At 65.4% G+C, this 51,073-nt stretch carries 51 protein-coding genes and 1 pseudogene; 18 read left to right on the forward strand and 34 right to left on the reverse strand.

Going from position 1 to position 51,073, the window contains the following annotated elements:
* The first annotated feature begins 355 nt into the window (after window positions 1-355).
* On the forward strand, window positions 356-1,294 hold the full coding sequence (locus tag B7Z76_RS10405; protein ID WP_174502982.1) for a LysR family transcriptional regulator: 939 nt from the start codon (window positions 356-358) through the stop codon (window positions 1,292-1,294).
* Window positions 1,295-1,717: 423 nt separating this feature from the next.
* Here B7Z76_RS10405 and B7Z76_RS10410 read toward each other — a convergent pair whose 3' ends face one another.
* Window positions 1,718-2,305, reverse strand: coding sequence for a regulatory protein RecX (locus B7Z76_RS10410; protein WP_174502983.1), 588 nt, complete (start codon window positions 2,303-2,305; stop codon window positions 1,718-1,720).
* A 96-nt stretch (window positions 2,306-2,401) separates the two neighbouring features.
* Here B7Z76_RS10410 and B7Z76_RS10415 point away from each other — a divergent pair, with 96 nt between their 5' ends.
* Window positions 2,402-3,385 carry a malate dehydrogenase gene (locus B7Z76_RS10415; protein WP_174502984.1) on the forward strand — a complete coding sequence of 328 codons (984 nt, stop codon included), beginning with the start codon at window positions 2,402-2,404 and terminating at the stop codon, window positions 3,383-3,385.
* Window positions 3,386-3,531: 146 nt separating this feature from the next.
* Here the strand turns inward: B7Z76_RS10415 and B7Z76_RS10420 are convergent, their stop codons facing one another.
* From B7Z76_RS10420 to B7Z76_RS10430, 3 genes are all read right to left on the reverse strand, one after another.
* Window positions 3,532-4,293 carry an NAD kinase gene (locus B7Z76_RS10420; RefSeq protein ID WP_174502985.1) on the reverse strand — a complete coding sequence of 254 codons (762 nt, stop codon included), beginning with the start codon at window positions 4,291-4,293 and terminating at the stop codon, window positions 3,532-3,534.
* Complete coding sequence (locus B7Z76_RS10425; RefSeq protein WP_408736372.1) at window positions 4,290-5,105, reverse strand: carbon-nitrogen hydrolase family protein; 816 nt, start codon at window positions 5,103-5,105, stop codon at window positions 4,290-4,292. The genes B7Z76_RS10420 and B7Z76_RS10425 overlap by 4 nt, the downstream gene beginning before the upstream one ends.
* Window positions 5,106-5,181: 76 nt before the next feature.
* Complete coding sequence (locus B7Z76_RS10430; protein WP_174502987.1) at window positions 5,182-6,357, reverse strand: aminotransferase; 1,176 nt, start codon at window positions 6,355-6,357, stop codon at window positions 5,182-5,184.
* 289 nt (window positions 6,358-6,646) lie between these two features.
* Here B7Z76_RS10430 and B7Z76_RS10435 point away from each other — a divergent pair, with 289 nt between their 5' ends.
* From B7Z76_RS10435 to B7Z76_RS10460, 6 genes are all read left to right on the forward strand, one after another.
* Complete coding sequence (locus B7Z76_RS10435) at window positions 6,647-6,985, forward strand: P-II family nitrogen regulator (RefSeq protein ID WP_012040513.1); 339 nt, start codon at window positions 6,647-6,649, stop codon at window positions 6,983-6,985.
* An 86-nt stretch (window positions 6,986-7,071) separates the two neighbouring features.
* Window positions 7,072-8,505 (forward strand): type I glutamate--ammonia ligase, encoded by a 1,434-nt coding sequence (gene glnA / locus B7Z76_RS10440; protein ID WP_174502988.1) that lies wholly within the window; start codon window positions 7,072-7,074, stop codon window positions 8,503-8,505.
* Window positions 8,506-8,888: 383 nt separating this feature from the next.
* On the forward strand, window positions 8,889-10,067 hold the full coding sequence (locus tag B7Z76_RS10445; protein WP_174502989.1) for an acetate/propionate family kinase: 1,179 nt from the start codon (window positions 8,889-8,891) through the stop codon (window positions 10,065-10,067).
* A gap of 142 nt (window positions 10,068-10,209) precedes the next feature.
* Complete coding sequence (locus tag B7Z76_RS10450; RefSeq protein WP_291343785.1) at window positions 10,210-12,186, forward strand: phospholipase C; 1,977 nt, start codon at window positions 10,210-10,212, stop codon at window positions 12,184-12,186.
* 146 nt (window positions 12,187-12,332) lie between these two features.
* The gene (locus tag B7Z76_RS10455) at window positions 12,333-12,722 is read left to right on the forward strand and encodes a DUF302 domain-containing protein (protein WP_174502991.1); all 390 of its coding nucleotides are present in this window, start codon (window positions 12,333-12,335) and stop codon (window positions 12,720-12,722) included.
* Between the two features lie 18 nt (window positions 12,723-12,740).
* Window positions 12,741-13,496: a sulfite exporter TauE/SafE family protein gene (locus B7Z76_RS10460; protein WP_174502992.1), complete on the forward strand. Its 756-nt coding sequence runs from the start codon at window positions 12,741-12,743 to the stop codon at window positions 13,494-13,496.
* On the opposite strand, the gene B7Z76_RS10465 is transcribed toward B7Z76_RS10460, so the two are convergent.
* The 11 genes from B7Z76_RS10465 to soxC form a co-directional block, all read right to left on the reverse strand.
* Entirely contained in the window at window positions 13,465-15,021 is a 1,557-nt protein-coding gene (locus tag B7Z76_RS10465; RefSeq protein WP_236656289.1) for a hypothetical protein, read from the reverse strand. The two genes, B7Z76_RS10460 and B7Z76_RS10465, sit on opposite strands and share 32 nt — an antisense overlap.
* Before the next feature lie 51 nt (window positions 15,022-15,072).
* Window positions 15,073-15,858, reverse strand: coding sequence for a sulfite exporter TauE/SafE family protein (locus tag B7Z76_RS10470; protein ID WP_291343788.1), 786 nt, complete (start codon window positions 15,856-15,858; stop codon window positions 15,073-15,075).
* Window positions 15,859-15,958: 100 nt separating this feature from the next.
* Window positions 15,959-16,396: a hypothetical protein gene (locus B7Z76_RS10475; protein ID WP_174502994.1), complete on the reverse strand. Its 438-nt coding sequence runs from the start codon at window positions 16,394-16,396 to the stop codon at window positions 15,959-15,961.
* Entirely contained in the window at window positions 16,393-18,129 is a 1,737-nt protein-coding gene (gene soxB, locus B7Z76_RS10480) for a thiosulfohydrolase SoxB (RefSeq protein ID WP_174502995.1), read from the reverse strand. The genes B7Z76_RS10475 and soxB overlap by 4 nt, the downstream gene beginning before the upstream one ends.
* Window positions 18,130-18,191: 62 nt before the next feature.
* Window positions 18,192-18,476, reverse strand: coding sequence for a hypothetical protein (locus tag B7Z76_RS10485; protein WP_291343790.1), 285 nt, complete (start codon window positions 18,474-18,476; stop codon window positions 18,192-18,194).
* Between the two features lie 14 nt (window positions 18,477-18,490).
* Window positions 18,491-19,330, reverse strand: coding sequence for a sulfur oxidation c-type cytochrome SoxA (gene soxA / locus B7Z76_RS10490; RefSeq protein ID WP_291343791.1), 840 nt, complete (start codon window positions 19,328-19,330; stop codon window positions 18,491-18,493).
* A gap of 54 nt (window positions 19,331-19,384) precedes the next feature.
* Entirely contained in the window at window positions 19,385-19,696 is a 312-nt protein-coding gene (gene soxZ, locus B7Z76_RS10495; RefSeq protein ID WP_174502998.1) for a thiosulfate oxidation carrier complex protein SoxZ, read from the reverse strand.
* 11 nt (window positions 19,697-19,707) lie between these two features.
* Window positions 19,708-20,205 (reverse strand): thiosulfate oxidation carrier protein SoxY, encoded by a 498-nt coding sequence (gene soxY, locus B7Z76_RS10500; protein ID WP_174502999.1) that lies wholly within the window; start codon window positions 20,203-20,205, stop codon window positions 19,708-19,710.
* A gap of 44 nt (window positions 20,206-20,249) precedes the next feature.
* Window positions 20,250-20,573 carry a sulfur oxidation c-type cytochrome SoxX gene (gene soxX / locus B7Z76_RS10505; RefSeq protein ID WP_291343793.1) on the reverse strand — a complete coding sequence of 108 codons (324 nt, stop codon included), beginning with the start codon at window positions 20,571-20,573 and terminating at the stop codon, window positions 20,250-20,252.
* Window positions 20,574-20,604: 31 nt separating this feature from the next.
* Window positions 20,605-21,384, reverse strand: a complete 780-nt coding sequence (locus tag B7Z76_RS10510; protein ID WP_291343795.1) for a c-type cytochrome — start codon at window positions 21,382-21,384, stop codon at window positions 20,605-20,607.
* Entirely contained in the window at window positions 21,368-22,618 is a 1,251-nt protein-coding gene (soxC, locus tag B7Z76_RS10515; RefSeq protein ID WP_291343797.1) for a sulfite dehydrogenase, read from the reverse strand. The genes B7Z76_RS10510 and soxC overlap by 17 nt, the downstream gene beginning before the upstream one ends.
* A 120-nt stretch (window positions 22,619-22,738) precedes the next feature.
* On the opposite strand from soxC, the gene B7Z76_RS10520 reads away from it, so the two are divergent.
* Window positions 22,739-23,332: an isoprenylcysteine carboxylmethyltransferase family protein gene (locus tag B7Z76_RS10520; protein ID WP_291343799.1), complete on the forward strand. Its 594-nt coding sequence runs from the start codon at window positions 22,739-22,741 to the stop codon at window positions 23,330-23,332.
* 59 nt (window positions 23,333-23,391) lie between these two features.
* A complete protein-coding gene (locus tag B7Z76_RS10525) occupies window positions 23,392-24,171 on the forward strand; it encodes a class II aldolase/adducin family protein (protein WP_174503004.1) in 780 nt (259 codons plus the stop codon).
* 55 nt (window positions 24,172-24,226) lie between these two features.
* Here the strand turns inward: B7Z76_RS10525 and B7Z76_RS10530 are convergent, their stop codons facing one another.
* The 6 genes from B7Z76_RS10530 to B7Z76_RS10555 form a co-directional block, all read right to left on the reverse strand.
* Window positions 24,227-25,561 carry a cytosine permease gene (locus tag B7Z76_RS10530; RefSeq protein WP_291343801.1) on the reverse strand — a complete coding sequence of 445 codons (1,335 nt, stop codon included), beginning with the start codon at window positions 25,559-25,561 and terminating at the stop codon, window positions 24,227-24,229.
* Between the two features lie 125 nt (window positions 25,562-25,686).
* Complete coding sequence (locus B7Z76_RS10535; RefSeq protein WP_291343803.1) at window positions 25,687-26,190, reverse strand: prepilin peptidase; 504 nt, start codon at window positions 26,188-26,190, stop codon at window positions 25,687-25,689.
* Between the two features lie 167 nt (window positions 26,191-26,357).
* Entirely contained in the window at window positions 26,358-27,773 is a 1,416-nt protein-coding gene (locus B7Z76_RS10540) for a bifunctional enoyl-CoA hydratase/phosphate acetyltransferase (protein ID WP_291343805.1), read from the reverse strand.
* Window positions 27,774-27,785: 12 nt separating this feature from the next.
* The gene (locus B7Z76_RS10545) at window positions 27,786-29,600 is read right to left on the reverse strand and encodes an alpha/beta hydrolase (RefSeq protein WP_291343807.1); all 1,815 of its coding nucleotides are present in this window, start codon (window positions 29,598-29,600) and stop codon (window positions 27,786-27,788) included.
* Window positions 29,601-29,634: 34 nt separating this feature from the next.
* The gene (gene fabI / locus B7Z76_RS10550; protein WP_291343809.1) at window positions 29,635-30,411 is read right to left on the reverse strand and encodes an enoyl-ACP reductase FabI; all 777 of its coding nucleotides are present in this window, start codon (window positions 30,409-30,411) and stop codon (window positions 29,635-29,637) included.
* 4 nt (window positions 30,412-30,415) lie between these two features.
* Window positions 30,416-30,667, reverse strand: a complete 252-nt coding sequence (locus B7Z76_RS10555) for a hypothetical protein (RefSeq protein ID WP_174503010.1) — start codon at window positions 30,665-30,667, stop codon at window positions 30,416-30,418.
* A 159-nt stretch (window positions 30,668-30,826) separates the two neighbouring features.
* Here B7Z76_RS10555 and B7Z76_RS10560 point away from each other — a divergent pair, with 159 nt between their 5' ends.
* Entirely contained in the window at window positions 30,827-32,659 is a 1,833-nt protein-coding gene (locus B7Z76_RS10560) for a heavy metal translocating P-type ATPase (protein ID WP_291343811.1), read from the forward strand.
* 27 nt (window positions 32,660-32,686) lie between these two features.
* On the opposite strand, the gene B7Z76_RS10565 is transcribed toward B7Z76_RS10560, so the two are convergent.
* The 5 genes from B7Z76_RS10565 to purB form a co-directional block, all read right to left on the reverse strand.
* Complete coding sequence (locus tag B7Z76_RS10565) at window positions 32,687-33,202, reverse strand: DsrE family protein (protein WP_291343812.1); 516 nt, start codon at window positions 33,200-33,202, stop codon at window positions 32,687-32,689.
* A 114-nt stretch (window positions 33,203-33,316) separates the two neighbouring features.
* Window positions 33,317-33,907 carry a hypothetical protein gene (locus tag B7Z76_RS10570; RefSeq protein WP_291343814.1) on the reverse strand — a complete coding sequence of 197 codons (591 nt, stop codon included), beginning with the start codon at window positions 33,905-33,907 and terminating at the stop codon, window positions 33,317-33,319.
* An 81-nt stretch (window positions 33,908-33,988) separates the two neighbouring features.
* The gene (locus tag B7Z76_RS10575; protein WP_291343831.1) at window positions 33,989-35,317 is read right to left on the reverse strand and encodes a Zn-dependent hydrolase; all 1,329 of its coding nucleotides are present in this window, start codon (window positions 35,315-35,317) and stop codon (window positions 33,989-33,991) included.
* An 82-nt stretch (window positions 35,318-35,399) separates the two neighbouring features.
* A complete protein-coding gene (locus tag B7Z76_RS10580) occupies window positions 35,400-36,119 on the reverse strand; it encodes an NRDE family protein (RefSeq protein ID WP_174503014.1) in 720 nt (239 codons plus the stop codon).
* 13 nt (window positions 36,120-36,132) lie between these two features.
* A complete protein-coding gene (gene purB / locus B7Z76_RS10585) occupies window positions 36,133-37,470 on the reverse strand; it encodes an adenylosuccinate lyase (protein ID WP_174503015.1) in 1,338 nt (445 codons plus the stop codon).
* Window positions 37,471-37,570: 100 nt separating this feature from the next.
* On the opposite strand from purB, the gene B7Z76_RS10590 reads away from it, so the two are divergent.
* The 5 genes from B7Z76_RS10590 to B7Z76_RS10610 are packed head-to-tail and all read left to right on the forward strand — an operon-like array spanning window position 37,571 to window position 41,627.
* On the forward strand, window positions 37,571-38,182 hold the full coding sequence (locus B7Z76_RS10590; RefSeq protein ID WP_174503016.1) for a YjbE family putative metal transport protein: 612 nt from the start codon (window positions 37,571-37,573) through the stop codon (window positions 38,180-38,182).
* Window positions 38,179-39,264: an ABC transporter permease gene (locus B7Z76_RS10595; RefSeq protein WP_174503017.1), complete on the forward strand. Its 1,086-nt coding sequence runs from the start codon at window positions 38,179-38,181 to the stop codon at window positions 39,262-39,264. The genes B7Z76_RS10590 and B7Z76_RS10595 overlap by 4 nt, the downstream gene beginning before the upstream one ends.
* The gene (locus B7Z76_RS10600; RefSeq protein ID WP_291343815.1) at window positions 39,261-40,010 is read left to right on the forward strand and encodes an ABC transporter ATP-binding protein; all 750 of its coding nucleotides are present in this window, start codon (window positions 39,261-39,263) and stop codon (window positions 40,008-40,010) included. The genes B7Z76_RS10595 and B7Z76_RS10600 overlap by 4 nt, the downstream gene beginning before the upstream one ends.
* 22 nt (window positions 40,011-40,032) lie before the next feature.
* Window positions 40,033-41,022, forward strand: coding sequence for an MlaD family protein (locus B7Z76_RS10605; RefSeq protein ID WP_174503019.1), 990 nt, complete (start codon window positions 40,033-40,035; stop codon window positions 41,020-41,022).
* Window positions 41,019-41,627: an ABC-type transport auxiliary lipoprotein family protein gene (locus B7Z76_RS10610; protein ID WP_291343816.1), complete on the forward strand. Its 609-nt coding sequence runs from the start codon at window positions 41,019-41,021 to the stop codon at window positions 41,625-41,627. Before B7Z76_RS10605 ends, B7Z76_RS10610 begins: the two co-directional genes overlap by 4 nt.
* Window positions 41,628-41,661: 34 nt before the next feature.
* Here the strand turns inward: B7Z76_RS10610 and B7Z76_RS10615 are convergent, their stop codons facing one another.
* The 6 genes from B7Z76_RS10615 to ectA all read right to left on the reverse strand — a co-directional run bounded on the left by B7Z76_RS10615 (window position 41,662) and on the right by ectA (window position 47,835).
* Entirely contained in the window at window positions 41,662-42,891 is a 1,230-nt protein-coding gene (locus B7Z76_RS10615) for an MFS transporter (RefSeq protein WP_291343818.1), read from the reverse strand.
* 155 nt (window positions 42,892-43,046) lie between these two features.
* Window positions 43,047-44,513 carry an aspartate kinase gene (locus B7Z76_RS10620; protein ID WP_291343819.1) on the reverse strand — a complete coding sequence of 489 codons (1,467 nt, stop codon included), beginning with the start codon at window positions 44,511-44,513 and terminating at the stop codon, window positions 43,047-43,049.
* Window positions 44,510-45,430, reverse strand: coding sequence for an ectoine hydroxylase (thpD, locus tag B7Z76_RS10625; RefSeq protein WP_174504799.1), 921 nt, complete (start codon window positions 45,428-45,430; stop codon window positions 44,510-44,512). Before thpD ends, B7Z76_RS10620 begins: the two co-directional genes overlap by 4 nt.
* Before the next feature lie 40 nt (window positions 45,431-45,470).
* Complete coding sequence (locus B7Z76_RS10630; protein WP_174503023.1) at window positions 45,471-45,869, reverse strand: ectoine synthase; 399 nt, start codon at window positions 45,867-45,869, stop codon at window positions 45,471-45,473.
* Between the two features lie 32 nt (window positions 45,870-45,901).
* Window positions 45,902-47,206: a diaminobutyrate--2-oxoglutarate transaminase gene (gene ectB, locus B7Z76_RS10635; RefSeq protein WP_291343821.1), complete on the reverse strand. Its 1,305-nt coding sequence runs from the start codon at window positions 47,204-47,206 to the stop codon at window positions 45,902-45,904.
* Between the two features lie 11 nt (window positions 47,207-47,217).
* Window positions 47,218-47,835 (reverse strand): diaminobutyrate acetyltransferase, encoded by a 618-nt coding sequence (gene ectA, locus B7Z76_RS10640; RefSeq protein ID WP_291343823.1) that lies wholly within the window; start codon window positions 47,833-47,835, stop codon window positions 47,218-47,220.
* 124 nt (window positions 47,836-47,959) lie between these two features.
* Here ectA and B7Z76_RS10645 point away from each other — a divergent pair, with 124 nt between their 5' ends.
* A complete protein-coding gene (locus B7Z76_RS10645) occupies window positions 47,960-48,457 on the forward strand; it encodes a MarR family winged helix-turn-helix transcriptional regulator (RefSeq protein ID WP_291343825.1) in 498 nt (165 codons plus the stop codon).
* 26 nt (window positions 48,458-48,483) lie between these two features.
* On the opposite strand, the gene pcaC is transcribed toward B7Z76_RS10645, so the two are convergent.
* Together pcaC and B7Z76_RS16335 are read right to left on the reverse strand one after the other, a co-directional pair.
* Window positions 48,484-48,888 carry a 4-carboxymuconolactone decarboxylase gene (pcaC, locus tag B7Z76_RS16330; RefSeq protein WP_366925309.1) on the reverse strand — a complete coding sequence of 135 codons (405 nt, stop codon included), beginning with the start codon at window positions 48,886-48,888 and terminating at the stop codon, window positions 48,484-48,486.
* Between the two features lie 15 nt (window positions 48,889-48,903).
* Window positions 48,904-49,761, reverse strand: a pseudogene (locus B7Z76_RS16335) (alpha/beta fold hydrolase); the annotation flags it as partial.
* 80 nt (window positions 49,762-49,841) lie between these two features.
* Here B7Z76_RS16335 and B7Z76_RS10655 point away from each other — a divergent pair.
* Window positions 49,842-51,073, forward strand: a 1,232-nt coding sequence (locus tag B7Z76_RS10655; RefSeq protein ID WP_291343829.1) for an extracellular solute-binding protein, incomplete at its 3' end; no start/stop codon positions are given.

The raw sequence follows: 51,073 nt of genomic DNA on the forward strand, positions 1-51,073 counted from the left end.
TCGAAGGCGTCAGATTCAACGACGGCGTCGCACAATCCGACGCCACCCAGAGCCGCGCCGCCTGATCACGCCGCGTCACCCAAATTCCGCCATAGCTCACGATGATATAGGGCAAACTTCAGCGCGGCGGCCGTTGCGATTACACAATGTCCAGTATGATGCCGCACGGGGCGGGATGCTGTATGCATGCCCCCTGTGTCTCCGCGAAACCATCAAGTCGTACGACTGTGTTGAAACGCTGAAAATGAGGGGCTTCCATGACATGATGTAAATATTCATGTCGCCCGGCAGCCGGTATGGCCGGGGTTCAACGATTTCCGTGGCAAATCCGCCAGGACCCGAGCAGAGGCCCCCTATGGACCAGCTTTCCCTTATCAACACCTTTATCCGGGTCGCCGAACGCGGGTCGTTTTCTGCCGTTGCGCGTGATTTCAACACTTCGCAGCCCGTCATCTCACGCCAGATCGCCGCTCTCGAAGACCAGTTGGGCGTCAGGCTGATCCAGCGCACGACCCGACGACTCTCGCTGACCGAGGACGGCCAGATCTATCTTGAGCATGCGAAAGCGGTTGCCGACGCCGTCGATGCCGCGACCGCGAGCGTGGGCAGCGCGCGGAAGACACCGACCGGGCAGGTGCGCCTCGGCGTTCCCACGGCTGTCGGCCTCTATCTCGCGGCAAGGCTGCCCGAATTCTTCGCCCGCAATCCCGAAATCTCGCTCGACCTCAAGATGCGCGACGGCGCGTTCGACCTGATCGAGGAGGGACTGGATCTTGTGATTTCGGTGGTCGAGGCAACGCAGGCGAGCGTGATCACCCGCGTTCTGGGCACGGCCGCCTCCGTTCTCGTCGCCTCACCGGCCTATGTCGCCGCGCGCGGCGCGCCGGACACACCGCAAGACCTGCTGCGGCACGAATGCATCGTCTACACCCGGCCCGGCGCCGAGAGGGAATGGCGGTTTGCGCGCGATGGAATCGAGGAAACGGTGAGCGTGCAGGGCCGGTTCCACGTTGATTCGAGCGAGGCCGTGCGCCGCGCCGCACGGGCGGGGCTTGGAATAGCGCTCCTGCCGCGACTTACTACGATCGACGACGTCGTCGCCGGGCGGCTGGTTACCCTGCTCGACACTTTCGTGCCGATGAACGTGAAGATCCACGCAATCCTGCCATCCCGCCGCTATATTCCGGCGCGCACGAGGGCCATTCTCGATTTCCTGCAGGAAGAACTGGAGAAGACCCCCTTCCTGCAATCAACAGCGGGGATGGCGGGCGTTCATGCGCCGATCTTCGACTGAAGCGGCCACGCCGGATGGCGGTGTGGCGGTTTCCCTCAGCGGGCGACCATCTCACGCTCCCGGTCAGACCTGATGAGGCTCAGCTGAACCGGCCCATAGGTGCTGCTAAGGGCGAGGGACGGCTCGCCAGGGAGTATGGGCGTGGCACGCGCGAGGCGAACGCCGCCCAGTGCCGACCCGAAACCGGCCAGCAATGCCACCGTCAATGATGCAACGGCAATGAATTTCTGCACAATCACTCTCCAGATACGAAGGCGGGCCGGCACGAGAATGTCGCCGCCCGACCATGTTGCATTGCGATATGGCCCGGAAGCTGCCCGATAACCATGCCGAATTTCACATTTCTTTCATGAAGCTGCGGGATGAATGGGGGGACTCGCGCGTCCGCCCTATCCAGACCCGCCAGTGCAGGCAACCGCGAACTCAGGTCTGGCGCAGCACTGACAGCGCGGCGTCCGCCTCGTCCGGATCGAGATCGACCGCACGCTCGGCGATATCGCGGGCGAAGCCGCCGCGCGCGAGGGCTGCAAGGGCGCGCACCCGTTCGCCGGGACCGAAGGGCGGCAGGCGCCGGCGGCGCAGATAGGCGCAAGCCGCGGCGAGGTCGCGCGCCGGATCCTCCGGCACCACGCTCTCGGCAAGAGCCGAATCCACTCCTTTCCCAGCAAGATGGGCCAGCGTCGCCCGGCGTGACTTACCCTGGCGGGTCAAGCGGCGCGCCCTTCCATCGGCAAACGCCGCATCGTCGACGGCCCCGACCGCGGAGAGCGCGTCCACCACCGCCGGAACCGCAACCCGCGCTTTGCGGAGCGCGGCCGCGATTGTTTCGGCCTCAAGCCCGGCGCCTTCGGCGGCCCGCGCCCAGCGGTCGATCCTGCGGTTCAGAACGCGGGCGAGTCCTGCCTGCGTTGCCGCGAAACGGGCAAGATGGGCAAGGGCGCTTTCGCGCAGCGTGGCCTCATCCGGTGGCTTCGGCAGTGGCCTTGTCGCATTGCGGGTGGCTTTGGACATATCTGCATCCTGCCATGCGGGGGTGGCAGACCGGAAGACTGCTTGACCGTCGGCGCCTGCGGGAGATAGTGCGGCGCACCAGCAAGGAGTGAACCAATGGCCAAGTCCCCCGTCCGCATCGCCGTCACCGGCGCCGCCGGCCAGATTGCCTACGCGCTTGTTTTCCGCATTGCCAGCGGCGCGCTGCTCGGTCCCGACCAGCCGGTCATCCTCCACCTGCTCGACCTGCCGCAGATGCAGGGCGCGCTCGGCGGCGTCATGATGGAACTCGACGATTGCGCGTTCCCGCTCCTCGCCGGGATGGTCGCGACCGACGACCCCAAGGTTGCCTTCAAGGATATCGACATTGCCTTCCTCGTCGGTGCGCGGCCGCGCAGCAAGGGGATGGAGCGCAAGGACCTGCTCGGCGCCAATGCCGAGATCTTCACCGTCCAGGGCCGCGCGCTCAACGAGGCGGCGAAGCGCTCCGTTCGCGTCCTCGTGGTCGGCAATCCGGCGAATACCAACGCCTATATCGCGATGAAATCCGCACCGGACCTCTCGCCGGACTGCTTCTCGGCGATGATCCGGCTCGACCACAATCGCGCCGCCTCGATGCTCGCCGCCAAGGCGGGCGTGAATGTCGGGGATGTCGGCAAGCTGATCGTCTGGGGCAACCATTCGCCGACGATGTATCCGGACTACCGGTTCGCCGAGGCGGGTGGCCGCAAGCTCGCCGAAATCGTCAACGACGAGGCGTGGAATCGCGATGTGTTCATTCCCACCATCGGCAAGCGTGGCGCTGCCGTGATCGAGGCGCGCGGCGCTTCCTCCGCTGCCTCGGCCGCGAATGCCGCGATCGATCAGGTGCGTGACTGGGTCGTCGGCTCCAACGGCCGTTGGGTGTCGATGGCGATCGCGTCGGACGGCAGCTATGGCGTTCCCGAAGGCATCATGTTCGGTGTGCCCGTGACCACGCAGAACGGTGTCGTGACCCGCATCCAGAATCTCGAGATCGATGCCTTCGCCCAGTCGCGGCTCGACATCACGCTGAACGAACTCAAGGAAGAGCGCGAGGCGATCGCGCACCTGCTGGGCTGATTGTGGCTGGAACACTTTCTGGTCCTTTTGGATCGGAAAGTGCTCCATCATATTGATAAAAAATCATCTTTATCCGACCATACAATTCCATCTGATCGGACAACACTCAAGGGCCCCGGCGCGTGCCGGGGCCTTCCCGCGCGGGCTCAGACGGTGAACTGCTCGCGAATGATCCGTTCCGACAGGGCCCGATCGGGGTCGGACAGGATGCGGGCACGAACCGATCGATCCTCGCTCGCCGCCACCGAAATCACCCGCCGGACCTCGGTGAAGTCGGCAACGGCCGCCACCGGCCGTTTTTCGGATTCGAGGATCTCGAACAGGATTTCACTATCCGAGGGCAGCAGCGCACCGCGCCAGCGCCGCGGCCGGAACGCCGAGATCGGCGTCAGCGGCAAGAGGTTGGCCGAAAGCGGCACGATCGGTCCGTGCGCCGAAAGGTTGTAGGCTGTCGATCCCGCGGGGGTCGATACCAGCACGCCGTCACAGATCAACTCGGCGAGACGCACTCTGCCATCGATCGTGATCCGGATTTTCGCTGCCTGCCGCAATTGCCGCAGCAGACTCACCTCGTTGAACGCGAGCGCCTCTTCGACAGCCCCTGTCGAGGTGATCGCATGCATGCGAAGCGGGTGGATATCGTTGCATTGGGCGCGGGCGATGCGCGCCGGCAGGTCGGCCTCGGCGAAGTCGTTCATGAGGAAGCCGACCGAGCCACAATTCATGCCATATACCGGAAGCTCGCGTTCCAGCATGCTGTGCATCGTCTCCAGCATCAGCCCGTCGCCGCCGAGGGCAACGACGACTTCGGCTTGATCAGGGGCCGCATCGCCGTAGAGTGCGACCAGCCGCTCGCGCGCAGCGAGGGCCTGGTCGGTTGACGCGGCCGCGAAATGAATGCGGGTCAAGCGAGCTTGCGATGCTGGAGAACCGGCATGTCGCGCCGCACCCGTGCCGTCCGGGTGGGGTCGATGCGTGCCGTGGCGAAGCCCGGCCCATCGGAAACGCGGCTGACGACACCGCCCCACGGATCGGCGATCAACGCGTTGCCGTAGGTGAAGCGCGTCTCGCCGCGTCCATCGCGATGCGGCCCGACGCAGGCCGCCGCAGCGATCCAGCACTGGGTCTCGATCGCGCGGGCACGCAGCAACACCTCCCAGTGATCCTTCCCGGTTTGCAGGGTGAAGGCGGAGGGGACCATGATCAGGTCGGCACCGGCGCGGCGCAAGGCGAGGTAGAGTTCGGGAAAGCGCATGTCATAGCAGATCGACAGCCCCACCGTCAGACCGCCGATCCGGCAGGTCACGACGGCATCGCCGGCGCCATAGGTCGCACTTTCGCGGTAGCCGAGCCCATCCGGCGTGGTGATGTCGAACAGGTGGATCTTGCGATAGCGCGCGATCTCCCGCCCATCGGGGTCGAAGACGAGCGTGGTGTTGTAGAGCCGGTCGTCCCCCTGTTCCCCGATCGACCCGCCATGCACATGAAGGCGGTGCCGCCGGGCGGTCTCGCGCAGGAATTCATAGGCCGGCCCGCCGGCGGCATCCGATCCGGAAGGCGGCAACGCCTCGGCGGCCTGCATCTTTGCCGCCCGGTCGCCGCCGAGACAGCTCCAGACCTCCGGCAACGACACGAGGCCGGGCCGGTCAGCGGCGACGGCGGCATCGATCAACCCCTGTGCCTGGGCGATGTTGGCGGCCTTGTCGGCGCCCGGCGACATTTGAATGACGGAGAGTCGAAGCGTATCTTCCTGCATGGGCGTATCGTGCGCCAGGTGCAGTGAGCAGGCAAGCGGACTATTCGGCCGCCCGCCGCGCGGCAAAATGGGCAGAGAGACGCTCCACGGCCTCGTCCAGAACCGCCTCGCGCTTGCAGAAGGCAAAGCGCGCATAATGGCGGGGCGCTTCGCCGGGGTAGAATGCGGAGACAGGAATGGCCGCCACCTTCGCGTGTTCGGTGATGTGCCGGCAGAAATCCGCATCGTCGCCGTTGAAGCCGAGGGGCGCGAAGTCGGCCGTCACGAAATAGGAGCCATGGCTCGGGAGCACGCCGAAGCCGATCCGCCGCAACCCGTCCGACAGCCGGTCGCGCTTCGCCGCGAGATCCGAGGCGAGCGACGCGAAATAGGCATCGTCCTTGGCGAGCCCGACCGCCACCGCGCGTTGCAGGTTGGGCGGCGTGGTGAAGGTAAGGTTCTGGTGCGCCCGCGCAATCACCCCCGCGAGCCGCGCCGGCGCCGTGACGTAGCCAATCTTCCAGCCGGTCAGGCTGAACGTCTTGCCCGCACTGCCGATGCGCACGCAACGCTCCCGCAGGCCCGGCAGGCTCATCAGCGGGATGTGCTTCAACCCATCGAAAATCAGATGCTCATACACCTCGTCGCAAACCGCATAACAGTCATGCTTCACCAAAAGATCAGCGATGAATTCCAGCTCATCGCGGGTGAAGACCTTGCCGGTCGGGTTCATCGGCGAGTTGAGCAGCAGCAGCTTGGTCTTGGGGCCGAAGGCTGCCGCCAGTTCGGCGCGCGGCAGCGCCCAGTCGGGCGGATTGAGCCGCACCAGCCTCGCGGTAGCGCCCACGAGCTGCACCACCGGCAGGTAGGTATCGTAGAGAGGTTCGATCAACACGACCTCATCGCCCGGATTGAGCAGGGCAAGCAGGCTGGCGGTGATCGCCTCGGTCGCACCCGAGGTCACGACCACCTCCCGCGCCGGGTCGGCGTCGATCCCGTAAAAGCGTCGGTTCGCGGCGGCCACCGCCTCGCGCAATTCGACGACGCCGGTGAGCGGGGGATACTGGTTCCGTCCGTCCCTCAGGGCCGAGGCTGCCGCCTCGATCACGTCGGACGGGCCATCCGTATCGGGAAAGCCCTGGCCGAGATTGATCGCCCCGTGCTCCACGGCCAGGGCGGACATCACCGTGAAGATGGTCGTGCCGATATTGTCGAGCAGTTGGTTTGGCGATTTCACGCGGGTCTCTCCAGAATGACGGATTTCGCACTATCGCGGCGCGGGGCCGAAGGGCAAGGGGTTTTGCGGGGCAGGCTTGATTTGCAGGCAATAACTGCCGTTTATTTAGGCATGGATCATGCCGCCCTTGTAGGCAATGGACGCGGCATTGTTTTTATCCACGACTGGCATGATGCATGCACCATTGGCATGATATCTGCAAAGCAGGTTTTGCCGGCCGGTGCGCGCACCAGCTCGCCGCGATCAACCGTAACAAGGAGGTGCCCGTCTCGGATCGGGCGTGAACCGGATGAAGAAAATCGAAGCGATCATAAAGCCGTTCAAGCTTGACGAGGTCAAGGAAGCCTTGCACGAGGTCGGGCTTCAGGGCATCACCGTCATGGAGGCGAAGGGATTTGGACGCCAGAAAGGCCATACCGAACTCTATCGCGGTGCTGAATATGTTGTTGATTTTCTGCCGAAGGTGAAGATCGAGGTGATCTGCGAGGATGCCGTTGCCGAGCGCGCGATCGAAGCCATCACCAACGCCGCGCGTACCGGGCGGATCGGTGACGGCAAGATCTTCGTTTCCACGATCGAGGAAGTTATCCGTATCCGCACCGGTGAAAAGGGCGAAGCGGCGATCTGACCCTCTGTTTCAATCCATCCCTCAAACCCAACGAGAGCGGGTCCGCATGGGGCGGGCCCGCACAATGACCAGCAGTGAGGACGACAATGGCGAAGAAGCCCGCCGGTAGCGGCGATGCGATCAGCAAGGTGATGGCCATGATGAAGGAGAACGGGGTCGAATATGTCGACCTGCGGTTCACCGATCCGCGCGGCAAGTGGCACCACACCGCCCAGCACATCTCCACCATGGGCGAGGACGCCTTCCGCGACGGCATCATGTTCGATGGCTCGTCCATCGCCGGCTGGAAGGTCATCAACGAGAGCGACATGATCCTGATGCCGGATCCGGAAACCGCGGTGATGGATCCCTTCGCCGCGAAGCCGAGCCTGGTCATCTTCTGCGACATTCTCGAACCCTCGACCGGCCTTCCCTATTCGCGCGACCCGCGTTCAACCGCGAAAAAGGTGGAAGCCTACGTGCGGGCATCCGGCGTCGGCGATTCCATCCTGTTCGGCGCCGAAGCCGAATTCTTCATTTTCGATTCCGTCCGCTTCGGCACCGGCGGCAATTTCGGCACCTACCAGCTCGACAGCATCGAAGGCCCCGGCTCCTCGATGAAGGACTACCCGGAAGGCAATATGGGCCATCGCCCGGTGGTGAAGGGTGGCTATTTCCCGGTTCCCCCGGTCGACTCCGAGAGCGATCTGCGCGCCGAAATGCTCTCGACCATGGGCGAGATGGGCCTGCCGATCGAGAAGCACCACCACGAGGTGGCGCAGAGCCAGCACGAACTCGGCACGAAGTTCGGCACGCTGGTGCAGATGGCCGACCAGATGCAGATCTACAAATACTGCGTCCACAACGTCGCTCACAGCTACGGCAAGACCGCGACGTTCATGCCGAAGCCGATCTATGGCGACAACGGCTCGGGCATGCACACCCATCAGTCGATCTGGAAGAACGGCAAGCCGCTCTTCGCCGGCAATGGTTATGCCGATCTCTCCGAGCTCTGCCTGTACTACATCGGCGGCATCATCAAGCACGCCAAGGCGCTGAACGCCTTCACCAACCCGAGCACGAACAGCTACAAGCGACTGATTCCGGGCTTCGAGGCGCCGGTGCTGCTGGCCTACTCGTCGCGCAACCGCTCGGCCTCGTGCCGCATCCCCTACACCACCAACCCGAAGGCCAAGCGCGTCGAGGTCCGCTTCCCCGACCCGACCGCGAACCCCTATCTCGCCTTCGCGGCGATGGCGATGGCCGGGCTCGACGGCATCAAGAACAAGATCCATCCGGGCGACCCGATGGACAAGAACCTCTACGACCTGCCCCCCGAAGAACTTCAGGGTATTCCGACCGTCTGCGGCTCGCTCCGCGAGGCGCTGGAATCCCTTGCCGCCGATCATGACTTCCTGCTCGCCGGCGATGTCTTCAGCAAGGAACAGATCGAGAGCTACATCGCGCTGAAGTGGGAAGAGGTCTACCGCTTCGAGCACACGCCGCATCCGGTCGAGTTCGAGATGTATTACTCGGCCTGATCGACAACGACTGCACGTATCCAGAAGCCGGTCCGCACCTGCGGGCCGGCTTTTTCTTTGCCTGCATCCCGACCATGTATCGGCAGGCACACGTCCACATCCCGCGGAAGCCGGGCTCCCGCAGGGCGACAGCTGTTTCCCTATGTTCAGGTGAGGCTCTATTCTGTTGCGGCCACGTCCAGCAGAGTTGACGGACAGCCAGGCATCATCGCTAGAGCATCATCCGATCAGATGGAATCATCTGATCGGATAAAGATGCTCGACTTATCAATATGATAGAGCACTACATCCGATTAGATAAAGATGTTCGGTTTATCAATATGATAGAGCGCTACATCCGATCCAAAAGGATCAGAAAGTGCTCTGACGGGAGAGATACGCGGATGGGCACAGCAGTCCTGGTTCTCAACGCCGGTTCATCGAGCATCAAATTCGGCATGTTCGAGATCGAAAACGGCCTGTCGCGGCGTGCCCATGGCACCATCGAGCGGATCGGCGAGGCACCGCATTTCCAGGGATTCGACGCAGCCGGCCAGCTTGTGACCGAGCGCCGATGGGACGACGCGGCCACCATGACGCATGAAGACCTGCTGAAGCCATTGCTGGAATGGGCCGATACGCACCTCGCCGGCGACCGGCTTGCCGGCGTCGGCCACCGCATCGTGCATGGCGGCCGGGAGTTCGCCGCCCCCGTCAGGCTGGACGAGACCGTTGTCGCGGCGCTCGATACGCTCGTGCCGCTGGCGCCGCTGCACCAGCCTCATAATCTCGCACCTGTGCGCGCCATTGCGTGCCTGCGGCCTGGCCTTGCGCAAATCGGCTGCTTCGATACCGGCTTTCACTGCACGATGGGCGATGTCGCAACGCGCCTGCCCCTCCCCGCGCGCTACCACGAAGCCGGCGTGCGCCGATATGGGTTTCACGGTATTTCGTATGAATACATCGCCGGGGCGCTTGCCGCGGCAGCGCCTGCCCGCGCCGCCGGCAAGGTGATCGCCGCGCATCTCGGCAACGGGGCCAGCGCCTGCGCGATGCTGGAAGGCCGGTCGGTCGAGACCAGCATGGGTTTCACCGCGCTGGACGGGCTGATGATGGGAACCCGCCCCGGCACGATCGATCCTGGCGTGGTGCTTTACATGGCCGAGCAGGAAGGGCTTGCCCCAGCCGCGATCAGTCATTGCTTGTATCACGAATGCGGGCTGTTGGGCGTCTCGGGCGAGGCGTCCGACATGCGCACGCTGCTGGCGAGTTCACACCCCGACTCCCGTCTCGCGGTGGAGTTGTTCTGCCATCGCGCCGCCCGCGAGATCGCTGCGCTGACCATCGCTCTTGGCGGTCTCGAAACGCTTGTCTTTACTGCCGGCATCGGGGAGCACGCGCCGGAAATCCGCGCGAAGATCTGTACCCGACTGGGCCATTTCGGCATCATCATCGATGATGCCGCGAACCGGCGTCATGCGCCGGTCATTTCGGCGGCCTCCTCACCGGTCGAGGTGCGCGTGATCGCCACTGACGAGGAAGCCATGATCGCGCGCCATGCCGCAGCCCTGCTGCGTGGCTGACCAGCTCGATTGCCACCAAAACGTCATCCAACGCCGAACGCCTCTGGTCTAGAGCGTTCCGCGGCGGCTGCGGCCTGACGGGCGCGGCCGATTCATCCGTGGATCCGCGCGATACGCGGCCTGGCAACAAAGGAGTTCCTGAATGAAACGCGCATTCCTTCTGGCCTGCTCGGCGCTTGTCGCCGTCAGCGCCGCGGCCTTCGCCGCGAATGGCCAGGAAGTCGTCACCCAGCCTGCCGCTCATGGCATTGTCAGCACGATGATGGACAAGCCGCAGCCGGTGCTGAGCGACGCGGAAATGACCGCTCTGGTCCGCCGCAAGATCAAGTATGTGTTCGTGCTGTATCAGGAGAACCGCTCGTTCGACTCCTATTTCGGCACCTTCCCCGGCGCTGACGGGCTCTATTCGCAGCCGGCCGCGAAAACCCGCGGCTTCGTGCAGACGCTGATCAACACCGATGGCAGTGCTGCCACCATCTCGCCCTTCCGCATCGGGCCCAAGCAATATGCGTGGGACACTGACGACATCGACCATTCGCACGGCCGCATCGTTGCCAAGATGGACGTCACCGCCGGCAAGCCGCTGATGGACAAGTTCGCCGTCACCGAGGAGAAAAAATATTCGCCGACCGGCAATCCCTCGCTGAAGGCGAAGCAGTTCGGCGAACTCGCGATGGCCTACGAGGATTGCGACACGGTGCCCTTCCTCTGGCGCTACGCCGACCGGTTCGTGCTGTTCGACCATGTCTTTCAGGACATTGCCGGCCCCTCGACGCCCGGCAACCTGTCGATCTTCGCCGCGCAGACCGGCCTGACCCAGTGGGCGCTACACCCGAGCGAGGCGACCGGAACCTACAAGGGCGGACCGACGGCCACGAATGCTGCCGGCGGCAAGATTTCCGAGGCAGGCGCCGGCGTGCCGGTCGTCACCGATGATGATCCGCTCTGGGGCTCACCGTTCGATCCGCACAAAGCGGTGCCGGTCAATCCGCACGACTTCGCCAGCCCGCACGGCACGCATGTGCAGATCAACCAGACCTATGCCTCGCTGGCGCTGACCACCGCAGGAAAGGCCATCAAGGGCGAAACCGCGCGCGACACCGCTCCGGATACCGATCTGGCGGACGTCCGGCAGGATGTTGCCTATCTCTCGGCACATGGCCAGAAGCCGGTCGGCTGGGGATGGTACGAAGAAGGCTATGGCAAGGATGCCGGCGACAAGCATGCCGGCCCCACCGACGCCCAGGGCATGCATGCAGCCTACATCACCCATCATAACGGCCCGCAATATTTCGGATACGTCGCCAACAACCCGGCCGAGCGCGATCACCTGCACGGCGCATCGGCGTTCTATACTGCGCTGCGGACCTCAACCCTGCCGGCTTCGGGCGGCGTCTTCTATCTCAAGGGCGGCTTCCGCAACGACATGGGCCTGACCCCGGACAACCCTGACGCCAAGGCCCGCAAGAACTTCGTCGGCGACGATGATCATCCCGCCTATTCGGATGCCCAGATCAGCGAGGCGTTTGTCGCCCGTGCGGTCAACGCGATCGCCAGCAGCAAATACTGGAAGCACGCGGCGATCATCATCACCTGGGACGACTCCGAAGGAGATTACGACCATGTGCCGCCGCCGGTGGTCATCGAAGGGCCGGATCACAAGCCGCTCACCTTCGGCCCGCGCGTGCCGCTCATCGTCATTTCGCCCTATGCGCGGGTTCATCAGATCTCGCACGCGGTGGGCAGCCAGGCATCGGTCGTGAAGTTCGTCGACAAGGTGTTCGGCCTGACGCCGCTCGCCCGCCTGCCGGACGAGATGAAAGGTCGCCGCCTTGGCCAGAAGGAATTCGGCGAGGCCAATGTCGGTCCGGCAGACGCGATCACACCCGACACCTCTGACCTGATGAGCGCGTTCGACCCGGCACGGCTCGAAGGCAAGGCTCGTGCATTGCCGCCGGGTTACGCGATCATCCCCGCCCACGATCTCAAGACCCTGCCGCAATTCGGCGGCAACGGGTGCAAAGTGGATGGCATCGTGCCGACTGATATCGCCAAGGGAATCCATACAAAAATCCCGGCCGACTTCAATCCGCTGCCCAAGACCAATCCGTCCGCCTGAGCGCAAACTTTATCGCCAGGTTTTGTATTTGGAGCATCATCCGATCGGGCATCATCGTCCGATCGGATGAATTTTATGGACGGCTTGCCATATGACGAGTCACGGGGTGATAGTCTGGTTCCTTACCTTGGCCGGGGAGCCCCCTGATGAGCTATCACATCTCCAAAGTCACCGATCTCGGGTTCGATGACGCCGTTGCCGCGACGGTCGCAGCGCTGCGCGCCGAAGGCTTCGGTGTTCTTACCGACATCGACGTGGCGGCGACCATGCAGGTGAAACTCGGCACACCATTCCGGCCCTATCGGATTCTCGGCGCATGCAACCCCCGCATGGCGCACGAGGCGCTGAAACTTGAAGACAAGGTCGGCACCATGCTGCCCTGCAATGTCATCGTCCAGCAGCACGATGACGGTTCGGTCGAAGTTTCGGCGATCGACCCGGTGACCTCGATGCAAGGGATCGAGAACCCAGAGCTTGGCCGACTGGCCGGCACCGTGCGCGAGATGCTGCGCAGCGTGGTGAATCACATCGCCTGAATCCGGCATACACACATCGTGAGCTTTGACCTGCCCCGCCTGGGGATCGTGATCTTCACCTTCTTCTTTGCCGGCATCGTCAAGGGAATTCTCGGTCTCGGCATGCCGGTCATTACGATGGGGGTTCTGGGCGCCATAATCAGCCCAGCAGAGGCCGCATCGCTGCTGCTGGTGCCATCCTTCGTAACGAATATCTGGCAGTTTCTGAGCCATCGCGGCGCCGGGAAGGCGATCGCACGGTTCTGGCCGATGATGGCCGGCATCCTCATCGGCGCACCGCTCGGCGCCGGACTGATCACCGGTCATGACGCACGGCCCGCCGTCGTCGCCCTCGGCATCGTTCTCATGGTCTATGCGCTGCTGGGATTAATGCATCCCCGGCTGCGCCTGCCGCCCGGCGCTGAGCCGTGGGCAGGGCCGCTGGCCGGCCTCGGCGCCGGCTTGCTCGCCGGCGCGACCGGGGTATTCGCCATTCCCACCATTCCGTATATCGCCGCACTCGGACTTGAGCGGGACGCGCTGATCCAGGCGCTCGGGCTGATCTTTTCTGCGGCGTCCCTCGCACTCGGCGCCGGACTGGCGTGGCACGGCGCGCTCCCCGCAACCTCTCTGGAGATATCGGCCATCGCCCTCGTGCCGGCCCTCGCCGGGATGAAGCTCGGCACCCGACTACGACGCAAGGTTCACCCTGACCGCTTCCGCGCCCTGTTCCTTTACGGCCTGATCGCACTCAGCGCGTTCATCATCTGGCAAGCGATCTCGGGCGCTGCGTGACCTCAGCCGGATCACCGGCAGGTGCTCGATGATCCCCCCTGCCGGCGCGCCGTTCCAACATGTCGGCGAACGCGTCGAGGATGCGCTGAACGGCCTGATTGCGATAGGCAAACTCCGCCTCCCGCTCAGGATGAACCAGCATAGCGGCATTTGCCTCGAAGACGAGAACTCGCCCGTCTGGAAGGATGGAAAAATCGATACCGGCATAATCGAGATCGAGGCGGCGCCCCACCGCGCTGACCGCCTCGAACGCTGCGGAACCCAGCACTGTCACGGGATCGTCGAGAAACCGAGCTTCCTCGGCCCTCCGCGCGGGATCGAGATCCATCCCCGCGGTCCAGTAATGCACCATCCAGTGCGGCCCGATCGCGAGATGATAGGGATAGACCTGCCGATCGACGAAGATCATCCGGTATTTGCGATAATAGCCGTCATCGCTCCGATAATCGATGAAACGGCTGAGATATTTGTCGCCGGCTTCGTGTGACGCTGCCGTCAGCTGCTCCGCGGTCTCCACGCGACGCAATCCATGGCCGCCATGCGTTCCCACAGGCCGGACAAGCGCCGGCAAACCAATGCTGACGGGAATCTCGCCAGCCGCAACCCGCAGCACCGGCGGCACCACAAGACCGTCGATCCCCGCGAGCAGCGCCGGCAGCGACGTACGCCCGGTGCGCATCACCGCCTCGGGCCGGTTCATCACAGGAAGTCCACCGGCGAGAAACCCGATTGTCGCGCCATCCAGCGGCGGCATCAGTTCGGCCTCGCCGATCGCATTGAAAACGAGGTCGTGCGGCGGCAGGTGGGGCAGATGGTTCACAGGATGATCGATGAACCAGTCGGTCAGCGCGTAGCGGGCATTCGGCAGCAAATGCTCGATGGGCAGGCTGGCTTCGGCGAGGCAGGTGAGTACCAGCACGCGCAATGCGTCTTGTGGTCCCGGGCGGACAAATACAGGGCCATTCCGGAACGCGACCTCGCGGTGCGCCGCGGCCGATTCGGGCTCGCTTCCGGCCAGCAGCACGGCAAGCGTGCGATGGGCGTCGATCAGTTCGGGACTGCACCGCAGCGCCGCTCGGGCGGCGTCGATCGCGAGGGCATTCTGCCCGAGGCGGGCCCGTGCCGAAGCCAGATTGGCAAGCGCTCGCCCGCTCGGATCATCTGGCGCAGCGCGCGCGAACCAGGTGGTTGCCTCTTCAAGCCGCCCGAGTTCGGCAAGACAGTTTCCAAGCGCCACCAGCACCGGCGCCCCCGTCGCACCGGCAGAGATCGCGGCGGCGAAGCCCTGCACCGCGGGTTCGAACTTCCCCAGCGCACGCAAGGCTCGCGCATGCACAAGAAAGACGCCGGGATCTGCGGTATCGGTGGCCGCACCGGCAATGGCGCACGCCGCCTCAGGATCTCCTCCCTCCAGCAACGCCGTCGCATAGGCCGCGACGATGCCGGGCTGACGGGGATCGGCAGCATGGAGATCACGATAGATACCGATGAGGTCGATCGCTCCATCCGCTGCGGCAAAGTTCATAACAGGAGTTTGACACGGCAGAGTGAAGGCTCGGTTAATCTTTCAGGCAGATCACGCAAGCCCGAATGAGGCCGCGTTGCGGTAAAGCATATAGACCGCCACGGCGAAAACGAGCCCGGCAAAAATCCGGTTGAGCGCGTCGCGCCGCCCCGCGAGGTGGATCGCCAGGCGCGTGCCGAGGAGCCCGCCAATCACGCCCCCCAGGATGAACTCCACGGCAACGGCCCAGTTCACAAGGCCGGAGGCCGCATAATTTACCGCTGTGGTCAGCCCGAAACTGCCGACCGAGAGCAGCGAGGAGCCGATCGCGAAAATCATCGGCATCCCGGTCGAGAAGAGCAGGCCAGGAACGATCAGGAAGCCCCCGCCAATGCCGAAAAAACCCGACAGCACGCCGACCGCGAGTGCCGCAACCGCTACCGCCAGCAGTCCGGTCATGTTCAGCCGTTCAGGCGGCCCGGTCTCGCGGTCGGCCATCTTGCGGGGGCGAAGCATCACCAACCCCACCGCGATCATCAGGATCGCGAAAAGAAACAGCAGCTTCTTGCCATCAAACGTCTTGCCGAGGGTGGAACCGGCCGCGGCGCCGACAATGCCAAGCACCGCGAAAATGGCAGCACTCCGCCACCGCACATTGCCCTTGCGGGCGTGGCCGCCAAAATTCGCAAAGGCATTGGCCGAAACCGCGAGCGCACTGGTGCCGATCGCGACATGGGGTGCCAGGCCAATGACGTAAAGCATCAGCGGGGTCGCCAAGATCGAGCCACCCCCGCCGATCAGCCCCAGCGTGAAGCCAACAGCGCTGCCGGATACAAGGGCAAGAACCGTCTCGATCATGGAAAATCTCCCCTGGCGGGTTACGCCACAAGACATTCTTATTCGCGAATATGTCTAGCCCCTGATATATCAGATTTCAAGAATACACCCCGCAGCCGCTTCAGGGCCGAACGATGACGTATCCCTTGCCAGCAAGTTCCATCAGCCGCGGCACGCCATAAGGAACCTGCTGCGCCTTTGGGTTCAGCACCGGCACATGGCCGGTCTCGCGCTTCAGAGTCTCGATCGTGTTCATGCAAACGTCGAACTCGACATTCTGCGCGATCAGGCTGTCGACCTGCTGGCGCAGCGGTGAGTCGGCAAAGGTAATTTCCACGCCTGGGCCGAAAGCCACCACGATGATCGACGCCGTCTCGGGCCAGACCTTCAGCACCGCATTGGCGTTGTTGAGAACCTCACGCTGCTTGCTCATCACCGAATCCGAGAGCTGCAACGCCAGCAGATGGGTGGCAAAAGGATTGTTGACGGCAGCGCGGCTCACACCCATTGCCGCCGCCGCAACGCCAAGACCGCCGAACAGCCTCCGGCGCGAACTCATGGGACAGCGTAGCCCGGATTGCCGGCGAGCCCGAGCACCTTGACCCGGTTGGGCCGCGTCAGCTTCACCGTCTTCACCTGGCGCAGATGCCGGGCCACCACATCCCAGACCGGCGCGCCGGTCTGCGGCAGTGACACCGAGGCCCAACTCGCAACGGTGTATTGTTTCGCCGCCTCGACCTTGGTGCCATTATCAAGCTCCATCGCGGAAATCCGGTGGCCGATCGATTGCCCCGGCGCGCAGGCATAGTTCATGCCGCCAACCCGGATCATGTCTCCCCCCTGCTGATAATACGGGTTGGGATTGAAGAGATTGTCACAGACATCTTCCATCACCGCCTTGATCTCGGCGCCAGTCATGGTCTGCTTGTACACCATCGGATAGGTGATGGCCGTTTCCGCCAGCAGATCGCCCATCGTCAGCGCTCGGTCGCCAAGCACCGTATTGCCCCAGCGAAAGCCGGGCGAAAAGGCGATCTGCGCACCGGTTTCGGCCCGCAGCGCGTCCATGATCACCTGATCGACAGAGCCGTAGAAATTGTTGCGCCGGTAGAGCAGCGTTTCCGTCTCGGCCAGTTTTTCATCGAGCATCGCGCGGTGCGGCGCCTCCTGCGCTTCCACCGCCGCCACCACCGCCGCGTCCTGCTTCACCTGATCGGCATAGATCGGCAGCAGCCGATAATGCACGTCCCTCACCCGGCCTTTCGTGAGTTCGAGGTCGAGTATTGCGACGAACTTGCCCCCCGTTCCGGCATTGGTCACCAGTGTGATGCCGCCGGGATTCTTTACCGGAACCGGATGCGGCACCGCATCGTGCGTATGGCCGCCGAGAATGACGTCGATCCCGCGCACCTGCGAAGCGAGCTTGAGATCGACCGGCATGCCGTTATGCGAGAGCAGCAGCACGGCATCGACCTTCTGCACCGCGCGCAATTCATCGACAAGCTTCTGTATCCGGCCGGGATGGATGCCGAACCGCCAGTCCGGCGTGAACCTCCTCGGATGCGCGATCGGCACATAGGGAAAAGCCTGGCCGATCACGCCGACGCGATAACCGCCAAGCTCGCAGATGATAGAGGGCTGAAACACGCGGCCGGTCTTCTGGTCGAAGGCGGGCGCGCCCATCATCTGCGATTCCGCCGAGAGAAATACGTTCTGCGCGATGAAGCGGCCGTGCATTGCCTTGATGAGCGCCTCGATCCCGTCCTGCCCGTAGGTGAACTCCCAGTGCCCGGTCATCGCATCGATGCCCAAAAGGTTGCCGAGCGCCACCATGTTCTGGCCACGGGTGAGATTGGCAATCCCCGTGCCCTGGCAGAGATCGCCGCCATCGAGCAGGATCGAGCGGCCCGGTCCGGCACCGGCGCGCAGATTGTCGATCACCGTCTTGAGGCTGGCGAACCCGCCAAGCCGCCCGTAGCGGTGCGCCAACGCCTCGAAATCGAGGAAGGTGAAGGCATGCGCATCCCGTGTGCCGGGTTTCATGTGATAAAAATCGAGGAAGGCAGCGCCAACCAGATGCGGCGGCTGCCCTGCTGCGCGACCAACCCCGATATTCTGCGTTGGCTCACGAAAATGCACCGGCCTTGCATTCGCATGCGTGTCGGTCTGGTGGATGATGCGGACATCGCCGCTCATCTTCACGTCATAAGGATCGGCGGCCGACCAGGCGAGCCGCGGCAACAGCGACGTGCTGGCCGCAGCGGTGAGAAGAGCGCGTCGTGCAATCGTCATCCATTCGGTCTCCGCCTGGCCGGCTTAGAGCGCTGTCCGATCCTGATGGATCGGATGATGCTCTAGCGCGTTACTGCATTCCGCCAGAGGCGCTTCTGGCTGCGCGCCTGGGCAATCGAAGCGGCGGCCAGCGCCGCGGCCCGTTTGGCCGTTGCCTCGGCGTTCGCGTAATCGCCGGTAGCCTCGGCCGCCTTGGCTGCTTTGAATGAAGCGACCGTCGGCGTCCACTGGTCATCCAGCGTCGCGGCGGTCTTCATCTTCGCCGCCGCCGCGGCGATCGCCCGCGCCGCATCGTCCTTCCCGGCGGCATGGGCAACGCCAAGACAAAAAGTCGCAGCAACCAGCACACAATTTATCCGTTTCATGACCGCGCCCCCGGGCCCGCGATCGGCAGGCCGTTGCTCATGTACGTGAGGAAATAGGCAAGGTCCCGATACGCCGCCGAATCCGGCTTCGCCGGCACCGAACGCACCTTCCTGTTGCAGCCGATGAACCGCCGCACCAGCGTGCCGACATCGCCCCATTTCGAACGATAGACGGGGAAAGAAGCCGTGATGCCAAGCGCCGGCGCGAGATACTGCCCCCGCAGCCGCTTGCCCGCTGCCTGCACATGGCAACTGGCGCAGGAAAAATTCAGCTGCCCCCTGCGGGAATAGAAATATTCCTTGCCCGCCTCATAGGCTGCAATGGCCCGCTTGTCGTTCGGAATAACGACATGGATCAGCTTGCCATCCGAGGTCGAGGTCATATAGGCGACGATATCGGCGAGTTCGCCCTTGGTCAGGCTGAGCGGCTTCAGCCCATGCCGCTTGCGGCATTCATTGATGGCGATGCCGATCGTGACGACCTTGCCGGTCTTTTCATCGAACTTCGGATAATCCTGTGCAATGCCGATCCCGCCCAGCGGAAAACACGAGGCGTAGTCTGCACCATCGGGAAACTTCGTCCCGAATGCCGTCTTCCCGGCATCAACCGCGAAGGAATAGGGCGGGAATTCCAGTATCTGCTTCCACTGCGCCCGGTCGTTGGCGCTGAAATTATAGGGCCCGTCGACGTAATCCTGCAGCGCGAGCGTTGGAAAACGTGTCTGGAAATAGGCCTGGAACGCCTTCAGATCCGCCGCCGGCCCGGCCTTTGCAAGGGGTGCTGCACCCAGTGTCAGCATTGCAAGAGCCACGATCATCGCCGATGTGCGTTGCATTGTCTGCTCCTCCCAGCCGCGCGCGCCGGCACAGAGGATGCCGACGCGCCTCGCTCACATGATTGACGCCGACATGTTGGCGGTTTCACCCTTGTTATCGACCCATGAAACCCCGATGGGATCGCCCGAGGCGCCGCCCTTGAAAGAGAATCTGATAAAGGGATTCTTGGAAACCGCGGGGCCCCAGAAGCCGCGCAGAACGAGCTTGCCCTTGTGGGTGAACTCGACGACCTCGATGTAATGCGGCGGAATGAGCTTGCCGTCCTTGCCCTTCACGAAGCCGGAATCCATCGGGTGCTTGATCAACGCCTCGACGGTCGTCACCCCGCCCGACGTGGTTGCGTGAACCAGAATCTGATGTGCCATCGTTCCTCTCCTCAGCCGCACCCGCCAAGCGTGACCTTCACCTGCTTCGACGTCGCGTAGAGCTTGCCGCCCGCCTTCACTGCCGCGACGACCTCCGTGGTACGGGCAAGTTTGAGGCGGCTCGATATGGCCGGACTGGTGCCCTCCGGAATTTCATAGGCACAAGCCAGCGAGTACGGATTGTGCCGCGCCAGCAGGGCAGCACCGGTAATGGCGGTCTCGTTCGCATCGACGGAGATCGGCACCACGGCGCCATTTTCGGCGATATCCGGTGCCTCCATCTTCACCTGGTCGGTCGAGACCAGAGTGGAGCTGCCCCACAACGCCTTCAGCGCCGCATCGGGCACGGTCGCCTTGAAGGCCGCTTCGGGCCATAGCGAAGCCTTTGGCGCCGGCACCGAAGCGGCGGCGAGGCCGGAGCGCGGCATTGCCAGCGCCGCCGCGGCCCCTGCGGCGCCCAGCAGCACCGTCCGGCGTGCGGGCCCTGTCTTGCGTGGTTCGGTCATCATCGTGTGTTTCCCCATCTCTTGTCTGCTTCGGCGCAGTTCGGTCTTCATTTGGTGTAGAGAAAATCGATTACTTCGTTGATCTGTTTCGGTGTCAGAATCAGGTTCTTCCCGAAGGCGGGCATCACCGTCTGCGGATTTCGCGCCTGCTCGTCGAAGACGATCGCATAGAATGTCTTGCGATCGGGCATCATTGCCTTCACGTTCTTCAGCGTTGGGCCGACATTGCCCGGCTCCACCGCGCCGGCGAAACTGTGGCATGCGGCGCAGTTGCCGAGCGATTTTGTGGTGGCGATCGTCTCGCCGGCGGCGATCTGCTGTGGCGTGGCCGCCAGCACGACAGCGGGCGACGCCGCGACGGCCAGCCCCATCAGGATGGTGGCAGGCTTCATTTCACCCTCCTCATTTGCTGCTGCCCTTCATGTCGTCCACCGGGCCGGTGGTGCGCGGAGTCAGCCCCATCTTTGCCGCGCTCGAAGTGATCCTGACGGATCCGGGCGGCGCGCAGTTCTTCATGCAGGCGGCATTATGCGTGACAGGCCGTGGATCTTTCCAGTTGAACGAGTTGCGGTTGGGCATCTTCACCCGCTTCACGCTCTGCGCATCGGCGACAAATTTGCCGTTCACGATGCCGTTGAGGTTGAGGATGAAGGCGGTCAGCGCATAAACCTGATCGGGCTTCAGCGTGTGCGGAGCGTAGAACGGCATCGCGCGGTTGATGTAATCCCACAGCGTCGTCGCATAGGGCCAGTAGCTGCCCACCGTCTTCTGGGGGGCAGCGCCCGCCAGCGACCCGACGCCACCGGCAAGCGCCGGATAGCCGTGCGCACCCTCGCCGAAACCGCCATGGCACATTGCGCAATCGCTCGAAAAGAGCTTTTCGCCGGCAGCCACAGTGCCGCTGCCCGGCGGCAGATTGGAGCCGTCGGGCGGCACGGCGATGGTCCAGCCGCCGATCTGCTGCATCGTCGGCGCGGTGCCGATGCCGTAATGGCCTGGCGGCGTCGCCGGCTTGTAATGCGTCAGCGCGCCATTGCCGGTGCCGAGATCGCGCCAAACCTCCAGCGTCGCCGCCGGCACGATTCCCTTGTAGGATGGCGCCGGTGCATCACCCGCGCGGGCCGCCGCAATCGCTGCGGCAAACCCGGTGACAGCAAGCAGAACCTTACGAGAGCTGGACATTGTTCACCGTCCCGTCGGCCAGCACCTGCCATGTCTGGATGGAGTTGTTCTCATAAACCGGATCACGCCCCCAGAATTTATGTTTCTGTGCGATCGTGGGCTGAACATAACCGGTCTCGTCGGTCACGCGGGACTGGATGAGCGCCGGCTTGCCATCCCACCGCCAGTTGAAGGTGAACCGGGTGAGGCAGCGCGAGAGAACGGGTCCGTCCAGCGCGGCGCGATGATAGCTCACCCCGCCATCGAGCGAGACATCGACATGCTTCACCCGCCCGTTGCCGCTCCAGGCAAGGCCGTGGATCTGGTAAAAGCCGGGTCCGCCGGTCAGCGACCTTTCCGGGCAGGGGAAGGTGATGACCGATTTCGCATTCATCGCCCAGGTAAAGCCGAGCGATTTTCCATCGCCCAGCAATTCGCTGTACTCGCTGGTCTCCTCGCGGGTAATCCAGGGCTCGGACCCGACCTCGAGCTGGCGCAGCCATTTCACGTTCACATTGCCCTGCCAGCCCGGCACGACGAGCCGCACCGGATAGCCCTGCTCGGGGCGGATCGCCTCCCCGTTCTGCCCCCAGGCCACGATGCAGTCATCGAGGCATTTCACCATCGGCAGGGAGCGATCCATATGCGCGCCATCCGATCCGGTGGCGAGCATCCAGCGGCTGTCGGGCAGCAGCCCCGCCTCGTCGAGCAGGGTCGACAGCCGTACCCCCGTCCATTCGGCACACCCGATCATCCCGTGGGTAAACTGCAGCGAATTGAGCTGCGCCGCCGGCCATTCGGTTGCGCCATTGGCGGGGCACTCGATGAAATGGATGCGCGATACCGAGGGGTATCGCATCAGCTGATCGAGCGTCAGCAGCAGCGGCCGCTTTACCCGGCCGGAGATCATCAGCCGGTAGTCCTTGGGGTCGATGCTGGGCCGGCCCGAATGGTAGCGCTCGAAGAACAGGCCATTCGGGGTGATGATTCCGTGATGGTCCTGCAAGGGCGTGAAGCTCGCATCCGCGTTCCTGGTTGGCGAAAGCCACGGCACGTAGCGACGGATGACGTTCTTTTCGAAGCGCGACGGCCTGCCGTAAGGGCGGGAGTCGACGCCCGCACCCAGCGCATTCGACCAGGCATTGTCAGCAGGCGGTGCGACCGTAGCCGCGCGAGCGCCGGTGGAAGCGGCTGTGGCGATCGCACCAAAAGCGGCGCCGAGCCTGAAAAGGCCCCTTCGATCGGTTTTGGACATTTCCCCTCGCAGCAGCAAAATTCTTCCTGATTGGGCGTCAGGAGCGATATTTTTCTGTCAAACCGACATTCATATAGTAAATTGAATATGTCAAACAGAAAATAAATATGGTGCAGGATCATGATCGCCATCCTCTCCTACATGCTGCTTTGGGCCAGCTTCGGCGCGGGGCACAGTTACCTGGCAGCGCCCGGCGGCCGGGCTTTGCTGTTGCAACTCGCCGGGCGCGGCGACCGCCTGGCCTATAACCTGATCGCCGCGGCACATCTCGCCCTGGTGCTGGCGATCGGCCGGCTCCTGTTCCCCGATCATGCCTTCAACCTGCCGCGCGAAATCATCCTGCCCGGCTGGATCGCGGCAGGTGCGGGCGCCATTGTCGTCGGGTTGGCAGGCCGGAACTACGATCTCGCCCGCTTTACCGGCCTTGCCCAGTTCCGGGCCGGCAAGCCCGACAGCGCCTCTCCGCCCGAACCACTGGCGATCGGGGGGATGAACAGGCTGGTGCGCCACCCCCTCTATCTCGGCCTGCTCCTGATCGTCTGGGGGCTTGCAACGTCGCCATTCCGCCTTGCCACCGCAGCCGCCGCAACGGTCTACCTCCTCATCGGCATCCGCTTCGAGGAACGAAACCTTCTGCGCCTCTACGGCGAGGCCTATCGGGACTACCGCGCCAGAGTGCCAATGCTCTTGCCGTTACTGCCAAAACGCCACTGAATTTACTTGACGCAAACGGCAATTGCCCCGACCCTGCCGACCGAGGGAGGACCACCACCATGAACGTGACGACAAAGATCAATCCGCCTGATGGAATATCAGCCGAAGAATGGCAGATCCGCTGCGACCTTGCTGCTCTTTACCGGCTGGTCGCACATTTCCGGATGACCGATTTCATCTACACCCATATCAGCGCGCGCGTGCCCGGCCCGGAACATCATTTCCTCATCAACGACTACGGCGTGATGTTTCATGAGATGCGGGCCTCCGACCTCGTGAAGATCGACCTCCACGGCAACCGCGTCGAAACGCCGGGCATGTCGGCCAAACGCGTGAACCAGGCCGGCTTCACCATCCATTCCGCCATTCACATCGCCCGGCCCGACCTCGTCTGTGTCGTGCATACCCACACCGCCGCCGGCATCGCGATCGCAGCGCAGGAACAGGGGCTCCTGCCGATCAGCCAACATGCGATGAAATTCTATGGCCGCCTGTCCTATCATGGCTACGAGGGCATCGCACTCGATCTCGACGAGCGTGAGCGCATCGTGCACGATCTCGGCCAGAACAAGGCGATGATCCTGCGCAATCACGGACTTCTGGTGGGCGGGCGCAGCATTCCCGAAGCGTTCCACGAGATCTATTTCCTGGAGCGCGCCTGCCAGGCGCAGGTGGCCGCGATGTCGGGCGGCGCCAAGCTGGTAATCCCGCCACGCGAGGTTTGCGAGCATACCGCGGCCCAGTTCAACATGGACGAGGCAAACCGCATGGCCCATTACGAGATGGCATGGCAATCCGCCCTTCGTCTCATCGAAGGAAACGGCGACTACCGGAGCTAGAGCATTTTCCGATCCCGACGAATTGGAAAATGCTCTAAATCACGCAGATTCGAAATCAAGCAGCAGCAGTTCTTACCCTTGCGGTCAGTGCGAAATACACGACACAAGACACCAGGGCGGAAACCGCAAACGAGATATCCCCAAACCCCGGATGAGTTGCCGCGAAACTTCCGACGAAGAGCGGATACTGGTTGAAGAACGGAACACTTGCGGCAATGCCGGCGATCCAGGCGGTAAATGCGGCATTGACCCCGCTTATCCGGCTGTGCCGGCGCGTGTAATGCGACAGCATCGTGACGGCGATCCAGGGGGCGGTCCAATATCCCAGGAAAAACAGAAAGCTCTCGTAGCTCTTGATGAAATGGGTGGCGGCAAGAACCGAGATCGCGGTGCCGATCGCGCCACTCAGCAGCGCGGCCTGATATTGCTTGAGCCGGAAACCGAGCGCCAGCGATGAAAGTGTCGCGGAGTATATGTTGATGATGTTGGCACTGATCGTGCCGACCACGATGGCAATGATCAGCGGCGCGTGGAACCAGTGCGGCATCCAGGGGGTGAACAGGTCCGACGGTTTCGAAAGTGCGACGGTTGCGCCGATCAGCGCCCCCAGCACTTCCATCCAGACGCAGGAAAGGAAGGTTGCCAGAAAGGCGTTGGTGAAGACGGCCCGACCGGTCACCGACCGGTCGCCAGTATGGTGAAGGTAGCGCGTGTAATCGGACGAATAGGGAATCCAGCCGAGAACATAGGCGACGATGATCGAGGTGGTGAGGATAAAGGCACCGGACACACCACCGACATTCTTCAGCATTTTCGGGTTGGCGGGCGGCAGATGTCCGACATGGCCGGCAGCGAAGGCGGTGAGCACCAGAAAGATCGCCACCAGCAGGAAGAAGAAATATTTCTCCGCCGCATGGATGAGGTCATGACCGATCGCGGCGATCGCGACCTGGACCACGCACAGCGCAATGATGTTCGGGATCAGCCCGGTGCCGAGCATGTATTCGAGAGCATAGCCGCCGATGATGGTGTTGACGCCAAACCACGAGAAGCCGCCGAAGAAGTTCAGGAACGACGGCAACCGGTTGCCGAGGGGGCCAAACCATGCGGCGCCCTGGATCATCTGCGGCAAGCCGTATTCCACCCCGAAGGTCGAGAACATGCCCAGCAATACGGCGCCAATCAGGTTGCCGAGCAGGATTGCGGCGATTGCGTCGACCGCGGACAGGCCGAATACGCCGGTTGCCAGCGCGCCCGTGGTAATGGTTGCGAACTCCACGTTCGCGGCCATCCAGAGCCCGAACAGCGCGCGCGGGCTACCGCGGGTTTCGTCCGGAGTGACCTTGTCGATCCCTTTTGTCTCGACCGTGATTGTGCCCGCTTCGGCCATTCCCGCCTTGCCCCTGTTGTTTGTTCCTGTGCTTTCGGATGCAGCAAAAACCGTGCCTGTGTAAATAGGCTATGCCGGGCGAGAGATGGGCAAAATCAAGGCCAGCCTGCCCACTCTGGAGGCAATCAGAGCCCCGCGCCGGGCAGCAGCACCCAGGCGGCCCCGGCGGCAATGGCGATGCCGTAGGGCAGAGCCGCCTTCCGGGCGCGCCAGCGCTCGACCATCCACAAGCGGCGAAGCAACCCGGCACCGCGCGGGAGCGGCCGCAAAGGCAGGCGCACCATGCGCAAGGCCAGATAGGCGAGCGCCAGCACGCCACCGGCAAGGGCCGTCGCGAAGAGGAAATCGGGAAGGGCCAGAGGCGGAAAGCCGATGGCGAGCGCCACGATCAGCTTCACATCGCCTCCGCCGACCAGCCGGCGCAAATACAGCAGGAGCAGTACCAGAAACAGCGCCGCAGCCACAGCCAGGCTCACCGCCAGAGGCTGGATGCCATCGCGAAGGCGCAGCGCCATCCCTGCCAGGGCAAGCAGCATGGAAACGCCGTCAGGGATGCGGCGCAGCAGCAAATCCTGCCAGCAGGCGACCGCCAGCGGCACGAGCATCGCGATCTGCACCACATGATCCATCGAGGCTTCCAAGGCTCGCGCCCCGCCGGGGCTCATCCGGCACAGAGTGACAGGCCAGGACGAAGGATCGGTTAACGCGACATCCCGATCGCCAGCACGATCAACTCCTTCGTCTTGCGATCGAGCGCGCCGCTAGAGCACTTTCCGATCCTTTCGGATCTCCCCCTTCATCCCGACGCGCCGGCCAGCATCAACGCCACCGCACAGGAGGCAAGGCGGGTGCGGGCGTCATCCGCCCGGCTGGTGAGCACGATCGGGATGCGCGCGCCGACGACGACGCCGGCGGCATCGGCCCCGGCCAGGAAGGTGAGCTGCTTCGCGACCATATTGCCCGCCTCGATATCCGGCACCAGCAGGATATCGGCCCGGCCGGCGACCGGCGACTCGATTCCCTTCTCGGCTGCGGCGCGCGCGTTCACCGCATTGTCGAAGGCCAGCGGACCATCGATGATGCCGCCGGTGATCTGCCCGCGCTGGCCCATCTTGCAGAGCGAAGCGGCATCGAGGGTGGACGGCATTGCGGGGTTCACCGTCTCCACCGCCGACAGAACGGCGAGGCGGGGCGTCTCGATCCCGATGGCGCGGGCAAGGTCGATCGCGTTCTGGGCAATATCGCGCTTGGTCGCGAGATCGGGGGCAATGTTGATCGCCGCATCGGTCACCAGCAACGGACGCGGATAGCTCGGCACGTCCATGACATAGACATGCGACAAACGCCGCCCGGTACGCAGGCCATTCTCGGCCAGCATCACCTCGTGCATCAGCTCGTCGGTGTGCAGCGCGCCCTTCATCAGCAGCTTCGCGGTGCCCTCGCGGACCAGTTCGACACCGCGCGCGGCAGCGGCGTGGCTGTGGGGAACCGGCTCGATCCGCAGATCCCCCAGATCGAGCCCGGCCTTTTCGGCGGCAGCACGGATCTTTGCCTCCGGCCCAACCAGGATGGGCACGATCAGCCCGGCCCGGGCCGCATCGAGCGCGCCGCGCAGGCTGACATCGTCGCAGGGATGCACCACGGCGGTGACCAGCGGGCCGCGCGCCCGCGCCTCGCCCAGCAGGATGTTGAACCGCTCGTGCCGGCTGAGCCGCACTTCCGGCAGCGGCATCGCCGGTCGCCGCACCTTCTCGGTCGGCGCGGCGACGAGGGCGGTGCCGCGGAGCACTTCGGTACCCGACTGGTTGACCGCCGTGCAGGCGAGGGTGACCCGATGCCGCGCCGGCTCGAGCTCGGTCACCGTCACCGTTGCGGTGATCTCGTCCCCCGGCCCGACAGGGGCGCGAAACTGGAGGCTCTGGTCGAGATAGATCGTGCCAGGGCCGGGCAATTTCGTGCCGAGCACCGCAGAAATCAGCCCCGCCGTCCACATGCCATGGACGATGATATGGTGAAATACGTCACCGCGGGCATATTCGGGGTCGAGATGCGCCGGATTGATATCTCCAGAGATATAGGCGAACAGGGCTATGTCATCGGGAAGCAGGATGCGGCTCACGCTCGCGGTATCGCCCACCTTCAACTCGTCGAACACACGGTTCTCGATCATCGGCGCCGCGAGGGGAGCGGGCGCCGGTCCGATATCGTTCATCTCGGTCTCCGGTCAGCGTTCGTGGATATAATGTCCGGGGGCGGCGCCGAGCACCGGATATCCGGCCTCCTCGCGGCCGAGCGGTGGTGGCGCGGCTGGCGCGCCGGAATGCACGCCGAGGAAAGCGACCCATTCCGGCCACCACGAACCATCATGCTGCGGCGCCTCGTCCTGCCAGGCCTCCGGCGCGAGATAGGGCTCGCCCGGGAGGCGCTGGAGGAGTACATAATGGCGATGCGGATGGCCCGGCTCGCTGACAATGCCTGCATTGTGCCCGCCGGAGGTCAGCACGAAGGTGATCGGGCCGCGGTTGAGCAGGTGCAGCTTGTAGACCGAGTGCCAGGGCGCAATGTGATCGCGCTCGGTACCGACGACGAAGAACGGGACATCGATATCGCCGATCGCAACCGGCCGGCCGCCGGCCGAAAGCCGCCCCTCGGCGAGATCGTTATGCAGGAAGAGATGGCGCAGATATTCGGCGTGCATGCGATAGGGCATGCGCGTCGCGTCCATGTTCCAGGACATCAGGTCGTTCGTATGTTCCTGCTCGCCGATGAAATAGCGGCGGATCATCCGCGACCAGATCAGGTCGTTCGAGCGCAGCATCTGGAAGGCGCCAGCCATCTGCTTGGTGTCGAGATAGCCCTGCTGCCACATCAGGTCTTCGAGGAAGGCGAGTTGCGCCTCGGTGATGAAGAGCTGGAGTTCGCCGGCCTCGGTGAAATCGGTCTGCGCGGCGAAGAGCGTGACGGAGGCGAGACGGCTGTCATGGTCGCGGGCCATGGCGGCGGCCGCAATCGAGAGCAGCGTGCCACCGAGGCAATAGCCGGTGGCGTGGATCTTCCGCGCACCAGTGATGGCGCTGACGGCATCGAGCGCGGCCATCACGCCATCGGCACGGTAATCATCGAGGGTGAGGTCGCGGTCGCCCTTGTCGGGGTTGTGCCAGGACATCATGAACACCGTATAGCCCTGCCCGACGAGGTAGCGGACCAGCGAGTTCTCCGGCGAGAGATCGAGGATGTAATATTTCATGATCCAGGCCGGGACGATCAGCACCGGCTCGGGCCGGACCTCATCCGTCGCCGGGGCATACTGGATCAGTTCGATCAGCCGGTTGCGGTAGACCACCTTGCCCGGCGTGACCGCGACGTCGCGCCCCGGCGCGAGCGGCAGCCGGTTCTCATGGTTCAGGGCGATCTCGGTATCCTTGAGCAGGTTGCGCAACCCGGCACGGATCGACTCGCCATGACTTTCGCGGGCCGCATGTTCGACTTCCGGATTGAGCATCGGCAGGTTGGCGGGCGCCATCGCGTCCAGCGCCTGGCGGATCATGAAATCGACGATGCGCTCATGGGCGGCATCGACCCCGGCGATGCCGGTTGCCGCATCGTGCCACCAACGTTCGACCCGGAGGAAATATTCCTTGTAGAGCCGGTACGGCATGTCCTGCCACCGGGGATGATCGAAACGATGATCGTTGTCGCAAGGCGGGGTGACGGCCTCCTCAAGGCCAAATGCCACACGCCAGACCGCAGCCCAATCCTCCATTGCGCGCCGGGCGAGGTCCATCCGCCGTGTGGGCTGATTCGCGAGATGCGCCGCCCAGTCGCGCCAGGCCAGCGCGATACCGGCCGGCGCCAGGCCAGCGGTGAACCGGGCCTCGGCCGCGTGCAGCGAACGGTCGAGCGCATCCGTGGTCGACACCGGCTCGTGCGGCGCGATCGAGGCAGGCAGCACGGGTGGCGGCAGGGGCGACGGCCTGATCGCCTCGGCAGGCGGCTTGGGGCTTTTGCCTGTTCGGCTGCGGCGGGTCTCGGTGCTCACGGGTCTGATTGTCCTTGCAAGTCTGTCGGTGATGTCACGCCATGATGTGTTGTCCGCCATCCACCGGCACAACCGTGCCGGTGATTCTGGTGGCGGCCGGACTGGCGAGGAAGGCTGCAAGCACGCCGACATCCTCGATCGTCACCAGATGACGCTCCGGCGCCAGACGGGCGGCTTCGGCCAGGAGATCATCGAAATGGTCGATCCCGCTTGCCGCCCTTGTGGCGATCGGCCCGGGCGAGAGCGCGTTGACACGAAGGCCGCGCGGGCCGAGTTCGGCGGCGAGATAGCGCACGCTGGATTCCAGCGCCGCCTTCACCGGCCCCATCAGGTCGTAATGCTCGACCACGCGGACCGATCCCTCGTAGGAAACGCAGAGCAGCGCCCCGCCAGCGCGCATCAGCGGCTCGGCAAGCCGGGCACAGCGGATGAAGGAATGGCAGGAAACGTCCATCGCCTGGGCAAATCCGGCGGCGGAGGAGTCGACAAGCCGGGCGCGCAGGTCGGCCTTCGGCGCGAAGGCGATGGAGTGGAGCAGGAAATCGAGCTTGCCCCAGCGGCGGGCAATCGTGTCGAACACGGTTTCGAGCGCCCCCTCCTGCTGCACATCGCAGGGCAGCAGCATGTCGCACGGCAGGTCGCGGGTGACGGTCTCGACGAAGGGCTTCGCCCTGTCGTTCAGATAGGTGGCGCAAAGGCGCGCGCCGGCGGCGGAAAAGGCACGTGCACAGCCCGTCGCGATCGAATGCTCGTTGGCAATGCCGAGGATGAGCCCGACCTTGCCGGAGAGATCGACCACGGGTGGCGCCATCGGCTCAGGCCGCCGCCCGGCCGCTCTCCCGCCCGGCCGCGCGCCCCATCCGCTCCGCGGCAGGAGCGCCCATGCGGAACACAGCCTCCATCATGCCGAACTGTGCCTGCATGATGGCCTGCATCAGCGCGAATTCCGCCTCGGCCACACGCATCATGCTGCCGGCCATCGTCTCGAACATCACCGGCGAGAGGCTCGACATGAGGAACATTTCGGCTCCCTTGCCCATCCGATGCGCCTCGAAAGTGCTGGTCATCGTACCCTCCGTTTTTTCAGGCGTCTCGTGATGTCATGCAGACTCGCCGCCGTCCTTGATGCAGGTCAAGCCGGGAACGCGATTGTCCCGATATGTTCATCGTGTCGCGGATAAAACCCCGGCACAGCCCCCGGCACTGCCGGGTGAACAGGAGACGGCATGGGATGGCGCGCGGCGCTGCGGCAGGCTGCGCCGGTCGCGGTCGGGGTGGGGCTGGGGCTTGGCCTGGCCGCACGCGCGGCCGGCTTCGATGACCTCGCCGCCGGATTGTGGATCGCGCCGGCACTGCTGGTCGCAGCCGAGGTTGCCGCCGATTTCATCGCCGGGGTGCTTCGCGGGATGCTGGGCGTCGACCTGATCGCGCTCCTCGCCATACTGGGCTCGGTGCTGCTCGGCCAGCACCTCGCCGGCGTGATCATCGCGGGCATGGTGGCCGGCGGCGCAGCGCTCGAGGATTATGCCGGCGCGCGCGCCCGGCGCGAACTTTCCGCACTGGTCAAACGCACGCCAACGACAGCGCACCGCCACACGGATGGCACAATCGAGGACATTCAGGCAGCAGCTGTCGTCATCGGCGACAATCTTCTGGTCAAGCCCGGCGAGATCGTGCCGGTCGATGGCACGCTGCAGAACGCCGCCACGCTCGATGAGTCGGCCCTGACCGGCGAACCGTTGCCGGTTGCGCGGCTGGCCGGCGACGCCGTGCGCAGCGGTGTGCTGAACGCGGGCGGGCCGGTTTCCCTGCTGGCCACGGCAAGCGCCGAAGCGAGCACCTATGCCGCGGTGATCAGGCTGGTTGCCGCAGCCGAACGGGAACGCCCGCCAATGGCCCGCCTGGCGGATCGCTGGGCGGTGGGATTTCTCACTCTCACACTCACGGTCTGCACTGCCGCCTGGCTGGTCAGCGGCGACCCGTTGCGCGCCCTCGCCGTGCTGGTCGTCGCCACCCCATGCCCGTTGATCCTGGCCACGCCGGTCGCGCTGATCTGCGGCATTTCGCGGGCGGCCGGGCGCGGGGTGATCGTCAAGGGCGGCGGCGCGCTGGAACGCCTGGCGCGCGCCGACATCGCCCTGTTCGACAAGACAGGCACGCTGACCGCCGGCACCCCATCGCTCACCGGCGTTGCAGCACTCGACGGTTTTGCGCCGACGGATGTGCTGCGCCTTGCCGCCTCGCTCGAACAGGTCTCCCAGCACGGCGTGGCCGGGGCAATCGTCGCCGCCGGGCGCGCTTCTGGCCGGCTGGCCACACCGGCCGGAGTCACCGAGACGCCCGGCCTCGGCCTTGCCGGCCAGGTCGGCGCGGATTTCGTGATGGTGGGTGGCCCCCGTATGTTCGAGACCGCGGGAATATCACTCCCGCGCGACAATCATGTGGCCGAACAGGCAAATGGCGCGGCGGCAACCGCCTGGGTCGCCATCAACGGCGTGCCGGCTGGCGCGATCATGCTGACCGACGCGATCCGGCCCGACGCGAAGCCGCTGGTCGCATCGCTCCGCCGGCTTGGCTTCCGCCGCATCGTGATGCTGAGCGGCGACCGCGCCGAACCGGCGGCGCGGGTGGGCGCCGAACTCGGGCTCGATGCGGTCCATGCGGGGCTGTCGCCGGCGGACAAGATCGAACGCGCGCGCGCGGAACGGGCGCTCGGCACGACGATGATGATCGGCGACGGGATCAACGACGCTCCGGCCCTGGCGGCGGCGGATATCGGCATTGCCATGGGCGCCCGCGGTACCGCCGCGGCAGCCGAAGCCGCCGAGGTGGTGCTGATGCTCGACCGGCTGGACCGAATCGCCGAAGCCGTGTCGATCGCGCGTCGTGCCCGGTTCATCGCACTACAATCGATCGTGGCCGGCATGGGACTCTCTCTGCTGGCAATGGCTGCTGCCGCCGCCGGCTATCTCCCGCCGGTTGGCGGGGCCTTGTTGCAGGAGGCCATCGACGTCGCGGTGATCCTCAACGCACTCCGGGCACTCGGATCAGGGCGCTGAAACCGCCCCGAAATCACAGCCTGTCGCCTATGGCTTCAGATAGGCGAACCCATGGGCTTCGAGCTGCACGATACGCTCCGCGCCCGCCGGCACGACCACCGCCTGGGGCACCAGCTTCGGCATGTGACCGAGATGCCGGGCCATCGCCGCCATCGTGTTGTGGCAGGCGTCGAACTCCACTCCTTGCGCATCGAGTGCCGCCACCCGCCGCGCGAGAGGCGAGTCAGCCAGCAGCATCTTCAGCCCGGGCCCGAACGCCACCACGACGATCTGCACCTTTTTCGCCCCCAGCGCGGCAAGAAGATTCTGCGCATTATTCAGCGCCATGAGCCAATGGCCCGGCGCGGCCGCGCTGACCTGGATCACCACATGACGGGTCGCCGCGGGGTTCGCGTGCAGAAATGCCGGATGGTCGAAATCGAAGGTCCCGAGCATCGAGGGATTCGCCCGGGCCATACCGCCAGAGACGGCAAGCGCCAGAATCGTGGACAGAATCGTGGCCAGAACCGCCACGGCGCGCCGCGCGATACGCATGACCCGCATCGGCAGATCCTCCTCTGATGTCATCACCTCAGAGCATCATATCGACCGTCATGATGGTGAAGACAACGGAAAATCCGGGATATCTGCCGAACGCGAGGCAGCCCTGGCGCCGCCTTATGGCCGGCCCGGCCCGAAGCCCGTCATCCCCGGGCCATAGCCACCGCCAAATCCACCCATCATGCCCCAGCCGCCGAAGCGATGACGGCCATAGCCAAGCCCATAGCCTGCCTGTGCCAGACCCGGCAGAACCATGCTCGCCTGCCCCTGCTGATATTCGCTCAAATGGGGCAGCAGGGCCTCGGCGGCGGATTTCTCGCTCTCGAACGTCTTTTTCCGCAGATCCAGCATGTCCTGCATGTAGGCAAAGCGCTGGTCTGGCGTGATGCTCATCATGGAGCCCGGCCGCATCACCGACTGCATGCCGGACCAGGCCTGCTGGTGGGCATCCGTCACGGCCTTCACGTAACGATTCCAGGCCGGCTGCTGGGCGGTGGTGATCTTCAGCATCTGCCGCAACGCATCGAGCCGCGCGGCAGAATACTGCCGCCCTGCCCGGCCACTCCAGGCACCTTGCCCTTGCCCGTTTCCGCCCATCATGCCCGGCCCGTAACCGCCGGGGCCTAGCCCCTGCGCCAAAGCCAGGGTGCTTCCCGCGGCCAGCAGGACAGAGGCTGCCGCAAGTTTCCATTTGATCGCCATCGGCATGCTCCTTTCGCCTGCGGGGGCATGCTGCCCCCGCAACGTCAGAAAGCTAGCCGTTGGAGTTTACGAGGTCGTTGACCTCGATCAAGCGGCCGTGAGCGGCCGGTTGGCGCGGGCCAGCACGACATCGAACAGGATCTGCGCACCGGCCTCGGCCTCGGCCTCGGTGATCGACTCCGCCTCGTTGTGCGACAGGCCATCCTTGCAGGGTGTGAAGATCATGGCGCTCGGCACCACGCGGGCGAGGTGCACGGCGTCATGCCCCGCGCCGGAGACCATCTCCCGGGCGGCCAGCCCGCGTTGCCGGCAGGACGCGCGGACAAGATCGACGCAAGTGGGGTCGAACGGCGTCGCCTCGACGCGAAAGACAGGCGTGATCACGATCTCGAGCCCGCGCGCCGTCGCGAGTGCCGTCGCCTGCTCGGGAAACTCCCGTGCGAGACGGACGATCTCGGCATCCGACGGGTTGCGGAACTCGGCGGCAAAGCGCACCTCGCCGGGAACCACATTGGGCGAGTTGGGATGAACGCTCAGCCGCCCGACCGTGCCGCGCCCCTGCTCACCGCAATCGCGCATCAGCCGCTCGACCAGGAGAATGATCTCGGCGGCACCTGTCAGCGCGTCACGCCGGACGGCGGGCGGGGTGGTGCCGGCATGGGAGTCGCGGCCGGTCAGCACGATATCGAACCACACCTGCGCCTGCGCGCCGGTGACAATGCCGATCGCCTCGCCCCCGGCCTCAAGCAGCGGCCCCTGCTCGATATGCAGCTCGAAGAACGCATCCGCCGGACGATGGGTCGCTGGCTCGCCGCCCTCGGCGCCGATCGCGGCCAGCGCCTCGGCAACGGTGATGCCCGATGCATCCCGCAGCGCCCGGATCGCCGCCTCGGGCTGCACGCCGGCCCAGACCGCGCTGCCCATCATCGCACGGCCAAAGCGGCAGCCTTCCTCATCGGTCCAGTTGACCAGCTCGAGCGGCGCCTCGGTGACGATGCCAAGCTCATCGAATGTGCGCATGACCTCGAGCCCGGCGAGCACGCCGAGCGCGCCATCGAACTTGCCGCCGGTGGGCTGGCTGTCGAGATGCGAGCCGAACATCACCGGCGGGCGGGTGGGGTCGCGCCCCTCACGGCGGGCGAACATGTTGCCCATCGTGTCAGTCCCAAGGCTTAACCCGGCGGCGGCGCACCATTCGGCGAAACGGGCGCGGCCAGCGCGGTCCACCTCGGTCAGCGTCACGCGGTTGACCCCGCCTTTCGGGGTCGCGCCGATCTCGGCCATCTCCATCAGCGCGCGCCACAGGCGGGCGCCATTGATGCGGTAATTCGTGTTCTGCGTCATGAAGGCATGATGGCCTCCGACGCCGCCCGCGCGCAAGACCGCACCCCGCGCAGCCGCGCCGACACGGAACATCATGACACACCGGAAGGCGGGGTCATCGACCCGATTGTGGCACGGCCGGCCCTGTGCCGGCCCATCCGTGGCTTAACCGGCCTCAGATGACCGGCGCGAACGCCGCCTGGTCCGGTGGGCCTGCTGCAAACAGGAACCGCGCGCGTTCACTGCCGAGGCCGATCAGCGCCGAGGACACGGTGCCGAACCCACCGCGCGGGCCGACATTGAGCGCGGTATCGTCAGGTGGGGCGCGATCCGCCAACAGCGCCCGCCAGGCGTCCCACGCATCGGCGGCGGGATCGGGGCGGGGAGCTGCCTCGAACACGCCGCGATAGCGGGCGATGCGCGGGCTGTCCGGATCGTTCGGGTCATGCGCGGTGATCATGGTGATGCCGGGGTCGAGCCGCATCGCCTCCGGCGCGCCGCGTTCCAGCCCGCGCAGGACGTATCCGCCGGCCGCATCGGCAACGAGCAGGTTGAAGCTGCGGTAGCGCCCGGCATCGAGCCGGGTGAGACGCGCCGCCGCCGCCGCCGCCGAGCGCTCCTCCAGCGCCAGCAGCGGCAACGCGCCCCGGCTTGCCTTGTCCGGCGCGGGGCCGAGGCTGCCGGTGCGGTTGAGCAGGGCGGCGACTACGCCATGGCGGTTCAGGCCGAGCCAGGTGCCGCCGGCGGTGCGATCGCGCCCGGCGATCACGCCGGGACGGTCCGGCCAGTGCGCGGCCGGAGGGTCCCACGGCCGCGCCAGCATCTCGTCACGATTGGCGCCGATCACGACCGGCCAGGCATCCCCCGGCAGGAACGACAGGATCAGCGAGCACATCGCGCGATATCGGTCAGTGCGAGCCGAACACCCGGTCGAAAATGGCATCGATCCGGGCGAGATGCAGGCGCGGGTCCATCGCCGCGTCGATCGCCTCCGGGCTGATCCGGCCGGCCACGTCCGGGTCTGCCAGCAGATGATCGCGGAAGCGACGGAAATCGGGCTTGCCGAGCGCGGTCCAGGTCGCCATCGCGTTGCGCTGGATGATCCGGTAGGCATCCTCGCGCGAGATCCCGGCGCGGGCGAGCAGCAGCAGCACCTCGCCCGAATGCACCACGCCGCCGAGCGATTCGATGTTTTCGGTCATCCGCTCCGGATAGACGGTCAGCTTCTCGATCATGCCGGCGAGCCGGTGCAGGGCGAAATCGAGCGTGATCGTCGCGTCCGGGCCGATCACCCGCTCGACCGAGGAGTGGCTGATGTCGCGCTCGTGCCAGAGGGCGACATTCTCCATCGCCGGCACCACATAGCCGCGGACGATGCGGGCAAGGCCGGTGAGGTTTTCCGACAGCACCGGGTTGCGCTTGTGCGGCATCGCCGACGAGCCTTTCTGCCCGGGGTGGAAGAATTCCTCGGCCTCGCGCACCTCGCTGCGTTGCAAATGGCGCACCTCGGTGGCCAGCCGCTCGATGCCGGAGGCGATCACGCCGAGGGCTGCGAAGAAGGCGGCGTGGCGGTCGCGCGGGATCACCTGGGTCGAGACCGGCTCGGGCCGCAGGCCGAGCTTCTGCGCCACATGCGCCTCGATCGAGAGATCGAGATGCGCGAAGGTGCCAACCGCGCCGGAAATCGCGCAGGTCGCGATCTCCTCGCGCGCGGCGAGCAGGCGGGCGCGGTTGCGGGCGAATTCGGCGTAGTGGCCGGCGAGCTTGAGGCCGAAACTGGTTGGCTCGGCATGGATGCCGTGGCTGCGGCCGATGGTCGGCGTGAGCTTGTGCTCGATCGCCCGGCGCTTGAGCGCCTCCATCACCGCGTCGACCCCCTCCAGCAGCAGATCGCTCGCCTGGGTGAGCTGCACGGCGAGGCAGGTGTCCAGCACGTCCGACGAGGTCATGCCGAGATGGACGAAGCGCGACTCCGGCCCGATGCCCTCGGCCAGCCAGGTGAGGAAGGCGATCACGTCATGCCGCGTCTCGCGCTCGATCTCGGCAATGCGCTCGACATCGGCCTCGGTCATCGCCGCGATGCGCGCGCCGCCCTTCTCGCGGATGATGCGCGCGGCCTCGGCCGGAACGTCGCCGGTGGCGGCCATCGCCTCGGCGGCCAGCGCCTCGATCTCGAACCAGATCCGGTAGCGGTTCAAGTCCTGCCAGATCGCGACCATCTGCGGGCGGGCGTAACGCGGAACCATCGAAATTCTCCCCATCTTCAAGGCCGGAGGCCGGCGCGGCGCCGTTTTGGGCCGGGGCCGTCCGGTTGACAAGACCGGCCGGCTCCGCGAACCCGATACGATGGAATTGATGCTCGCCGATGCGCTGGTGCTCGCGCAGGTCCTGATGATCGACCTCGTCCTCGCGGGCGACAACGCGATCGTCATCGGCCTCGCCGTGGCGCGGCTGCCCAAGGCGCAGCAGAAACAGGCGATCCTGATCGGCGTCGCGGCCGCCACCGTGATCCGCATCGCCCTCGCGCTGGTTGCCCTCCGGCTGCTGGCGATCATCGGACTGACGCTCGCAGGCGGCATCCTGCTGCTCTACGTGGCATGGAAATCCTGGCGGGAGTTCAACCACCGGCCAGAAGGGGCAACAGCCGCCCCACCGGGCAAGCTGCGCGACGCGGCGCTGCGCATCATCATCGCCGACATCTCGATGAGCCTCGACAATGTGCTGGCGGTCGCCGGGGCGGCGCGCGATCATCCCGCCCTGCTCGCCGCCGGGCTGCTGGTCTCGGTCGCGCTGATGGGCATTGCCGCCAACCTGGTCGCGCGCCTGCTCACGAAACGGCGGTGGCTGGTCTGGGTCGGGCTCGCGATCGTGCTATATGTTGCGCTTGAGATGATCCATGGCGGCATCCTTCAGGTGGCGGCGCGTCTTGGCTGGCACCTGCCGGGCTGGTTCGGATGAGCGAGGCCGCAATCGAGATCGCGGGCGGCGCGGACGGGCCGGTGATCGCCCTGACCGGGTCGCTCACCGCCGCCGCGCTGACCGAGGCCTGGCCGCGCGCCATTGCCGTCGCCCGCGCGGCGCAGGGGGTGATGACACTCGATCTCTCGCGCGCGGCGCGGATCGACACTTCGGGTGCGGCACTGCTGCTCGCGCTCGAACGCGGCCATGCGGGGGAAACCCGGTGGCAGGGGATGACGCCGGCAGCCGAGAGCCTGATCGCCCGGCTGCGCACCGCCCTGCCCGCAACCGACACGCCACCGCCACCGCGCGTCGTGCGCATGCAGGGGCCGCTGCGGACCCTGGGCGTGCGGATCGCCTTTTTCGGCGAAACCATTCTTGCCACGATCGGCCTGCCGGGGCGCCGGCGCTTCCTGCGCGGGGGCAATTTCTTCCGCATCGCCGAGCGTGCCGGCGCACAGGCGCTGCCCCTGGTGATCATGCTCGGCTTTCTCATCGGCATGATCCTCGCTTTCCAGTCGGCGATCCCGATGCGGCAGTTCGGCGCAGACATCTATGTGGCAGCCCTGGTCTCGCTGTCGCTGTTCCGCGAGCTTGGTCCGCTGCTGGCGGCCGTCATTCTCGCCGGGCGCACCGGCTCGGCCTTCGCCGCCGAACTGGGCACGATGATGGTGAACGAGGAAGTCGCGGCGTTGACAACGATGGGGATCGACCCCGGCACCATGCTCGTCATCCCCCGGATGGCGGCGGCGATGCTGGTGATGCCGGCCCTCGCCCTCGGGATCGACGTTTCCGGCGTGCTCGGCATGGGCTTCGTGATGGGCATTCTCGGCTTTCCGCCCTCGGCAATCGTCGCACAGATGCAGATGGCGGCCAGCCCGCACGACGTGCTGCTCGGGCTGATGAAATCGGTCGTCTTCGGTGCCGCGGTCGGGCTGATCGGCTGCCGCGCCGGGCTGACCGCCGGCGGCGGGCCGCGCGCGGTGGGCGAGGCCGCGACCTCGGCGGTGGTGGGTGGCATCGTCGCGACCATCCTGCTCGATGGGCTTTTCGCGGTGGTCCTCTACAGGCTCGGCCAGTGAGCGGCGAGCCCCCCGCCATTCGCGTCGAAGGCGTCGCGCAGAGCTTCGATGCGCGGGTGATCTTTCAGGACGTCAGTTTCGAGGTCGCGCGCGGCGAGGTATTCGTCGTGCTCGGGGGCTCGGGCTGCGGCAAATCCACCCTGTTCAAGCAGATGATCGGGCTGATCCGCCCCACCGAAGGGCGGATCAGCGTTGCCGGGCACGACACGGTGACCGAGGTCGAGGCCGTCCGCCGCGAGAGCGGCGTGATGTTCCAGTCCGGCGCGCTGTTCGGCTCGATGACGCTGCTGGAGAACGTGATGCTGCCGCTTACCGTCTTCACCGATCTGCCGGCCGCCGCACGCGCCGAGATCGCGCGGGTGAAGCTCGCACTGGTCGGCCTCGCGGACGCGGCGAACCTGCTCCCGGCGGAGATTTCCGGCGGCATGGCCAAGCGTGCCGCGATTGCCCGTGCGCTGGCGCTCGACCCGCCGATCCTGTTTCTCGACGAGCCCTCCGCCGGGCTCGATCCCATTACCGGCGCCGGGCTCGACCGGCTGATCCTCGACCTGCGCGCCGCCCTGGGCTGCACCTTCGTCGTGATCACCCATGAACTCGCCTCGATCTTCGCGATCGCCGACCGCTGCCTGATGCTCGACCGCGAGGCACGCGGCATGATCGCGCTCGGTGTGCCGAGGGAACTCAAGACCACGGCCGCGCATCCGCGCGTGCGCGCATTCTTCAACCGCGAGGAGGATCCCGCATGAGCCGGATCACGAGAGAGCGCTGATGGAACCCAGAGGCGCCGCATTGCGCACCGGCCTGTTCGTGATCGGCGCAATCGTCGTGCTGATCGGGCTGGTCTTCCTGCTGTCTGGCAACATGTTCCAGCGCGGAGCGGTCTATGAATCCTATTTCCGGGAGTCGGTCCAGGGGCTCGATGTCGGCTCGGCGGTGAAGTTCCGCGGCGTCACCATCGGCAAGGTGACCGCCATAGCGCTTGTCGCCGCCGAGTATCCGCCGCCTGACAAGAAAAACCTCAATCGCAAGGTCTATCATCAGGTCGTGGTCCAGTACCGGATCGACCCGCGCAAGCTCGGCCGCGATGCCGACATCCGCGAGGCGATCAGCCACGGGCTGCGCGTGCAGGTGGCACCGCAAGGGATCACCGGCCTTGCCTATCTCGAACTCAGCTTTGCCAATCCGCAGACCAATCCGCCGCAATCGGTGCCGTGGGCGCCGCATCACCTCGTCATCCCCTCGGTGCCGAGCACACTGACCGAGGTTCAGGATGCGGTTCAGGGCCTGCTCAACAACATGCGCAACGTCAAGCTGGGCCGTACGATCGACACGCTCACCTCGATGATCGACACGGTGAACCGGGAACTGAGCACCGGCAGCGCTCATGACGCGCTCGTCAATGTCAACGGCCTGCTGGTCGAGTTGCAGCAGCAGGTCAAGCAGGCCGACCTGCCGGCGACGACAAGCTCGATGCGCACCCTGGCCGACGGCACGCAGACCCGCGAAATCCTGCAGCAGCTCGAAGCCACAAGTGCTGCTCTCGCGAAGGCAAGTGCGGCGATGCCCGCGCTGGTCGCCCAGTCGGCCGCGACCATCCGCCACGCCAACGAGGCGACGGCGACAGTCGAGCGGCAGATGCTGCCGATCCTGCAATCGCTGAAGCAGGCATCGGCGAATCTCGAAGACCTGTCCGATACGCTGAAACGCAATCCCGCCGCCGTGCTGCGCGGCCGGGAACCTCCGAGAGGGACGCCATGACCCCGATCTCCCGCCGCCTCGCTTTCGCAGCCCCGCTGGCGCTTGCCGGCTGCGGCACGGTGCTGTCGGAACAACCCTACCGCCCGCGCATCGACTGGCCGCTCGCGCCGCCGCCGGATCTCCGCGCGGCATCCCGCCCTTCACGCAGTGTGGTGAAGGTGCATGGCCTCGATGCCGGCCCGGCGCTGACCGATCGCGGGCTGATCACGCTCGAAGCCAATGGCAGCATCCATCGCGGCTACTACAACCGCTGGGCCACGGCACCGGCGGATGCGGTGACCGCCGCGCTGATCGCCTGGCTGCAGGCCTCGGGCGATTTCGCCGCGGTGGTCGGGGATGGCTCGTCGGTGACGGCGGATCTGACCGTGGGCGGCACGGTCGATACGCTGCTGGCAGCACCCGCACGGGGCGAGGCGCGCGCGGCGCTGACCCTTGTCGTGGCAAAGCCGGTCGGCATCGGCGACAGGCCGCTGGCGCAGCGACGCCTGTCCGGCTCGGCACCGCTCGCCGGCACGACGCCGGAAGACCTGGTTGCCGCGCAGCGCAACGCCCTCGCCGGCGTGCTGCGTCAGGCGGTTATCCTGGTCGCGCGGTTTCGAGCCTAAAGAATGGGATGATGCTCCCGAGCCGGTTATCCGTTCAGCCCTCTTCCGGCGTGTTCGGATCGAGCGTCGCGACCACGGGCGTGGTGCGCGTCAGGATCTGGTAAGGCTGCTGCTGCTCGTTCGGAACCGGCTCACGCACCTGCTGCCGCCAGACCCCGAAGCCGACCGCGGCCAGCGCCGCGAGCGCGAGAAAGATGAACAATCCGCCCGGGCCTGTCCGTGTCATCGCAATGGCTGCGATCACCGGCCCGATCGCGGCGCCGATCGAGTAGACCAGTACAAGGCCGCCGCTTGCCCCGACACGCTGCTCGGGATCAAGAAAGTCGTTGGTATGGGCGACGCAAAGCGGATAGAGGGTGAACACCAGCCCGCCGAACAGCAATCCCAGCGCATCCACCACTCCGGGTGGCCAGAGCGGAGCGCCGAGTATCATGCTCACGATTCCGGCCCCGGCGAAGGTTCCGATGATGACCTTGCGGCGATCGAACCGGTCTGAGAGGCGACCTATGGGAACCTGCAGCACGACGCCCCCCATGATCACCACGCTCATGAACAGCGCGGTCTGCGACCGGGCCATGCCGAGTCCGTGGGCGTAGATCGCGCCGAGTGCGTAGAAGCCGCCCAGCATCACCCCGGTCATCGCCGCGCCGACGATCCCGAGCGGCGAAATCCGGTAGAGCCGGAGGAAGGAAAGCGGCGTCGAGACGCCCAGCACGGGACCGGGAAGCCGGGTCAGCGCGATCGGGATCACGGCCAGCGACAGCAGGATCGAGGCGGCGATGAAGGGCAACGCCGGGGCGCGGTTGCCGAGGTCGAGAAGGAATTGCCCGGCCCCCTGCCCGGCATAGAGAGCAACCATGTAAAAGGCGAGAATGGCACCGCGGGTCTGCGGCGTGGCCCGTTCGTTCAGCCAGCTTTCGATGCAGATGAACACGCCGGCCAGAGATACGCCCTCGACGAAGCGCAGCACCGCCCAGAAGCTGAAATCCTGCCAGATCGTGCATGCCAGCGTGCTCGCCGAGAACAGCGAGACGAACGCGGTGAAGGCGCGGATATGACCGACCCGCTCGATGATCCGCCCCGCGCGCAGCGCGCCGAGGGTGAGCCCGGCGAAATAGGCGGTGCCGATCAGGCCGATCAGCAACTGGCTCGTCCCGTTCGCCTCGAGCCGCAAGCTCATCAGCGTCGAGAGAAAGCCGCTGCCGGCCATCAGCATGAAGATCGAGAGCAGCAGGCTGCGGACGGAAATCAGTGAAGCAACCATCAGACCTTACCTTCCTGCACCACCTTCCTGCCCCGCGACAACGCAGACACGCGACGGCAAGAGATGGTCCGTCCCGAAAGTTGAGCCATCGCCTAGGCGTGGTTCTTGGCCTGGTCAATGCCGCCGGCGTCGGTCAGTTGCACACGGATGCGCGATCAGGCTGCCGCAAGTAGCTTACGGCCCTCGTCATCCTCCGCCATCCGGCATTCCACCAGCGCTGCATGCAGGGCGCGGATTGCGTCATCGAAACGGTCAGCATCGAGGATGAATTGGATGTCGACATTGCGCATCTGATGCTGCATCGCCTTCACCCCGATTCCCGCCGCGCCGAGCGCACCGAGCGCGCGGGCAACGCAGCCCTCCTCGCTGAGATCACTGCCGATCAGCGCAACCATGGCCAGGCGCGGCGCCGAGACCTCGGCATTCGGAAACCGCGCCTCGAGATCGGCGATCACCCGGCGCACCGTCGGCCCTCCGGCAGCGAGGTAATGGGTGATGGTGTTGGCGTTGGAGGATTTGCTGACAATGCGCGCGCGGTGTTTCGTCAGCGTGTCCAGAATTGCCGCGTCATAGCCTTTCTTCCCGACCATGTCCTGCTCGAAGAACTGCAGGGCGCGGACCTCGCGAATGCCGGTAACGATCTCGATGCGCGGCGCGGCAGAGACGTAATCGGCGCAGATCAGTGTGCCCTCGTCGTGCCGGTCGAATGTATTGCGCACCCGCAGCGGGATGCCCGCCTGACGCAGGCCGCGCGCCGCCCCCGGGTGAATGGCCTCGACGCCGAGATTGGCGAGCTGGTCGGCCACGTCGTAATTGGTGCGGCCGATCTTGCGCGCCTTGCCGACGCCGACGACCTTCGGATCGGCGCTGGAGAGATGAAACTCCTTGTGGATGATCGCCTCGCGCGCGCCGGTAAGTACGGCGAGCCTGGCGAAGGTCATCTCGGTGTAGCCACGGTCGTATTTGCGGACCATGCCGTCGCTGCATTTCGCATAGCCGGTGACAATCGGCAGGGTGGTCGCGAGGTCGATCCCGTCGAGCCCCGTGCGGATTCGCTCATCGAGATCGAAATTCCGCCCATCCTGCCAGCCGGTCAGATCGACGAAGGCCGCATTGACGCCACGGGCGCGCAGCAACAGGGCGGTATTGTGCGCGCTATGCGCCTCACCGAGCCCGGCAAGCAGCTCGCGCAAGTTGGCGAGCGGCTCGTCGAGTCGGAAATGGCCGTGGCCGCGCAGGCTGTCGAGATCATCGAGACAGGCTCGGGTCTCGCCGATCCGGGCGTTGACGAACTCATCCGCCACGGTGCGCTCGGGCGCGTTGCCGAACACCTCCTTGTTGCAGGCGCGCATCGCGGCGGCGACCGTATCGAGCGCGTCGTGCCAGTCACCCTTCTCGCCATCGGCGGCGAAGCTCGCATAAAGCCCGGGCGGTTTCGCGGCGTCGGTCTTCTTCTTCGGCTCCAGCAGCAGGTCGGTGATCCCGCCATAAGCCGACACCACGAAGATCCGCCGGTAGAGATCGCGGCCAATGCGGCCGGCGATCAGCACGTTGTCGACGACCGCATCCCTCGCCGCGATCGACGTACCGCCGATCTTCTCGACACTCGGGGCCACGCTCATGCCGCGCGCTCGCGCCGCACCAGCGGGCCCTTCACGATGTCCACGGTCCTGAAATCGCGACCGGCGATGAATTCCGGCCGCCGTGATTTCGGGCCGAATGGCTCGACCAGGCTGTTCGCCTTCGCGTTAAACACAAAGAACGCGTTCGACCGCGGGAAGGGCGTAATGTTGCCGTTCGAACCGTGCATCGTGTTGCAGTCGAACAGGACCACGGTACCGGCCTTGCCGGTCGGCGCGACGATGCCATGATCGCTGGCGAGGGCCGTCAGCATCTCGCGGTCAGGCACGCCGTATTCCTGCTTCTTCAGCGAGGAGCGGTAATGGTTCTCAGGTGTCTCGCCGACGCAGGTGAGATATTTGCGGTGCGAGCCGGGAATGACCATCAGCGGGCCGTTATTCGCGGTGTTCTCGGCCAGCAGGATCGACATCGACAGAGCCCGCATCCGCGGCATGCCATCCTCGACATGCCAGGTCTCGAAATCCGAGTGCCAGTAGAACTCCTTGCCCTCGAAGCCCGGCTTGTAGTTGAGCCGCGACTGGTGGATGTAGACATCGTCATCCAGCAGGAAACGCGCCACGCCGGCAATTCGCGAATCCGCCGCGAGCCGGCCGAGCAGTTCATTCTGCGCGTGGATCGCGAAGATCGAGCGCACCTCGTCGCTGCCGCGCTCGGTTATGATGGTCTCACGGTCGAGCCCGGCTGGATCGGCGAGCAGGTCCATTGACTCGGATTGCAGCAACGCGATCTCGGCGGCATCCAACACGTTCTCCAGCACGAGATAACCGTTGGTGTCGTAGAACCGTGTCTGCTCGTCGCTCAACGGCGCGCCGGGCGCCCACCGCCCATGCACCACCGGATCATGGCGCGGCAGCAGCGACGGGGTGGGTTCGCGGCGCGAGGGATAGAGATCGTCCATTGTCAGTTCTCCCACGTTTCGTTCGTTGCGGACCACGATCTCAGGCCGCCTCGCCCACCGGGGCGGGCGGATAGGCGCCGGACGCGTCATGAACTTCCTGCCCGGTGACCGGCGGGTTGAAGACGCAGGCGGTCACGATGTCGGTCTTCGGGCGAACCACGTGGCGGTCATGCTTGTTGAGCAGATAGAGTACGCCCGGCTTCAGCTCGTGGGTCGCGCCGGCGTCGAGATCCTCGATCGTGCCCTCGCCGCTCAGCACGAAGACGGCCTCGAAATGATGCTTGTAGTGCATCTGCAGTTCCTTGCCCGCGTACATCGTGGTGATGTGGAACGAGAAGCCCATGCCGTCGTCGCGCAGCAGCATGCGCACGCTGTCCCAGCCATCGGTGACGACCTTTCGCCCGGAGGCCTGCGCCTCCTTCAGAGTCCGGATGATCATGTTTCTGCTCCTTGATCGGGTATCGCTGCGCGTTATTCGGCGGCGATGCTGTAGGTGGGCGCCGCGGCCTCGTTCACGGCGCGTTCGAGAATGTCGAGCCCGGCCGCCAGCAGATCGTCATCGATGGTGAGCGGCGCCAGCACCTTGACGATCTCACCGTCGGCACCGCTGGTCTCGATCACCAGCCCCTCGCGGAAGGCGATGCCGGTGATGCGGTCGGCCATCTCGCCGGTGCCGACATCGATGCCGCGCATCATGCCGCGCCCGCGCGTGCTCATGCCATGCCGCGCCGCGATCGCCCCGAGCCGGCGGCCGAGCAGGTCGCCGCGCCTTGTGATGTCGGCAGCGAAGGCGCCATCGCTCCAGAAGTGGCGGATCGCCGCAGCCGCGGTGACGAAGGCGTGGTTGTTGCCGCGGAACGTGCCATTGTGCTCGCCTGGCTTCCACTGGTCGAGTTCCGGGCGGAACAGGGTCAGTGCGAAGGGCGCGCCAATGCCGGAGAGCGATTTCGCGAGGGTGATGATGTCCGGGCGGATGCCCATCTCCTCGAAGCTGAAGAAGCGGCCGGTGCGGCCGCAACCGGCCTGGATGTCATCCACGATCAGCAGCGCGCCGTGGCGCTTCGCGAGGGTCGCGATCTTGCGCAACCATCCGGCGGAGGCGGCGTTCAGCCCCCCCTCGCCCTGCACCGTCTCGACCAGGAACGCCGCCGGCGCATCGAGGCCGGACGAGCCGTCGGCGAGGCGCTGCTCGAGCAGATCGGCGGTATCGATCCCCGGTCCATAATACCCGTCATAAGGTTCGTGGCTGACATGGGCGAGCGGCACGCCGGCACCGCCGCGCTTGCCCTCGTTGCCGGTGCAGGCGAGCGCACCGAGCGTCATGCCGTGGAAACCATTGGTGAAGGCGATCACGGTCTGCCGGCCAGTCACCTTGCGGGCGAGCTTGAGCGCGGCCTCGACCGCGTTGGTCCCGGTCGGGCCGACGAACATGGCGCGATAGTCCATGCCGCGCGGCTTCAGGATCACGGTTTCCAGCGCGTCGAGGAAATCGGCCTTCGCGTCGGTGTGGAAATCCAGCCCGTGGGCAATGCCGTCGCGGGCGATGTAGTCGATCAGCGCCTGTTTCAGCACCGGATGATTGTGGCCGTAATTCAGCGACGAGCAGCCGGCGAGGAAATCGAGATATTTTCCGCCCTGGCTGTCATGCATCCAGGCACCTTCGGCCCACGTGAACTGGCGCGGAATCGCGGTGCAATAGCTACGAACCCTGGATTCCATGCGCTCGTAGATGGCGGTATCCGGCTTGCGCCGGGACGGGCGCGGCAGATCGGTCATGTCATGTCCTTTCATGCTTGGTCGGTGACAGGTCGGGGCAAGCCGATCGTCACGGCAAACTCGGTGTCGTGGCGGCCGGCGAAATGGGTGGCGCGGTCGAACCGCACCGCGCGGACGAAGGAAGCGCCGCGCCGACGCGCGAGGCTTTCAAACAGCCGCCACGAGGCTGTGTTCGCTTCGGTAATGGTTGTCGTCAGGGCGCGGGCGCCCGCCACAGCTTGGCGGTCGAGCAGCGCATCGAGCATCTGGCCGCCGAGGCCGATGCCGCGCGCAGCGGCCGACACCGCAACCTGCCAGACAAAGATGCGCGACGGGTTGGATGGCGGCAGATATCCCGAGATCCACCCTACCACCTCACCCTCACGTTCCGCGATCACGCAGGTTTCGGCGAAATCCGTGCATTGCAGAAGGTTGCAATACGCCGAGTTCGTATCGAGCGGCGGGCACTCCGCGATCAACGCAGTCACCGCCGGGCCATCGGCAGCTATTGGCCGACGCAACGACACCGCGCTGCCGTACGGTGCCGCAAGATGATCGAGTTGACCCAAAATTATTTTAAACTCCGAAGCAGTATTATGTCGTATGATGCCGCACTCGGCGACCTCGTATCTTACAATTTGTGAAATCACGCTCGTTTTTCAAGTTTTTTATCGAGGCATTCAACCGCGGACCGTCGCCGCTTCAGAAAATTTCTTCGTTTATCGAAATACCATGTGGTTGCAAACGCCCGGATTCTCAGGCTCCATCACCCGCATGGACGATGTTCTCACCAGCGCGACCTTGCGCGCGATCCGCCGCATCCTGCGGGCCACCGATCAGGGCAGCCATCGCCTTTACGCGGCGACGGGGCTGACCACGTCCCAGTTTCTCGTGTTGCAGGAAATCGACCGCCGGGGGGATGCCACGCCGGGCGCCATCGCCACGGCGCTGCAATTCGGCCAGGCGACCATTACCAATATCGCCGACCGGCTCGTCGGCGCCGGGCTGATCACCCGACGGCGCGGCGAGCGGGACAAGCGCCAGGTGATCATGGCCGCGACCGATGCCGGCCGTGCCGCCCTCGGCAGGGCGCCAGACCTTCTACAGGAGCGCTTCCGCGACAGGTTCGAGACCCTGCCGCTCTGGGAACAGGCAATGATCCTCGCCGCGCTCGAACGCGTCGGAACGTTGCTCGACGCGGCGGAGATCGACGCCGCACCGCTGATCGCCGCGGGCGCCATCGACCGCCCCGCCGGCCCGTCGCAAGGCTGATTCCCTGCCCGGCGGGCGCAAGAGTGCTACCCTGCCTCTTCCTCGCGGAAGATTGCCTTTGCCATGCGGAAGCCGGCATTCGCCGCCGGCACCCCGGCATATATCGCAACCTGCATCAGCGCCTCGGCGATTTCCTCGCGCGTCGCACCGGTGTTGCGGGTCGCGCGCAGATGCAGCTTGAACTCTTCCTCGCGCCCGAGTGACGCGGTGATCGCCAGCACCAGCAGCGAGCGCATCGCCCGCGGCAGGCCAGGCCGGGTCCAGACCTTGCCCCAGGCGGTTTCGGTGATGAAGTGCTGGAAGTCGCGGTCGAACTCCGTCGCCCCTTCCAGCGCGCGGGCGACATAGGCAGGGCCGAGCACGGCCCGGCGCATGTCGAGCCCGGCTTCGAACGCATCGCCCCCATTGCGGGCGGCGAGGAAGTCCAGCATCGCGCGGGTGACCTCGTCGGGCTTCTCGACGGTGGGGATATGCGCGGCATTCTCGATGACCACGAAGCGCACATCCGGCGCGCCGCCCTCGGCCAGCGCAGTCATCAGCGCCTGCGCGCTGGCCACCGGCGTCGAGACATCGCCATCGCCGACCAGCACCAGAGCCGGCATCTTGAGCCGGCGCGTCGTCGGCGCGAGATCGGCCATCGCGATCGCCATGGCGCAGCCGGCATAGCCATCGACGCTGGTGCCGCGCAGCATCGCGCGCAGGCCGCGCGCCGGCGGCGCGTCGATGAAGCCGGGCGTCACCCAGCGCGCCAGCACGCCGTCCTCGATCGAGCCGATCCCGTGCGCGCGCAGGTTCGTCACCCGCTCGCGCCAGGATTCGAACGAGGGGATCGCCATCGCGGTGTCGCAGAGCATCAGCGCCTCGGTGCGCCCGGGATGCCGCGCCGCGAATTCCTGGGCGATCATCCCGCCGATCGAGATTCCGCCGATCACCGCAGCCCCGACGCCGAGCACATCGAGCACCGCGGCGACATCACCGGCCAGTTGCGCCATCGTGTAGTCGCCCGGTGTCGCCTCGGTCAGGCCGTGGCCGCGCATGTCCGGGCGGATGACGCGGAAGTTCCGCGCAAGTGCCGCGGCCTGGTCATCCCAGACCCGGTGGTCGGTCCCGAGCGAATGGAGCAGCACCAGCGGCGGCGATCCGTCCCGCCCGTCGATCCTGACGTGAACATTTATGTCACCCGCCGTCACGAACATCGCCCGCTCCTCTTCTCGCGCCGTTGCGCGGCGGACCATAAGGCCGACGCGTTGCATCCGGCAACCATCAGCCCCCTTGATCGCCGCTCCGCCGCATGATCTTGTCATCAATGTGTGACGATACTGTCATCGCCACGCCATGCAGTCGCGTTAACTGGCTACGCCAACTCCAGTCAAAGGGACTTCTCATGAAACGTCGCACCCTGATCGCCTCGGCCCCGGCCACGGCGCTGGTCGCCGCCACCGCGCGCGCCGCAGCCCCCACACGGGTCGTACTCTGGCACGCCATGGGTGGCGCGCTCGGCGACAAGCTGCAGTCGATCGTCGATGCCTTCAACAAGAGCCAGCCGGATTTCGCGGTCGACGCCGTCTACAAGGGCTCCTATCCGCAGGTGCTGACGGCCACGATCGCTGCCTGGCGCGCCGGCAAGGCGCCCTCGATCGCCCAGGTGTTCGATGTCGGCACCGCCGACATGCTCGGCGCCGGCCGCGCGGTGGTCGATGTCTACAAGCTCGCCGAGATGACGGGCGTGGCCATCGAACCCTCGACCTACATTCCCGCCGTGCGCGGCTATTACAGCCTCAATGACGGAAAGATGGGGGCCGCCCCGTTCAACTCCTCGACCGCCCTGATGTGGATCAACGAGGACGCCTTCGAGAAGGCCGGGCTCGACCCCAAGGCCCCGCTCGCGACCTGGGATGACGTGATCAAGGCCGCCCGGGCGATCAAGGCGAAGGGGGCGGCCGAGATCCCGGTGATGACCTCATGGCCGACTTGGGTGCATTTCGAGCAGTTCGCCGCCATCCACAATGTCGAATACGCGACACTGAACGACGGGTTCGGCGGCCCGAACCCGAAGCTGCGGCTCGACTCGCATCCCTTCGTGCGCAATCTCGACACGCTGCTGACGATGCAGAAGGACGGCCTGTTCCACTATGAAGGCCGCGACGGCAAGCCGAGCCCGATCTTCTACTCCGGCAAGGCGGCGATCACCTTCGACAGTTCCTCGATCTACGGCCAGCTGGTGAAGAGCGCGAAGTTCCGCTTCGCCAATGCCTATCTCCCCTACCACCAGTCGATCATCAAGAGCCCGACCAACTCGATCATCGGCGGCGCCGCGTTCTGGGCGATGACGGCGCCGGGGCGCGACAAGGCCGAATACGAGGCCGTTGCACGTTTCTTCAAGTTCATCTCCGAACCGCAGAACGATGCCGGCTGGGCCGAGGCCACCGGCTATGTGCCGGTGACTCTGGCGGGGAACGACTACATCGCCAAGCAGGGCTTTTACGCGAAGCAGCCGGGCGGCGATCTCGCGGTCAAGCAGCTGACCCGCACGGAGCCGACGAAATATTCGCGCGGCATCCGCCTTGGCGGCATGCCGGAAGTCCGCGTGATCATCGAGGAGGAGTGGGAAAGCGC

This window comes from Acidiphilium sp. 20-67-58 (assembly GCF_002255515.1).
GTDB lineage: Bacteria > Pseudomonadota > Alphaproteobacteria > Acetobacterales > Acetobacteraceae > Acidiphilium.

Bases quoted from the DNA above. Each gene is read 5' to 3' on its own strand.
- B7Z76_RS10405 (WP_174502982.1), top strand. From the start codon at position 356: ATGGACCAGCTTTCCCTTATCAACACCTTTATCCGGGTCGCCGAACGC.
- B7Z76_RS10410 (WP_174502983.1), bottom strand. From the start codon at position 2,305: ATGTCCAAAGCCACCCGCAATGCGACAAGGCCACTGCCGAAGCCACCG.
- B7Z76_RS10415 (WP_174502984.1), top strand. From the start codon at position 2,402: ATGGCCAAGTCCCCCGTCCGCATCGCCGTCACCGGCGCCGCCGGCCAG.
- B7Z76_RS10425 (WP_408736372.1), bottom strand. From the start codon at position 5,105: ATGTCGCCGGGCGCCGACAAGGCCGCCAACATCGCCCAGGCACAGGGG.
- B7Z76_RS10435 (WP_012040513.1), top strand. From the start codon at position 6,647: ATGAAGAAAATCGAAGCGATCATAAAGCCGTTCAAGCTTGACGAGGTC.
- glnA (WP_174502988.1), top strand. From the start codon at position 7,072: ATGGCGAAGAAGCCCGCCGGTAGCGGCGATGCGATCAGCAAGGTGATG.
- B7Z76_RS10445 (WP_174502989.1), top strand. From the start codon at position 8,889: ATGGGCACAGCAGTCCTGGTTCTCAACGCCGGTTCATCGAGCATCAAA.
- B7Z76_RS10450 (WP_291343785.1), top strand. From the start codon at position 10,210: ATGAAACGCGCATTCCTTCTGGCCTGCTCGGCGCTTGTCGCCGTCAGC.
- B7Z76_RS10455 (WP_174502991.1), top strand. From the start codon at position 12,333: ATGAGCTATCACATCTCCAAAGTCACCGATCTCGGGTTCGATGACGCC.
- B7Z76_RS10465 (WP_236656289.1), bottom strand. From the start codon at position 15,021: ATGAACTTTGCCGCAGCGGATGGAGCGATCGACCTCATCGGTATCTAT.
- B7Z76_RS10470 (WP_291343788.1), bottom strand. From the start codon at position 15,858: ATGATCGAGACGGTTCTTGCCCTTGTATCCGGCAGCGCTGTTGGCTTC.
- B7Z76_RS10475 (WP_174502994.1), bottom strand. From the start codon at position 16,396: ATGAGTTCGCGCCGGAGGCTGTTCGGCGGTCTTGGCGTTGCGGCGGCG.
- soxB (WP_174502995.1), bottom strand. From the start codon at position 18,129: ATGACGATTGCACGACGCGCTCTTCTCACCGCTGCGGCCAGCACGTCG.
- soxA (WP_291343791.1), bottom strand. From the start codon at position 19,330: ATGCAACGCACATCGGCGATGATCGTGGCTCTTGCAATGCTGACACTG.
- soxZ (WP_174502998.1), bottom strand. From the start codon at position 19,696: ATGGCACATCAGATTCTGGTTCACGCAACCACGTCGGGCGGGGTGACG.
- soxY (WP_174502999.1), bottom strand. From the start codon at position 20,205: ATGATGACCGAACCACGCAAGACAGGGCCCGCACGCCGGACGGTGCTG.
- soxX (WP_291343793.1), bottom strand. From the start codon at position 20,573: ATGGGGCTGGCCGTCGCGGCGTCGCCCGCTGTCGTGCTGGCGGCCACG.
- B7Z76_RS10510 (WP_291343795.1), bottom strand. From the start codon at position 21,384: ATGTCCAGCTCTCGTAAGGTTCTGCTTGCTGTCACCGGGTTTGCCGCA.
- soxC (WP_291343797.1), bottom strand. From the start codon at position 22,618: ATGTCCAAAACCGATCGAAGGGGCCTTTTCAGGCTCGGCGCCGCTTTT.
- B7Z76_RS10520 (WP_291343799.1), top strand. From the start codon at position 22,739: ATGATCGCCATCCTCTCCTACATGCTGCTTTGGGCCAGCTTCGGCGCG.
- B7Z76_RS10525 (WP_174503004.1), top strand. From the start codon at position 23,392: ATGAACGTGACGACAAAGATCAATCCGCCTGATGGAATATCAGCCGAA.
- B7Z76_RS10530 (WP_291343801.1), bottom strand. From the start codon at position 25,561: ATGGCCGAAGCGGGCACAATCACGGTCGAGACAAAAGGGATCGACAAG.
- B7Z76_RS10535 (WP_291343803.1), bottom strand. From the start codon at position 26,190: ATGGATCATGTGGTGCAGATCGCGATGCTCGTGCCGCTGGCGGTCGCC.
- B7Z76_RS10540 (WP_291343805.1), bottom strand. From the start codon at position 27,773: ATGAACGATATCGGACCGGCGCCCGCTCCCCTCGCGGCGCCGATGATC.
- fabI (WP_291343809.1), bottom strand. From the start codon at position 30,411: ATGGCGCCACCCGTGGTCGATCTCTCCGGCAAGGTCGGGCTCATCCTC.
- B7Z76_RS10555 (WP_174503010.1), bottom strand. From the start codon at position 30,667: ATGACCAGCACTTTCGAGGCGCATCGGATGGGCAAGGGAGCCGAAATG.
- B7Z76_RS10560 (WP_291343811.1), top strand. From the start codon at position 30,827: ATGGGATGGCGCGCGGCGCTGCGGCAGGCTGCGCCGGTCGCGGTCGGG.
- B7Z76_RS10565 (WP_291343812.1), bottom strand. From the start codon at position 33,202: ATGCGGGTCATGCGTATCGCGCGGCGCGCCGTGGCGGTTCTGGCCACG.
- B7Z76_RS10570 (WP_291343814.1), bottom strand. From the start codon at position 33,907: ATGCCGATGGCGATCAAATGGAAACTTGCGGCAGCCTCTGTCCTGCTG.
- B7Z76_RS10575 (WP_291343831.1), bottom strand. From the start codon at position 35,317: ATGTTCCGTGTCGGCGCGGCTGCGCGGGGTGCGGTCTTGCGCGCGGGC.
- B7Z76_RS10580 (WP_174503014.1), bottom strand. From the start codon at position 36,119: ATGTGCTCGCTGATCCTGTCGTTCCTGCCGGGGGATGCCTGGCCGGTC.
- purB (WP_174503015.1), bottom strand. From the start codon at position 37,470: ATGGTTCCGCGTTACGCCCGCCCGCAGATGGTCGCGATCTGGCAGGAC.
- B7Z76_RS10590 (WP_174503016.1), top strand. From the start codon at position 37,571: ATGGAATTGATGCTCGCCGATGCGCTGGTGCTCGCGCAGGTCCTGATG.
- B7Z76_RS10595 (WP_174503017.1), top strand. From the start codon at position 38,179: ATGAGCGAGGCCGCAATCGAGATCGCGGGCGGCGCGGACGGGCCGGTG.
- B7Z76_RS10605 (WP_174503019.1), top strand. From the start codon at position 40,033: ATGGAACCCAGAGGCGCCGCATTGCGCACCGGCCTGTTCGTGATCGGC.
- B7Z76_RS10610 (WP_291343816.1), top strand. From the start codon at position 41,019: ATGACCCCGATCTCCCGCCGCCTCGCTTTCGCAGCCCCGCTGGCGCTT.
- B7Z76_RS10615 (WP_291343818.1), bottom strand. From the start codon at position 42,891: ATGGTTGCTTCACTGATTTCCGTCCGCAGCCTGCTGCTCTCGATCTTC.
- B7Z76_RS10620 (WP_291343819.1), bottom strand. From the start codon at position 44,513: ATGAGCGTGGCCCCGAGTGTCGAGAAGATCGGCGGTACGTCGATCGCG.
- thpD (WP_174504799.1), bottom strand. From the start codon at position 45,430: ATGGACGATCTCTATCCCTCGCGCCGCGAACCCACCCCGTCGCTGCTG.
- B7Z76_RS10630 (WP_174503023.1), bottom strand. From the start codon at position 45,869: ATGATCATCCGGACTCTGAAGGAGGCGCAGGCCTCCGGGCGAAAGGTC.
- ectB (WP_291343821.1), bottom strand. From the start codon at position 47,206: ATGACCGATCTGCCGCGCCCGTCCCGGCGCAAGCCGGATACCGCCATC.
- B7Z76_RS10645 (WP_291343825.1), top strand. From the start codon at position 47,960: ATGGACGATGTTCTCACCAGCGCGACCTTGCGCGCGATCCGCCGCATC.
- pcaC (WP_366925309.1), bottom strand. From the start codon at position 48,888: ATGCTGGACTTCCTCGCCGCCCGCAATGGGGGCGATGCGTTCGAAGCC.